Source organism: Phytoactinopolyspora limicola, from assembly GCF_011320225.1.
Taxonomy (GTDB): domain Bacteria; phylum Actinomycetota; class Actinomycetes; order Jiangellales; family Jiangellaceae; genus Phytoactinopolyspora; species Phytoactinopolyspora limicola.
The window spans coordinates 1,041,924-1,099,594 of record NZ_JAAOEN010000001.1 but is presented as its reverse complement, the minus strand read 5'-3'; the positions used below and the strand labels follow the sequence as shown (position 1 = coordinate 1,099,594).

The window sequence follows — 57,671 nt, the reverse complement described above, 5'->3', positions numbered from 1 at the left end:
GCTTCCGCGTACCTACCCCTACGCGTCTCCCGCGATCACCGCGCTGTTCTCCGGCCTCCTCACCAAGATCGGCATCTACGGACTGTTCCGCGTCTTCTCCGTCTACTTCGAGGGGGCCAGCCAGGTCCAGGGCATCATCCTCGCGATCACCGTCACCACCATGGTCGTCGGCGTATTCGGTGCCCTCGGCGAGAACAACATGCGGGCCATTCTCGCCTTCCACATGGTCAGCCAGGTGGGCTACATCGCCCTCGGGCTCGGCTTCTTCGGTGTCGCCGGCATGGCCGCCGCCATCTTTTACCTGCTTCACCACACCGTCGTCAAAGCCAGCTTGTTCCTCTCCGCTGGCGCGATCGAAACGCAATACGGCACCGACCGGCTCGCCCCGTTGGGCGGCATGGCCCGGCGCGAGCCGATTCTCGCCGTCTCGTTCTTCATCGCTGCGTTGTCGCTGGCCGGTATACCGCCGTTCTCCGGGTTCATCGCCAAGTTCACCCTCATCCGGGCCGCGATGGACGAGGGTGAATATCTCGCCGGTGGCATTGCGGCCGCGGTCAGCATCTTCACCCTGCTATCGATGCTCAAGATCTGGAACGCGGTGTTCTGGGGTGCACCATCCGAGGTAGCCGACCAGCCGGGCCGAGCCACCACCGTGATGGTCGATACCGATGTCCGAATCCGGCGCGCCCTCATCATCCCTGGTGCGCTGCTCGCCCTGGTCACCATCTCACTCGGCCTGGGAGCAGAGGTGTTACTGCCACTGGCACAAACCGCGGCGGAAGGTCTGGTCGACACCTCCGCCTACGTCCAGGCGGTGTTGGGCCGATGACTCGACTCGTCATTCGGATCGGCCAGGAGGTGGCCCGGCTGGGCCGGCTGGTGATCTTCTTCGGTGGCTACTTCGCTTACGCCCTCGTCGTCGCCAGTCTGTGGGTGGCCTGGGACGTACTCACCCCCAAGCAGCGGCTGAAGGCGGGCATCGTCGCATTGCCGATCCGTAGCCGCACGCCCAAGGAGATCACGATGATCGCCAACCTGATCTCCCTCACCCCAGGAACCCTGACGGTCACCATCAACACCGAGCCGAACGTCCTCTACGTCCATGGCATGTACGCCGAGAACGCCGCCGACTTCCGCAAGGAGCTAGAGACCTTCGAGCGGCAGATGCTGTGGGCCCTTCGGATCCACGACCGCCCCGCGTTGACGGAGGGCACATCATGACCATCGTCGACGTCGGATTGATCATCATGGCAGCAGCGTTCCTGCCCGCCATCTGGCGGATGGTCGTCGGACCGACCGACGCCGACCGCGCCACCGCGGCCGACTTCACGTTCTTCCTGTTCGTGGCGGTTGCCGCGCTGCTCGGAGTGCGGCTGGAAACCAGGATGTTCTTCGACGTCGTCCTCGTGGCTACCCTGGTCGGCTTCCTCGGCACCGTGGTGCTGGCCCGCCTGGTGGATCGGAGAGATCGATGAACGCCTTAGACGTGGCCGCAGCCGTCTGCATCGGCGCCGGCATCTTCTTCATCGCCGTCGCCGCCTTGGGGTTGATCCGCCTCCCAGACGTCTACTCCAGACTCAGCGCGGTGACCAAGGCCGCCACCCTCGGCGTCGTCTTGATCCTGGCCGGGGCATTCTTCAGCAAACCATCCTGGCCCAGCCTCATCGTCCTCGGCCTAGCCGGAGCGCTACAGTTCGTCACCGCGCCCGTCGGTGGATTCGCCCTCGGACGCTCGGCGTTCCGCTCGGGCAGCCCGCTCGCGGCGGCTACCAAATACGACGAACTCAGCGACGCGTCCCGCGAAGCCGACGAGCGCGCCGGCTGAAGCGCTCCGTCGTGGCCGACCTCAGCCCGGCCACGACGCGGGCGCGAGGTGGTCGACTCGGGTGTCAGCGGAACCGCCGCAGCCACTCCGCTAGGGCGTCGCCCACGATGTCGGGTGCCTCTTCGTGCGGGAAATGCCCGACACCTTCCAGCCGCAGCCACTCGTACTGGCCATCCACCAACGCCCGTGACGCCGCGGCCACCGGCGCCGAGATGTTGCGGTCGACCGCACCATGGATCTGTAGGACCGGCATGTCGATAGGACGCTCCAGCCGTTTCGCCAGCCGCCGCCCGTTGGCCCGGGGCAACGAGCGCACCGCCCACCGCATGTACTCCAGGGCGCAATGTGGAGCCGGCCAGATCCGCATAGCCGCTCGGTATCGCTGGCTCGCCTCATCGTCCGGGAACCCGCTCCCCGGCGCGGCCCATCGTCGCAACAACCGCTCGACCAGGGCTCCGTCGGAAGCGGTCAGCCTGCGTTCCGGCACCATCGGGGTTTGAGCGCCCAACAGGAAACCGGTCCGCGCCAGGCCACCTTGCATCAGGTGCCGGCGCAACACCAACGGATGCGGCATAGACAACGCCGCCACACCCCGGACATGCGCAGGACGCAACGCCGCCGCCGTCCAGGCACCGTACGCACCCCAGTTGTGCCCGACCAGCACAGCCTGCCGCTCACCAATGGACTGGATCACCCCGGCGATGTCCGCTGCAAACGTCACCGGGTCGTAGCCGCGCGGCGGCTTGTCGCTGCCGCCGTATCCCCGCAGGTCCATAGCGACGACCCGCCAACCCTCCGCGGCCAACCGCGGTAGCTGATGCCGCCATGCCCACCAGAACTCCGGGAAACCGTGCAACAACAACACCAGCGGCCCGGAGCCCAGTTCGGCGACATGGAACTGGGCGCCGTTGGCCGCAACCTGCCGATGGCTCCACGGACCCGGCACTTTCACGTCGTTGTGGAGCAGTTGGACGAAGCTCACGATGAACCGGACCGCAGGGCGTCGACGGCGTGCCGGGCGGCCTCCTGGGCCCGCGTCGGACCCTCCACCGCGCCGAACCGGTTCTTGGCTCCGAGCACCAGGGCCGCGGCCAGCAGCAACTGAGCGCCCGCCACGATGAGGAACGACCACCCTAGGCCGAGCCCCAGCGCGTGCACCCCGTATGCGAGCGCGATGGACAACATGACCAGAGCCAATAGGCCGAGCAGGGCGGCGACCACGATGAGTGCGCCACCCAGGCCGGCAGCCTTTGCACTGGCCTTCACTTCCGCTTTGGCGAGTTCGATCTCGTCGTGGACCAGGCCGGACACGTCCTCCTTGATCTCCGCGATCAGCCGGCCGGTCGACACATCGGCGTCGGCCGCGGACCTCGTGGTCATCACATTTCTCCCGTCACAGCTGGCTGGCGTGGACGCTGACATCCCACATGAGCCGACTCTAGAACACCTTGCGCCTGGCCGGACACGACGTACGGAGAATGTCCGGTTGGGCGCGCCGCGCCCAGGCGCACCCGCGCTAACGCAGGAAGGGAGCCACGTGCTCCCACAGGGGGTCGTACGCCATCGCCATCGACACCTTCCCGCGGCTCCACTTGTCAAGAACCGGGCGGGCCAGCTCCGGGTCGCGTTCCAGCCCGTCAAGGTAGAAGTGCGCGACCACCTGGCCACCGCCGGTCACGTGTCCGACATGCAACGCGTGCGGCCCCTCACCACCCAAGGCCTCGATGACGTGCCCTTCCAGTTCCTCGATCTCCTGGGAGATCGAGGGGTCGAGGGGCATGCCGTTGGCACCGGCCTCATACGTCAGAACAACCGCCAGATGGGTGTCGACGAGTGGGTGGGTGTATCGGTTGGCCGAGCGGCGCACGATCACGAACACGGGGCCCTTGGCGGTCTGTCCTTTCATGGCCGCCCACTCGCCCCCGTCGCCCGTCTCGCCAGCGTTGGCCACAGCACCGGCCGGCTCGCCGGCCAGCTGTGCCACCACGTGTTCCAGCGACGTCAGAGCTATGGCGTCGATCGGAGCGTCGACCGACACGTTGACGGCGCCGAGCCACCGCTCCACCGCCGCCTCACCCAGCGCGACGTCAAGGCCATGGAACGCCACCCGCAACCGGTGATCCTGATCCACCAAGGTGAACAGCGGGTGGTGCACGATCACGTCTACTCGTCGCGCGGTGGTGTCGACACGCGCACCAACAACCATCTCGCGCAACGCGAACTCGTACCCGTCGACGTCGAGCACTGCCGTCTCCAGGGCCGCCGGATCACGCCGGCGGGTGGACAAGAACTCGACCTCGGGGTCATCCGGCGCCGACAACCGCCAACGCTCAGTGGTCGACCGCAGTTCGTCGTGTCCGCCGGTGGTGACCACCAGTCCGAACCGCTTCTGCTCGCTGCCCGTGATATCCCAGGTGAGCCGCTCATCTATAGCCATGACCCAGGGCTGCACCAGCCGCAGGACATCTTCGGTGCGGCCGCCGTCCAACGCGGCGACCACCTCATCGCGGTGTTCGGCCCACCACGACCAGAACTCTGCGATGGCTGGGCGCGGGTCCACCGCACGCTTCATCCTCCGTCGAAAAAGGCCCATGATCCCAGCTTCTCACGCTCACGGAGACCGATGACCGTGCAGGGCACTGTCGAGGGTCATGTGCACCTGATATCGATCGGCGCGATACCACGACGTGACGTGCTCCAACGGCCGGCCGGAGGCGTACGACGTCTTCCGGAACACCAACAGCGGAGCAGCCGGCGGTACCCGCAACAGCCGTGACCGCAGCGGATCGGCGCCCTCGGCCCACACGCTCTGAGCCGCCGAGTCCAGCACCCGCCCATAGTCATGCGCCAAGATCGAATACACCGAGCTGGTGAGATCGCGCTCCAGCAGGCCCGGCAACGGCGACGCCGGTAACCACGACACCTCGTGTGCCATCGGTGCACCGTCCGCCGACCGCAGCCGTTCGATCCGGAACGCACGATCGGTGACGTCCAGCCCCAACGCCGCACGAGCCGGCGGCGGGGCGACGGTCTCGTCCGCCCCGAGAACCACGGTTGACGGCTTGTGCCCACGCCGACGCATGTCCTCCGTGAACGACGCCAGATGCATCTGCGACTCGACCTTCGGGGCGGCGACGAAGGTCCCCTTGCCACGGACCCGGTACAGCCGGCCCTCGGACACCAACCGGCCCACCGCCTCACGTACCGTGGCGCGGCTCACCGTGAAACGCTCGACCAGTTCACGTTCGGACGGAATGGGAGCGTCCGGTACCAGCTCACCCTCGATCATCGCGAGAAGGATCTCCCGCAGCTGACGATGCTTGGGCACTGGCCCGTCGACGACGTTCACTGAGGACAGAGTAGTTCACGTGGCGTTCACTGGGGACCACACGAAGATCCGGAAAGTAACTGATGTCAAGATGTGACCGGCTGAACGACCGTCCCGCCGCTCCGAGGAGAACACCGTGACCGAAACGACCATGGCTCGCGAGATCGCCGAGCAGCCGGCGGCGCTCGCCCGTACGCTGGAGTCGTTGCGCCCGCAGCGCCCGACGCTGAAGCAGTTGGCCGCCGATCGTCGCGTCGTACTCTTCGTCGCCCGTGGATCGTCGGACAACGCCGCCATCTACGGCCGTTACCTCCTCGAGGTTCACGCCGGTCGGGCCAGCGGCCTAGCAGCCCCCAGCGTCGCCACCCACTATCATGCCGACCTCGACCTCTCCGAAGCCCTAGTCGTCTCCGTCTCGCAGTCCGGCGAAACCGAGGAGATCGTCGAGACCCAGGCATGGGCCGCCGCGCGCGGCGCCCGGACGGTGGCGGTCACCAACGACGGCACCAGCTCGCTGGCCGGTGCCGCCGACGTCGCACTCGTCACCCAGGCCGGCGCCGAAAAGGCGGTCCCGGCCACCAAGTCGTACACCGCACAGCTGGCCGCCATGGCGGTGTTGGCGGGCGCGTTAGCGTCCCGACCGGACGCCCTCGACGCCGATCTCGACCGCGTGCCCGCCGAGGCCGAGCGGCTGATCTCCGCCCGAGCCGGCGTCGACGAGGCCGCCGAGCGCCTGGCGTCGACCGCCGAAGCACTCGTCAGCGGCCGTGGCATCGCCTTCGGCACCGCCCTGGAGGCGGCGTTGAAGCTGGAGGAGACCTGCCTGCGTCCGGTCCGTGGGCTTTCCTACGCCGATCTCAGACACGGCCCGATCGCCGTCGTCGACGCCGACCACGTCGCCCTCCTGGTATCCGCTGCCGACGGCCCGATGGTCGGCGGCATGACCGAGCTCGCCCACGATCTACGCCGGCGCGGCGCCGCGGCCACGGTCGGCATCGGCGGCGACACCTCCTTCGCCGGCGCGGTGGACGTGGCTGTGCCCGGGCCGTCGCTGCCGGAGTTGGTGGCACCGTTGGCGCTCATCGTCCCGGCGCAGCTGATCGTCGAGAGCCTTGCTCGGCGGCTGGGGCTGAATCCCGACGCTCCGCGTGGCCTGTCCAAGGTCACCCAGACCGACCCCGCCACCCCCTGATGTGCACCTGATCTTCGAAATGTCACCTGATCCACCCCGTAGGCGCGATCAGATGACGACCGCCCCGCAACGACGCCCATCAACCCCACCGTGCTGCATCTGATCGCGTCTCGGCATGTGAACGGAGATCGATCAGATGCACTCGGCGACACCACGTGGCGGTTAGCGCATCTGATCCACTGGTGTTTACCTTCGCGCGTCGACACTGTCACGGCACATGGACGCGGTTTCCGTTTGCCCATACACCGGCTTCCGGTGTACAGGCGCGGCAGATGCGCTTCAGGCATGGCACGCCAGCGCCCCACTGGCGGGCCCGATATGCCTAGTTTGTGGAGGTGTGCAAGCGTGTTCTGGCGTGGCCACCGCAAAATAGGGCAGCGCTCTTGCCCGCCAAGGCGCGCAGCCCTTGACCACGGTCGGATGCCCGAACGCACCGTCGCGCGCCCGTTTGTGCATCCGGTCTTGTCGCCGCAGCATGCGGATGCCAGGTGATCAGATGCACAACTCGACGACGAGAACCGGATTATGCATCTGATCGTTTAACGTCCACGAGGTGAGACGTGATCAGATGCAGTGCGGTGGAGTTGGTGGGCGTCGTTGCGGGGCGGTCGTCATCTGATCGCTTCAACGGAGTGGATCAGGTGACATTTCGAAGATCAGGTGCACATCAGGGGGTGGCGTGCTGACGGATCCACGCATGCATGGCGATCGCCGCAGCTGCGCCGGCGTTGATCGACCGGGTCGAACCGAACTGCGCGATGGACAGGCACACGTCGACGTGTTCCCGCGCCGCGTCGGACAGACCGGGCCCTTCCTGTCCGAACAGCAGTACGCAGGCACGCGGCAGATCGAAGGTCTCTAGCGGCACCGCTCCCGGCAGATTGTCCACGCCGATCACCGGAAGCTCCCGCTGCCGTGCCCATTCCGCCATTGCCGCGAGGTCCACGTGGTGCCGGACGTGTTGGTAGCGGTCAGTGACCATAGCGCCTCGCCGGTTCCACCGTCGACGTCCAACGATGTGCACCTCAGCGGCCAGGAACGCGTTCGCGGTACGAACCACCGAGCCGATGTTGAAGTCGTGCTGCCAGTTCTCGATGGCGATGTGGAACGAGTGCCGACGGCGATCGAGATCTTCGACGATCGCCTCGCGGCTCCAGTACCGGTACCGATCAACCACGTTGCGCCGGTCACCATGCGCGAGGAGTTCCGGGTCGTAACGGGGGTCCTCGGGCCATGGGCCTTCCCACGGACCCACCCCCGTCGCCAGTTCGTCTCTCGTTGGCTCTTCCTGCACGCTCACAGCAAGCAGACTAGGGCCTGTCTGACGGATCTTGCGGATGCGGGCGGTGTCCCGTCGTCGTCCGGCAAGGCGGAGGAGGAGGTCGATGTGGGGTTCATCGAGCGACGACGAGAACGTAGCCGGTCGGCGTCTGGACACCGCCATCTCATGCGACGCCCAGTGCCGCCCGGACCTGGTGCAGGGCCTCATCCGGGCTGGGTAGCCGCCCGGAGCTGACCACCTGGCCGTCCACGATGACCGCGGCGTATCCGGGGCCACGAAGGGCCGCCCGAACAGCGGCCGGCCAGCGCGCGCCGCGGCGTCGTGCACCACGGATCAACGCCGGCAACAGGTAGAGGTGGTTGCGCGGGTCGACGACCTCAACCGTGACGTCCGCGGGCAGGCTAGCCCGTAACCCACGGTAGACCCGAGCGAATTGCGCCCAGCCGGTCCGCTCGATGTTCCGGGTACCGCCCCGAACCGGATGGTGCTGCGGATCAACACACAGGCCCTTCGCTGATCCCCCGGAACAGCAGCCAGCGCCCACACCGTCGGACACGTCCCACGGCCGGATCAACAGCACTCGATGGCGAGTGTCCACAGTTGGTTCAGCTGGGGTGGCCGTGGTCATGGCCGAGTGTCATCTCCGTCCGTTCCTGAGTCGTGCTGCTCGGACACCGCACCGTGAATGGTTCCGTCGACGTTGAGTGCCCGGCGCTCAGCCACCGTGCGCCGCAACGCGATCGCCGCTTCGACGATCAGCCAGAGGGCAAGCACCAGGATGACCAGGTCGAGTGGGACCAGCACCCACCGTTCGTCCACGTCCCAGAATTCACCAAGCTGGATGAACAGCGCCCAGGTGGTCATGACCAGCAGGAACACCATGGGAATGAGGATGACGATCGGGTTGCGCATCCGCTTGGTGACCCAGACCGCGATGACGGCCAGCGCAAGCCCGGCGGTGAGCTGGTTGGTGGTGCCGAACAGCCGCCACAACGTGCCGAACGCGAAGCCGCGATCGTCGTCACCGGGCATGAGGGCCAGGGCCAGCGGCAAGGCGATAGCGGCCAACCCGGCCACGGTGAGGCTGCGAGCCATCCAGTGCCAGCGCAGAATGGTAGCGATCTCCTGAACCACGTAACGCTGGAGCCGGACGCCAGTATCCATGGTGGTGGCCGCGAACGAGACAACCACCACGGCGGCGAACACCGCGGCCAATCCGAGTTCGACGCCGAGGTTGCTGGCGAACTGCGCGATCCCGTCGACGAAGTTGCCGACCGCACCGCCGGACGCTGTGTCGAAGTCGGGGTACCGCTCGTCCCAGTCCAGTCTGGTGGCCGCGACGCCGGCGGCGACCGCGAGCACGGATGCGAGCGCCAGGCTCCCTTCGCCCAGGGCTCCCATGTAGCCCACGTGCCGGGCGTCGGTCTCCTTGTCGAGCTGTTTCGACGTCGTACCGGACGACACGAGCGAATGGAATCCAGAAATGGCCCCGCAGGCGATGGTGATGAACAGGAACGGGAAGATGCTGGGTGAGCCGTCTGGGACGTCGTTGACGGCCGGAGCGACGATGGTCTCCCAGCCCACCAGGACGCCGGCGAACGTCACCCCGAGCGCGATGAACAACTGATGCGAGTTGATGTAGTCGCGTGGTTGCAGCAGTAACCAGACCGGCAACCGCGACGCGATGAACGTGTAGATGAACATGATGATGACCCACACGTTCTGCGGTTCCATACCCAGCCAGTCGGCGAACCCGCCGATCTCGATCGGGTTGTGGTGACCCACCCAGATCAAGAAGTACAAGGCGATGACGCCGACGATCGAGGGCACCAGGGCGGGGGTACGGGTGCGGTAGATGTACTGGCCGATGGCGATGGCCAGCGGGATCTCGACGAAGATCGGGATCACCGCGCCGGGGTAGCTCACGAACAGCCGCGCGATCACGACCGCGAAGACCGCGTTCACGAGCGTGAGCAGGAAGAAGATGATGCAGAGGAAGAGCACTCGGGAGCGCGCGCTGATGACCTCGGCGGTGAGGGTGCCGATGTTCTTCGCCTTGTGCCGCACCGAGACGACCAGGGCGCCGAAGTCGTGTACGCCGGCGGCGAAGATGGTGCCGATCACGATCCAGAGCAGTGCCGGCAGCCATCCCCAGAACACGGCGATCGCGGGGCCGACGATGGGTGCCGCACCAGCGATGGAGGTGAAGTGGTGCCCGAATAGGACGTGTTTGTTGGTCGGTACGTAGTCGACGCCGTCGGCGAACTCGTGGGCCGGGGTGACGAACGCCGGATCCAGCGCGTAGACCTTGGTGGCGAGGTATCTGGAGTAGTAGATGAAACCAAGGGCGAAGAGGGCAAGAACGCTGACCGCAACAACGAAGGCTGGCATGTGGCCTCCCGAGACGTTCGGCCGGCCTCCCCCATGACCGTTCATCACAGGACGTGTGTGTGCGCAGCATGACGCAGCCCAACACACCACGTCAACCGCTTTCCCGACGGAATCTGCCATTCCACCGGCTGCCGACGTGACTGTGGGTCGTATCCGGACCCGCCGGCGCACCGCCCTATGCTGGGCTGGTGTCACCCATCCACGCTGGTGGGTTGGCCCGCCGTCGGCGTCTTCCCTAAGTGGGTGATCGGCTCTGAGCCTCGACACCGAACTCGACCGGGTGGTCCGGTCGGCGACGGTCGCCGAACTGTGTTGGATCGACGCCGGCCAACGCCCCGACGCGGTGCCCGTCACTCCGCTGCTGACGCGCGGCCGGCCGGTGGTGGCGATGCCCTACTCTCAGCTGGACCTGGCCCGAGCGGTCGCCGCGGCACCACAGGTCGCGCTCGTCGTCTCGGATCCGCGGATGACCGGTCCACATTGGCACCCACTTGTCGTGACGGCTCGACCGCGGCTCGACGAGGATCGCGACGGCGCGTTCTTCGTCGAACACCTCGTGTCGCAGGAGCTGAAGAAATACCCTCCGGCGCGGTCGCTCATCGACTCGCCGATGCTCCGTCGCGAGCATTGGTGGTACGTCCCCCGGCTGTTGATCACCCTCGAGCCGCAGACCGTGTCGCCCCTGCCACAGCGCCGTGACCCGACCGACCTCGTGCTGGCCGTCGTGTCCGGCGCGGGTCTCGTCGTCGACGCCGTGCGGGCCCAACCGCGCTGGCCAGCCATCGTCGGCGACGAGGTCACGGTAACGAGCCTGTCCGGCGCTGCCCTGCCCCATGGTGCGGCGACCTTGCTCGGTCATGACTTCTCGGTCCCGGACCTGGAGCGGTGGTCGTCATGGGTGACGCGCGGCGCGCTGGCCGACGGCACTCTACGAGTCGATGAGCACCCGGCCCGCCGCGGCCTGGAGCCGACACTCACGCTGTGGCAGCGGTTCCGGCGTCAGCGCCGGCTCGAGCATGCCTGCCGCCGTGCCCTGCGCCGATGAAGACCTGCCCGCATCCCCGGATGGCGGAAACGATGAGCCGAGCGCTGGTCAGAGGCCGAGGTCGGCCAGGCCGAAAGCGGCCCGATACTCCAGCCCGGCCGCCTCCACGCGTTCGCGGGCGCCGGTGTCCCGGTCCACGATGACCGCCACCGCGGCCACCTCGGCGCCCGCGGCCCGAATAGCGTCCACCGCGGTCAGCACACTGCCACCAGTGGTGGAGGTGTCCTCGACCGCGAGCACGCGGCGGCCCGCAATGTCGGGGCCCTCGACCTGCCGGCGCAGACCGTGCTGTTTCTCCCCCTTACGCACCACGAACGCGTCCAGTGACCGGCCTCGGCGGTGGGCGGCGTGCAGCATCGCCGTCGCGACTGGGTCCGCGCCCATGGTGAGCCCGCCCACGGCCGTGATGTCGAGGTCGGCGACGACGTCGAGCATCACGTCTCCGACCAGGGGCGACGCCACGCCATCGAGGGTGACGCGCCGCATGTCGACGTAGTACTCGGCCTCCTGTCCGGACGAGAGGACGACCCGGCCGTGCACGACGGCCTTGTTGGTGATGTGCTGTAGCAGTAAGTCCCGTGTCTCCACGGTTCCCGAGCGTACGGCAAGGTGATGGTGTGCATCCCGGCGCGTTGGTACTGGTCACTGGTCCGACCGATCCCACCGACTGGTGGGCCGGCGCCGCGACCGAGCTGAGCGAGGCAGGGCTACCCGTTCACACCCCGCGGGATCACAGCCGCGCTCCGCTGTTCGGAGTGTCGTGGATCGCTTCGGTAGCGCAGCAATTGAACACCTCTGAGCTCGACGGACCGCTGGTCATCGCCGGTCATGGGACGGCCGGCCCGTTACTACCAGCACTGGCCCGGGCTCAGCGGGCGGGCGGCCGGCAGGTGGCGGGGTACGTCTTCGTCGACGCCACGCTGCCGCGGCCAGGTACCGCCAGCCACCTGGAGCTGCTGCGGGCCGCGGCTCCACACGCGGCGGACGAGGCACATGAGCGGCTGCACGATGGTGAACGGATCTGGCCGGTCCCGGCCGAACCACCAGGCACCCGGCCGCGAGATCACCAGTTCTGGACCGAGACCTTGCCACCGGCCATCGACTGGCCGGATGCACCGTGTACGTACGTCAGCACGGGCCACCCAGCGCCGGGCTGTGGCGACATCACCTTCTGGGCCCGTTCTGCCCGAGCTCGCGGTTGGCCCGTGGTGGACGACGCGGACATCCCCGCCGCGGTGCATCGGGCGCTGCGGCATCTACCTGCCTGAGCTCACTCGCCAACCGGTTCCGCGTCCCGCGGCTCCGGAGCACATCCTGGACGATGGTCACCGTCGGCGTTGGTCCGGGTGTCTGCGGCCGGCGGCACCAACCAACCGCCGTGGCAGCCTAGGTAGCGCCGCCGCCATCACCTTGTACAGCGCGCCCGGCACCGAGACGGTCTTGCCTCGCTGGAGATCCCGCAGGGCCGCCTGGACCAGCGGGTCCGCGTCGAGCCACAGCCACGACGGCAACCCTGTCATGGTCATCTCCGCGCGGTCATGGAACTCCGTCCGGGTGAATCCTGGTGCCAGCGCCATGGCACGCACGCCGGTGCCCGCCAGTTGTCGGGCGAGGCCTTCGGTGAACGCTGTGACCCAGGCCTTCGCGGCGCTATACGTTCCCCGTGGCACCCATGCGGCCACGGAGCTGACGTTGACGACGGCACCGTGGCCGCGCTCCACCATGGGTGGGATGGCCGCGTGGGTGAGCCGCAGGACGGCCCGGACGAGGACATCGAGCATCTGTTCTTCGTCGGCGATGTCGTTGGCGAGAAATGGCCGGCGCAGCGCGAACCCGGCGTTGTTGACTAGGAGGTCGACGGGGCGGTCCGGGTCTTGGAGCCGGGCTTCGACGTGGGTGGTCCGTGCCGCGAGGTCGGCGGGCAGGACGTCGGCGACGATGCCGTGGGCGGAGCGCAGCTCGGCTGCCACGGATTGGAGCCGGGCCTCGTCGCGCGCTACCAAGATCAGATCGAATCCTCGGGCCGCCAGGGCGCGGGCGAAAGCGAGGCCGATACCCGCGGTAGGGCCGGTGACGAGTGCGGTAGGCATGATGCGCCCAGTGTGCCACCCGTGTTCCCCCGGGGTGCCGTTTCCCTCAGGCAACCCATCGAACGTGTGCACGACAGGGTGACGCAGGGCCTGTTCAGACGCCTAACAGTGGTTCGCCATGGCGGCGCGGCGAGGCGGTGGCGGCTTGGCCCTGCAGGGCGCGGCCCGGAGCACCGTAAACTGGTTCATGACAGTGCCGGGCGTCATCCTCGCGCATGACACCACCCGGCTTTACACTGGCAGCCGATGTCATCGACGAGTCACGACGGGGGTCACGTGCCCGGCAGCGACAGAAGGGACGCGGAGGCCAAGCTGCGCCAAGCACTGGCCGCCGTAGCCCCGGGTACCGAACTGCGCGAAGGGCTCGAGCGGATCTTGCGGGGCCGCACGGGCGCGTTGGTCGTGCTCGGCTACGACAAAACCATCGAATCCATCTGCAGTGGCGGCTTCGTTCTCGACGTCGAGTTCAACGCCACCGGCCTGCGCGAACTCGCGAAGATGGACGGCGCCATCGTCGTCGATCGGGACTGTACCAAGATCGTTCGAGCGGCGGCGCAGCTGGTCCCCGATCCCTCTATTCCCACCACCGAGTCCGGCACCCGGCACCGTACCGCCGAGCGGGTCGCCAAACAGACCGGCTTCCCGGTCATCTCGGTGAGTCAATCGATGCGGATCGTCGCCATCTACGTCGACAGCATCCGCCATGTGCTGGAGGACGCGGGGCAGATCCTGTCGCGCGCCAATCAGGCCCTGGCCACTCTGGAGCGTTACAAACTCCGCCTCGACGAGGTCTCAGGGACGTTGTCGGCGCTGGAGATCGAGGACCTGGTGACGGTCCGCGACATCGTCACGGTGGCGCAGAGGTTGGAAATGGTGCGCCGCATCTCCATCGAGATCGACGGCTACGTCGTCGAGCTCGGCACCGACGGCCGGCTGCTCAGTCTGCAACTCGACGAACTCGTCGCCGGGGTCGATGTCGACCGCGAACTCATCGTGCGGGACTACCTACCGACGGCGGCCGGCCGGAAGAAGAACGGCGTCTCCAACGCGATTACCAGGCTCAGCGCCCTGTCGGCCACTGAGCTGCTCGATCTCGGATCGGTGGCAGGTGCTCTCGGGTTCACCGGTGGCGATCAACTCGATGCGGCCGTGAGCCCGCGCGGATACCGGCTGCTGGCTCGGGTGCCGCGGTTGCCCACACCGGTCATCGAACGCCTCGTCGACCATTTCGGTGGTCTGCAGAAGCTGCTGGCGGCCAGTGTCGACGACCTCCAGGCGGTGGACGGCGTAGGCGAGAACCGCGCCCGCAACGTGCGGGAAGGTCTGTCCCGGCTGGCTGAGTCCAGCATCCTCGAACGCTACGTCTAACCCCACCTATCCCCGGTGATCGTTGCCGGGGACACGCCATGACGGGGTGGTGGTACCAGCTGTGCCACACCCGACGAACAAAGAGGACCCGTGGGTTGACACCGTTGCGGTATCAACCCACGGGTCCTCGAACCGGCGCCCGGAGCATGAAACTCCGCAGCACCCCCGTCGACTCGGAGGCGAGAAACGGACCGGCGGCGAATCGCCGAGCCGTTTGGGGAGACCCCTCCGTGCCGCGGGCGCCCCCGTGAACCGTTCCTGGGCCAGCTCTTGCGAACCGAACTCGGAACGATCGCGCCCTGCCTGCTGGGTTTACCTCACATGCAGCTCTGGAAGGTCGTCGCCATCGGCATACAGACCGCCAGCGGGAACCTCGACACTCACCTCGGGGAAGCTCAGCAGACCGATCTCGGCGGTGCCGAGGTCGACCTCCCCGACCAACGGTGCCGGGACAGAAACGTCGACCCGCACCGCCAGCCCGCCACCGGAAGCCGCGGCGAAGGTGCCATCTTCGGCCAGCACGGTGTCATCGGTGCGGTAGTCAGCGAAGTTGACGTTGACGCTCACGCCGGGCAGCACCTCGAAGGTCTGGTCGAAGCCGGGCTCGATCGCGATGCCCTGCTCCTCGTCCCCGACCCACAACTCGAGAGCCGGCAGCTCGTAGTCGAACGACGCGCCGCCCGGCTCGCCGGTGACCTCCAGCCGTCCCCACGCGTTGGGTGTCTCAGTGTCGGACGCCGCCGCGAACCCGATGGTGACGCCGCCATTCGCGGCTCCACCGGCCAGGTTGAGGTCGGCGAAGCGGCCGCTTACCTCGACGTAGGCCCCCTGACTGCCGTCCGCCTTGCCGAACACCCCGGTTTCCTGCAGCAACTGGCCGTCACCGGTGCTGATCAAAGGCCCCGACGCCACCGGAAGCTCGACCGGCACCATGCTGGCGAACATTCCGTCCAGCAGGCCAAGATCACCGAAGTCGACCAGGTCCAGCTGCCCCACTCCGGAGTAGAGCGACGTCAGCACACCACCAGGCTGGCCGTGCCCGAGGACGTCGTCGTTCCAGTTGGCCTTCGCCTCACCGGAGATGGCGCGGAGATTGCCGGCTAGCGGAATCCGGAGGTCGTGGATGCCGTAGGTGTTAGGTTCGGCCTCCTCGGGCAGCGCGACCTGCTTGACGGCATAGAGATCGAGCGGGAGGTCGACACCGAGAAGGTCGGCACCCACGAGGCTACCGAACGAACGGGAGTAGACGTCATCGGCCTCGCCGGCGAGGCCGGCGGAGTCGACATCGTTCCGCACCACACCGACGGTGAGATCACCTTTGACGTCAGGGATAGCACCAACCAGCGGTACCCCACCGGCGAAGTCGAGCCGGACAGAGCCGTAGTAACCATCGGTGGTGATCTTGAACTCACCGGGGTGGTCGGGCTCGGCGGCGTGCGCCGGCAGACCGAAGGCACCCACCGTCAGCGCCACTGCGGTTCCGCATGCGGCGACGACGAGAGCCCGACGGGCCGGACGTACACCACGGGAGAACTCACTCATTGAACATGGCCCCTTAAGGACGTATACGACGCTCGGCGGCACTGCTCGATTGAAACAACGCCGAGCTACCACCAATTGCATTTCGAGCAGGCACTGACTGGACGTTATCCACGGATTAATAGTCGTGTCAACAAACGACACATGACACACCCCTCCACATTTGCCCCCACCCGAACTCGCCCTCAGGAAGACACCCGAGCACCCATCGGCCAAACGCATGATACGAGAATCGCAGCTGATCACGATGGCATCACTCAGGTTCAGCCAACCACGGAAGATACCCGGCACACCTGACCATTTACCCCACAGTCCAGATGTCCTGATTTATGGTACATAAAGCTACTAACGACGCTGGCCCGCCTCACATTCAGCGTCGTCCCATAGAAATTCATGGGCGAGGTCGCGGAGAAATTACCGAGATTTACTGCATACTTGACATTGGCTAATTCACGTGTGAACCATGACCCTCGGGTGCCGTACCTGGCGCCCAAGAGTGCCAAGCTACCCCTCGCAGAACAAGGAGACACTGTGCTCACGAAGACTCTCCGCGGTGCCCTGGTCGCCGGCATCGCCATCGCGGCCACGTTTGGCTTCGCCGGTGCAGCGGCCGCGACGCCGGACGCAGCTCCGGTGGAGGCGCCCGCGGTCGCCGACGCAACTCCGGAGATGGCGGACCTCGACGGACTGCTCGACCTTCCGGACCTGAACATCGGCAACGACCTCTGTCTGCTGCCGTGGTTCTGGCCGGGTCCGTTCAACGTGCTGACCGAGGGCCAGACCGGCTACTACTCGGCGTGCAACGGCGCCAGCACCGTTTCCGGTGACGGCATCAACATTCTCAACAACCTGTGCGTCGCCCCATGGCTGTGGCAGGGTCCGTTGAACCTGCTGACCAGCGGCCAGGACGCACACTACGAGGCGTGCAACAGCACGGAGACCATCGACGTCTTCTCCAACGCCCTCATGCAGTACATGACCATCCAGTACATGATCGACTCCGAGATGCTCGACGAGAGCGCCTTCGAGCCGTTCCTCACCGGCGAGGCCACCTCCCATGAGGTCATTCTGGACGAGAGTGTGCTCAGCGGGTTCGGCAACGAGGTGACCACCAGCCTGGAGCTGGAGGGTCAGGATGGCATCCTGAACAACGCCTGTGTGCTGCCGTGGCTGTGGCAGGGCCCGCTCAACTTCCTCACGGAGGGCCAGACCGCCTTCTACGAGGCCTGCAACAGCTGATTCGATAGTGCCGTCCGGACGGTGCCGACGAGGCACCACGACCGGATGACGGTCAACGCCAACGAACCGGCCTTCTACCCGCCTGGACGCGGGTGGAAGGCCGGTTCGTCGTTCGACTCGGCTATGTCGCGCACGGGGACTAGCCTCGCGCACGGGGACTAGCCTCGTGCGCGGAAACTAGTCTCGTGCGCGGAAACTAGTCTCGTGCGCCGGATCAGCCCGCGACGGCGACGTGGAACGGCATACCTTCGACGTCGAAGCTCCGCACCACCGAACCGGCGTCGAGATCGACCTCGTGCACCTGACCAGCCCCCGGGTCACTCACATAGACCAATGCGTCAGGCCCTACGGCGAGCTGCGGCGTCGGGTCGGTCCAGGTGGCGTCGGCGGAGTACTCCGCAACGACGCCGTCGATCGAGGTGGCCGAACCGGCTTCTAGGTCCACCACGTGTAACGAACCGTCGGCGGACACACCCAACAGGCTTCCGTCGCCGTGTGCGGTGACGGCGAATGTGCTGAAGGACGCGGGCAGTTCCAGCGGAGTGACGGTGTGTTCCTCGGGCTCGATCACGAGCATGGTGTCTTCGTCGTAATTGCCGACGAGGACCTCCAGGCCGGCCGCGCCGCGCAGAGTGCCGCTTCGGCCGTCACCATCGGGGTAGTCCAGCTTGTGGCCGTCGAAGTGGTCGCCATGTTCCTCCAGGACGAGGATGCCATCGGCGCAGGCGAATGCCACCGTGTGCCCGGCCGATGCCTCACCATGTAGTTCGGGGCACTCGGGGAAGCCGGACTCCACCACCTCACCTTCGGCGTCACGGACCACCACCTCAGGTGGAAGTGTGCTCTGGTCTGGTTCGGTGTCACCGTACTCGGAGACGATCGCGCTACCCTCGTCCCACGGTACGGCGACCCCATGATGCGGGGCGTCGGCGTCGAGCAGTTCACCCTCGGCACGTTGGGCGAGATCGGCCGCGGTGAGCATCCGGTATTGGCCGTCGCCATCGAAGAAGATAGCGGTGTAATCGTCATGGGCGACGACGTGCGCCGGGCTGTCACCCTCGTGTAAGGCCAGGGACGCGGGTGGGGCCACGTAGTAGTGGGAGTGATCCCCGTGATCGACTGTCCACACCCCGGAGTCGATGACCTGTACGGCGTCGCGGTCATACATCACGGCGAAGCCGTACCGTCCGTCGTCACTCGTCGCCAGCATGGTGGGGGCGTCCTGCGGCGCCGGGATCTCGATAGTGTCGAGGACCTCTCCGGTGTCGGTGTCGAGAACGGTCACCTGCCCGGCCTCGCCGTCGGCGACGAGGAGTCGGTACGCCGCGGCGTTCACCTCGACGGCCCCCAGGCCGCCGGCGTCGTCGTGGTCATCGTCGTGATCGTGGTCGTCGTGGTCATCGTCATCGTCGTGGTCGTGATCGTCCTCACCGGCCGCGGGCGCCGCGTCGTCAGGCACGACGTCGGCCGCATCGCCGTCGTCACCACCACAAGCGGCAACGAGCAACACGATGCCCAGCAGCGCCGGAGCAGTTCCTCGCAGTCTCATGGACACTCTTCTTTCCGTTCGAGGTCGTGACCGTCGTGTCACGGATTGGTTTGCCATGAAACCATAAATGATAATGATTCCTAGAAGCAATCTGGGATTGGTGCTACGAAAGTGTGCTTCAGCTATACAACTGGTCTAGGTTCCCTTGGTATCGTCAATCGGTGCCTGTCGAGCTGATCCCGCTGCCGCTGTCCGTCTCCGAACGTCAGGGCTCGTTTCTCCTGGGGCCCACCACCGTCATCGTCGCCACGGGCCCAGCCCTGGCCTCGGCGTGGCTGCTGCACGATGTGTTGCACACCGCCACCGGCCACGCCATGCCGGTGGTGCCCGACGCCGCCGGCGCACCGGCCATCACCGTGCTCGTCGACGGTGAGACGACAGACGCCTTCCCCTCCACCGCCGCCGAGCGATACCACCTGGCCATCAACGAAGACCACGTCACGATCCACGCCGCCCAGCCCGCGGGCGCCACCCGCGCCGTGCAGACCGTTCGTCAACTCCTTCCGGCTGACGCATTACGCGCGGCGCCGGTCCTCACCGAACCGGTCACCTTGCCTTGCCTGACAATCGACGACGAGCCCCGGTTCGCCTGGCGTGGACTGATGCTGGACGTCGCCCGTCACTTCCAGCCCAAAGAGTTCCTGCTCCGGCTGATCGACCTCGCAGCGCTGCACCGGCTCAACGTGCTCCATCTACACCTCACCGACGACCAAGGCTGGCGGCTCGAGGTGCCAAGCTGGCCCAAGCTGACCCAGATCGGCGCATGGCGGTCGGAGACCGTCCTCGGTCACGCCCGCGACCAGCTGGGTTTCGACGGCACCCCACACGGCGGCTACTACACCATCGCTGACCTCAAAGAGGTGGTCGCTTACGCCCGGGCTCGACACATCACCGTGGTCCCTGAGGTCGACCTCCCCGGCCATGTGCGCTCGGCCCTGGCCGCCTACCCCGAGTTGGGCAACACCGGCACCACCCAACCCGTCGCCACCACATTCGGCGTCTTCGAGCAGATCCTGGCGCCCACCGACGAAGCCCTACGGTTCGCCCGGGACGTCTTCGACGTCGTGGTCGACATCTTCGACTCCCCGTTCATCCACATCGGCGGCGACGAATGCCCCCGCACCGAGTGGCAGCAGAGCGCCGCCGCCCGAGCCCGGGCCGACGAACTCGGCCTGCCGGGGGTCGAGTTCCTTCAGTCCTGGTTCACCGCCCAGTTCGCCCAGCACCTACGCCAGCATGGTCGGCGCGTGATCGGCTGGGACGAGATCTTGGATGGTGGTGCGCCGGATGACGCCGTCATCAGCGTGTGGCGCGAATTCGGCATCGCCGCGAAGGCGCTCGCTGCCGGACACGACGTCATCGTCGCCCCACAAGAGGCTGTCTACCTCGACTTCTACGCGTCGCCAGGACCCGCGGAGCCGCTCCACATCCACGGAAACCTGCCGCTGGAGACCATCGCTGAATTCGACCCCGTCCCCGCCTCGCCGGACGACCGTACCGACGGTGCCGGCCACCGCGCTCCCGGCGCCGTCCTGGGTGTCCAGGCACAGCTGTGGACCGAGTACCTGCCGACCCCACGCGAGGTCGAGTACGCCGCGTTCCCACGGTTGGCCGCCGTCGCCGAGATGGCCTGGGCCAGCATGGACAACCGTCGAGCCCAGCCGGTCACCGAACGGCTCACCACCCATCTAACCCGGCTCGACGCGCTGGGGGTCAACTACCGGCCGCCGGCCGGACCGCACCCGTGGCAGAGCGGCGGGACCGGTGCCCGCGCCCGCTTCGATCACCGTTGATCGTCGACGGCGGCGGCGTACAACTCCCGCCGTGACACACCCAGCTCGCGGGCTACCTCCGCGACGGCATCCCGGCGGCTCGATCCTGCCGCTACCCGCTCTCGGACGAGTTCGAGCCCGCGCTCCAGCCCGCCGCCGTCATCCGACGGCGCGGGTGCACCACCCACCACGATCGTGATCTCGCCGAGGGGCCCCTCCTGCTCCGCCCAGCCGGCCAGTTCCCCCAGACCACCGCGGCGAACCTGCTCGTGGACCTTGGTGAGCTCGCGACACACCGCGGCCGGGCGATCCACGCCGAACGCGGCCGCCATGGCGTCGAGTGTGCCGGCCAGCCGGTGCCGCGACTCGAAGAACACCATGGTCCGTCGCTCGGCGGACAACTCGGCCAGCCACCTGGCCCGCTCCCCGGCTCGCCGTGGGGGAAAGCCGTCGAACGTGAACCGCGCCACCGGCAGCCCGCTGACGGCCAGCGCGGTCACGACCGCGGACGGTCCGGGCACCGACGTCACCAAGACACCGGACCGCACCGCCGCCTCGACCAACCGGTAGCCGGGGTCGGACACCGCCGGCATACCAGCGTCGGTGACGAGCACCACCGTGGCCCCGGTACGCAGCAGCGACACCAGCTCATCGGTGCGGGCTGCTTCGTTCGCCTCGAAGTAGGACACCACCCGTGCCGGCAGCGTGACGCCGAGCGACGTGGCCAGTCGGCGTAGCCGCCGCGTGTCTTCGGCGGCGACCACGTCGGCGGCCACGAGCTCCCGCGCCAGCCGGGGCGAGGCGTCGTCGACCTGGCCGATGGGTGTGGCCGCAAGGACCAGACGGCCTGCTCCCGGCGTGGTCTCATCGTCTGGCATCACGTCTCCATGGTCACACCACCGCCCGCTAGCGACGCCGGTAGGCCCCAACCCCGGCGCAACCAGGGGTCGCGCTGACGCACCAACCGGCGCCGCATTCCACCCACCTCGCAACCACCTCTGAGAGGCGTGGTCTCTTAGGATGACCCGGTGACCCCGACCACCGTCGAGTCGCCTGGTGCGGCAGCAGCGGGCCAACCCGCGTCGCCGGGTGGATCGGCGGCAGCCTGGTTCACCCGCCATCACCGGCTCCTCGGCTGGGTCGGCCCACTGCTGGTTGGCGCCCTCGCCGCTGTGCTCCGATTGGTCGAACTGGGCCGGCCGGCGCGCATCATGTTCGACGAGACGTACTACGCCAAGGATGCCCTCGCCCAGCTGCTCTTCGGCTACGCCCGGACATTCGCCGAAGACGCCGACGAGTTGATCATGAGTGGAGAGGTCGACCCACTCGACCCGGAGTCGGGTCTGTTCGAGGACACGGCGTCGTTCGTGGTACATCCACCCGCCGGCAAGTTCTTCATCGGCCTGGGCATCCATGCCCTGGGGATGGAGCCCACCGGGTGGCGGCTGGCCTCCGCCCTGGCCGGTGTGATCACGGTGATTCTCGTCGCCCGGGCCGGCAGCCGGTTGTTCCGTTCGACCTTGCTCGGCTGCGCGGCCGGGTTGTTCGTCGCCGTCGACGGGTTGTCGATCGCGACGAGCCGGACCGCCTTGCTCGACGGCATCCTCGCCATGTTCGTGGTGGCCGCGTTCGCCTGCCTACTCGTCGACCGAGATCACAGCCGTACGGCGTTGGCGACGTGGGCCCGGACCAGGACCTACGCCGGGCACCCACTCGGAGACGGGCCGCTGCTGGGGTGGCGGCCTTGGCGGCTGGCCGCCGGCGTCATGCTGGGCCTGGCCTGTGCCACGAAGTGGAGCGGTATCTACGTAGTGGCGGTATTCGGCCTGATGACCGTGCTCTGGGGCATCAGCGCGCGACGCGCCGTCGGCATCACCAGCCCAAGCCTGAACTCGCTTCTACGCGACGGACCAGTGGCTTTCGTGACGATCGTGGGATCAGCCGTGGTCACCTACGTCGTGTCCTGGTGGGGCTGGATCACCTCCAGCAATGCCTGGGCGCGAGACTGGGCGGCCACCCGGCCCGCCGACGGCCTAGCCGGGCTCCTCCCGGACTGGGTACGCAGCCTGTGGCACTATCACGATCGCATCTGGAACTTTCACACCACTCTCACGAACGAGCACACCTACGAGTCGAGCGCCTGGACCTGGCTGTACCTCGGCCGGCCGGTGTTGTTCGAGTACCAGAGCCTGGACCGGGACGAGCAGGGCTGCGCCGCCGACGGTTGCAGCCAGACGGTTCTCGCCCTGGGCAACCCCGCGTTGTGGTGGGGTGGCTGTCTCGCTCTCGTCGTTTGCCTGGCGTACTGGTTGCTGCGCCGCGACTGGCGGGCCGGTGCGATTCTGGCCGGCATGGTGGCCACCTGGGCCCCGTGGCTGCTCTACCCGGAGCGGACGACGTTCTCCTTCTACGCGGCGGTGATGGCACCCTTCATCGCCCTGGCCGTGGCCTACGCCCTGGGGCGGCTGATCGGAACACCCGACGCCCCGGTCGGGCGGCGCGCCGCCGGTATCGCTGTCGCCGGCATGTACGTGGTGGTGCTCGTCGTTCTGGCGGCCCGCTTCTATCCGATCTATGTAGGTGAGGTCATCCCGTATGACCAGTGGCGCAACCTCATGTGGTTCGACAGCTGGATCTGACCTGCCACCGGTGCTGGGTTCCCGTCACACTACTTCGACGATCCCTTCGACCAGCAGCGCGACCCCGAACAGGGCGAACAGCGTCGCGGCACCGTAGCGGACCACCCGCTCGGGCAGCCGCTGCCCAAGGATCCGGCCGACGACGATCGCCAGCATGTCGGCCGCGACCATCCCGATGGTGGAACCGATCCACACACCTACCCAGTCATACTGGGTGGCCAGGGTGACCGTGGCCAGCATCGTCTTGTCGCCTAGCTCGGCGAGGAAGAACGCGGCGCCGACGGCGATCACGGCGGAACCGGTGGCCCGTCGGGCCTTCTGCTGCTCGTCCTCCGTCAAGGAGTCACCACGCAGCGTCCACGCGGCGAAGCCGAAGAAGGCCACCGCCGCCACTATGTTGATCCAGCCCGTCGGCAACGCCTCACCGAGTCCGGCGCCGATACCAACAGAAGCCAGGTGGACGACGGTGGTCGCGGCGGTGATGCCCACCACGACCTGCCACACCTTGTACCGGGTGGCGAAGGTCATCGCCATCAGCTGCGACTTGTCACCCAGCTCGGCGACGAAGATCACGCCGAAGCTGACGAGGAACGCCGCCCATGTCTCGGCCATCGTCGAACAGATCCCTTCGATCCAGACCGGACCGAAGTATTGGGGACCTCGACCCGGCATATGCCTGTGGTCGAAGGTCTCGCCCGCCTCACTCGAGGCCGTGCGGCCGGACGCCCGTGGAGGCACCAGTATGTCGACCGCGACGTTGGGGGCTACTCCCCTTCGCAGTGCTCGATCTTACCCCGCGGCGCTGGGCCACACCCGCCGAAGTGGGCAGCCTCACACCCGTTCAGCAGCGCAACCCCGCGCCGCGGGGGGATGTCGTTTCAGTCAGTACGTGCCCATGCCCGGCCCAGCCGCACCCGGGCACCGGTCTGCAGGAGCGACCCGGAATAGAGACGGCTGGCCATCATGATGCTGGCGGCCACCGCCACGATCAAGATGACCAAGGTCACCACAGGCTCCCATCCTTGCGCATCACCGGAGAACAGCCGGGCCGGCATCGCCAACGGCGCCGAGAACGGCACGTACGACAGGACGGTCATCACCAGATCGTTGTCCCGGAAGAAGATCACTCCGAAGTACGGGATCATGATCAGCGTCGACACCAGCGACGTGCTGGAGCCGAGGTCTTCCTGCCGGCTCACCATCGAGCCGGCTACCGCCCACATGCAGGCCAGCAAGACGAAACCGAGAGCGAAGAACGGCACGAACCAGCCGAGCGGGCCAGCGATCGTGCTCAGCAGGTCGTCGTGTCCGCCGAGCCGCAGAGCCACCGGCGTCGCCAATGCGATCACGGTGATCTGGCCGAAGGCCAGCACCGAATGACCAGCGATCTTTCCGGTGAGTAGTGCCCGCACCGGGACGGTCGCCACCAAGATCTCGATGATCCGAGTCTGTTTCTCGGTCACCACACTCTGCGCGATGGCCATCCCGAAGATGAAGGACGCCATGAAGAAGACCAGCGCGAAGAGGAAGACGACCAGGAATTGGAGCCCGTCGCTCACCTCCGACGGGTTCAGCAGATCCACCGGTGGCGACACACTCAGCGCGGCCACGATGTCATCTGGTGAACTCTGCTCGGCGACGATCCGTAACCCCAGTGGTGAGGAACCCTCCGGGTCTGGGACGATGGCGGCGTCGACGTCTCCCGCCTGCACCAACACTTCCGCGCTAGCCCGATCGGGCACGGGCTGGGTATCGAGTTCCGCGGCCTCGGCGACCCGCGCGGCATCGCTGCCGACGGTGGCCACCGATGGTTCGCCCCCACCGAAGAGACCGGGGACGATCGACAGAACGAAGATGCCGACCACGATGACCCCGAAGTTGATCCAGAATCCCTTGGATGCGGTCTGGGTACGGATTTCCCGCTCCGCGATCAACCGGGTGGATGCCAAGAACGACGTTCCGCCGGTCCGCGCTGTGTCCGCACTCATCACACGACCTCCCGGAAGATCTCGGCCAGCGACGGTGTCACCGGGCCGAAGCTATGCACCGAACCGCGCCGCAGAGCGGCATCCAGCACAACCTGATCGCGCGCATCCTGCGTCGATTCCACCCGACCGGCAAGCTCCGGCGCCGGCGCGATCCCATCCGCGACCTCGAACACCGCACGCGGTCCGTCGAGCTCGACGATCTGTACCCCCGGCACGTCCCTGATCCAGCCGGCGTCGTCCCCGACGACCATCTGAAACCGGCGGGAGCCGAACTTATCGCGTAGCTCCTCTCGGCCACCGCTGGCCGCGATGGCACCGCCGGCGATGATCACCAGATCGTCACAGAGCCGTTCGACCAGGTCCAGTTGGTGGCTGGAGAACAGGACCGGCACACCGCGGGCGGCGCGTTCGCGCAGCACCCCGAGCACGGTCTCCACGGCGATCGGGTCGAGACCGGAGAACGGTTCGTCGAGAATCAGCAACTCGGGATCGTGCACGAGCGCCGCCGCGATCTGGGCACGCTGCTGGTTGCCCAGGGAAAGTTCTTCGATGGGGTCGCCGGCCCGCGACTCGAGGTTCAGCTGCTCCAGCAGGTCCCTGGTGTTGTGCTGGGCAGTGGCGCGATCGAGCCCGTGCAGCCGGCCGAGGTAGGTGATCTGGTCGGCCACCCGCATCTTCGGGTAGAGGCCACGCTCCTCCGGCATATATCCGAACCGTTGCCGCACCCCCTGGGTCACGGGGGCGCCATTCCAGGTGACCGTTCCGCCGTGCGGCGCGAGCACCCCCAGGATGATGCGCATCGTCGTCGTCTTCCCCGAGCCGTTGGCACCAACGAAACCCGTCATCCGTCCCGGCTCGACGGCAAACGACACATCGTCGAGCGCACGGAGCTCACCAAAACTCCGGCTCACCGACCTGATCTGCAACAACGTGGCCCTCCACATCTCGACGGCATGCGACACGCACCGCGGCCGCGCAGCCCACAGTAGGTGGCCGCGGCGGGATGCGGCGTCCGGCGCGAGTGCCATCGAGGGTCCTCCGCACGGAGGACCCCGGGGCTTCCCGGTCAGGTCTCCGAGCCGTCCCGGCTGGGCCCGTTAGGGGCGACGACGCCGTTCTCGTAGGCGTAGATCACCGCCTGGGTTCGGTCCCGCAGGCCGAGCTTCATCAGCACTCGGGATACGTGAGTCTTCACCGTCGTCTCACCGAGGTAGAGTTCGCCGGCGATCTCGGCATTCGTCGCGCCGCGGGCTAGCAACACCAACACCTCGAATTCCCGATCGGTCAGCTCAGGTGGACGACGCGGCTGCACCGCCGGCCCAGGGGTGCTGAACCTAGCGATCACCCGCCGCGTCACCTCCGGGGATAACAAGGCGTCTCCACGAGCGGCGATGCGGACGGCTTCGACGAGGTCGTCGGCGGAGGCGTTCTTGAGCAGGAATCCACTCGCTCCGGCCTGCAACGCCTCGAAGAGATAATCTTCGCGGTCGAACGTCGTGAGGATGACGACGCGGACCTCTGACGTCGGGGAGGAAGGGCCGAGAATCCGGCGGGTGGCCTCCAGCCCGTCGACGCCGGGCATCTGCACATCCATCAAGACAACATCCGGCTCCAGACGCTGAGCCTGCTGGACGGCTTCGTCGCCATCACGCGCCTCACCCACCACTTCGACGCCGGGTTCAACACCCAGGATGGCTCGGAACCCGGTACGCACCAGATCGTGGTCGTCGGCCAGGAGGACCCGGATCGGCGCGTCCTCCGATGCTGTCGGCGGGCCGCTCATGGCGCTCTCGTTCCAGGTGTGCTCCCGGCCCCGGCGCCGGCCCCGGCGTCGGCGGTGCGACCGTCGGCTGGCGGAAGCGGGAACCTCGCGCGGACGACGAAACCACCTGCCGGGCGGGGCCCGACCTCCAGCTCACCGGAGTGCACCGCTACCCGCTCACGCATCCCGACCAGCCCAAGACCGCCGGTGCGTGGCCCGGATCGACTCGGTACGCCGCCTCGGCCGTCGTCGATCACTTCAATCTCCAGCCACCGCTCGAGGTAACGAACCCGGACGTCGACATGGTTGGCCCTGGCGTGTTTGACGACGTTGGTCAGCGCCTCCTGCACCACCCGGTAGGCCGACAATGCGACGGTTCCCGGCACCTCACGCGGTGCGCCATAGACCGCATGCTCAACACTCAGGCCCGCGCCCCGGGTCGTCTCCTCGACCAGCTGGGGAACTTGTTCCACGCCCGGGGACGACACGTGTGCGCCGACCGGACCAGTGGCCTGGCCATCGATGTCGTCGGGGTCGGCGCGTAACACGCCGAGCAGGCCGCGCAGCTCGGAGACGGCCCCGCGGGCGGTGGACTCGATGACCTCCAGGGCTTGGCTGGCGAGTGTGTAGTCGGTGCTGAGCACCCTTCGGGCCGCCGTAGCTTGCACCCCCATCACCGACACATGATGGGCGACGACGTCATGCAGGTCGCGGGCGATGCGTATCCGCTCGGAGACAACAGCCTGCCGGGCATTCTCCGCCTGCGAACGACGCAGCTGTTCGCTCTGGACTTCGAGCTCGTGCCGGCGCCGGACCGACACCCACACGACGTTGCCGAAGAAGTAGGGAGCCAGGAAGAAGAGGAGGTTGAACCCGACGCTATAGAGGGCCGCCGCAACCACCGGATCCAGCGGCCCAGCGGCGCGGTCGAACGCGGACGAGTCTTCGTGAATGGCATCCACGATCGAATACCCGAGCCAGGCGAACATGGCGACGATGACCACGATCCGCGTCCACCGAGCCCGGATCCGCTCCCGGCCCCAGGCCCCTACCGTGTAGATGGCGATGAACAGGGCGATCGAAGGGAACAGATTGTCCCCGATCTGCCGCATCTGACCAGCAAGGAACACGGCGGCGACGAGGAACAGGACCACCTCGGGGTATCGCCGCCGCACGGCCAGCGGTGCAGTGATCGCCAGCGCCCACACGACCTGTTCGGTCAAACCGGGGGCGGAGCCGAAGATGAACGCACCCATGCTGTTGATGAGCACCACTGAGATGATCGCGCCGACGGCGAGTCCCGCCGCCAGGCCAAGGTCGTTGAGTTGTTGCCGCCGGCTCGGTAGGGGACGAGACCACAGCTCCCAGCTGGGTATTGCCGCGACGCCCCCGTGCGCCGAGCCGGTGTCATGCCCGCCCTGCCAGTCCGACCGTGGTCGGTGGACGTGGGCCGGCGAATCCGCCACGCTCATGACTGTCAAGGTAATGCACACCAGGCACATGTGTAGAAAAACGCGGGGTATCCGACATACCCGCGGCGGGCCTCCACGGCAGGCTGTCCCGCCGTCGCTCCCCCGGTGATCGAACCCCACATCCGGTCGTCATAGCGACACGAAGGCGGCAACGATCACCGGGGAGGTGGTGGCTCACACCAGTCACAGGGCGTTGAGGTGCCGGTGCCCATTCTGCGACGTGCTGAGCAGACTGCTGCGTAGCGCGCGCAGCTCACCCTCCAACGACTCCAGCGCCCGCACCATCGACGCCGGCTCATTCGGCTGATCAGGAACCCGCGGCGGGCCGGGAACCCGCGGCGGGCCGGGCTTCCGCGGCGGGCCGGGCTTCCGCGGCGGGGCGGCCCGCGCAATGTCACCGTCAGCCAGCCGAATCAGCCGCGAACGCTGATCGCGGACGGCGCGGTCTCGCTGGGCCAAGATTTGGTTGGCCGTCAGCACCTCGCGGGGTAGTGCTGTTTGAGTGGCTTGGCTGCGCAACGCCAGGCCGAGGACGTGGCATAGCTGGCGCGTCGAGCTCATCTCGATACGTTCACGACTCAGCGATCGGTGCCGTTGTGGATCTTCGGCATCGTCGAGATTGAGGCTTGGCTGGTACGTGCGGACCGTGGCTTTACGCACCGCATGGCCGGGGCCGACCATCTCGTTGAACGCCTTTTCGATGTCACCGCCGACCATAAACGCGGTGCCAAGTCCGACGACCTCCCACATGACCTCGCGGGCCCACTGCTCGAACTCGGTCTGGCCACGCCGGTCCTGGCTGAACACGTAGACCGGTCCGCGCCGGGTGTCGTCGGCCAGGTAGTCCATGAGATCTGGCAGGTGACTCGTCGCGATCCACTGTGGTTCGCCCGTCACTGGTGTGTTCCCGTCGAAACACACCAACTCGTCGATGAGTGCCCGCAAGAACGACGGGACCGCCATGAATCGCGGCGACCCCGTGGGATCCAGGGCGCTGTCGCTTGGTAGTTCGATCTCCGTCCATACCCAGCCCGGACGGTCTTCGTACTCGACCGCGGTGATCGTGGATCGATACATCTCGTGTGCGCCTTGCGCGAACGGGTGGTGCCGACGCCACCGGTACATCACAGCATCGCCTTCTCGTTCCAGCGACACCGTGATGATGTCGTTCTCGCCCAGTAGATGTCGCCCGGCGACGTCGGCGGCGATGTCGATGTCTTTGTATTCGCACCACCGACGCATCTGGGTCATGACGGCGTCGATCAGCGACTGCCCGGCCTCAACACTTAGGAACGATCGGTATCCGACAGCCATGACGCGCCCCCTCGACGAGGTTTCATCACCCAACATGTAAGTTTCATATTACGGCCCTATGGGAGACAGTCAACCCCTCGAAGCATCGGCCTTGCGGCGCGAAGATCACGCCACGAAGGCCGTCACGGCAAGCTTCCTGATGGCCACCCCCAAACCAGCCGGAAGGGGGTAGGTTGCCAGCATGGATGCCGTCGCATTGGTCGTGTCAGTCATCGCCCTCGTCGTCGCGCTGATCGCGTGGCGCCAGTCGGGCCGCAGCAGACGGCACCCACCAGCGGACCATCCTCAGGGCACTCACCCGGCTGACGACGACGCCCAGGCGACGCCGAGCGCCTCCACTGGCGCGCCGGCCCACCCGCCATCCACCGGCGCTCAACCCGCCCCTCCATCCGGCCAGGCCAGACCGGGCACACCACCGGCCGAACGTTCCGGACAGGCGTCCACCACCAAGCCTGGCCACCCAGATGCCGAGGCGGCTCGCGGCGAACGTGTCACGTTCCATCTGGAGCAGCGAGGAGGTACCACCTACCGGCTACACAACCGGGGTACCGGGACGGCCTACGCGGTCAAGCTCAAGGCGCACCGGCTGGGCAAGAACGCCTCTTACGACGAGTTTCCGGCCGGCCACGCCGAGGAGCATGAGCTCCACCCCACCGACGACCCGGAGAAGAACATCATCGAGGTCGTCTGGCATGCCCGGCCGGACCGTTCCGACCTCGAGCATCACAAGCTCTTGCGGGTCACCTGACCCGCTGTACCGAAGCGTCAGCTCGCCCGCTCGAACGTTACGACGGGGATCACCCGGTCGGTCTTCGTCTCGTAGTCCTTAAAACCCGGCATCAACTCGGCCTGCGCGTCGAACAGCCGCCGACGCTCATCCGGTTCGGCCACACTGGCCTTGGCCTGGAAGGTTTCGGTGCCGACCTCGAGTGTCACGAGGGGGTTGGCCACCAGGTTGAAGTACCAGCTCGGGTGCGAGTCCGCACCCCCATTGGAGGCAATGATGACCAGTCGATCGCCGTCCTGGGTGTAGACCAGCGGTGAGGTCCGAGCCTGCCCGGACTTAGCCCCCGTGGTGGTCAGCAGCAGCATCGGAGCACCCTCGAAGTCTCCGCCCACCTTGCCGCCGTTGGCCCGGAACTCTTCGATGATCCGGTCGTTGAAGCTCAACATCTCGCGCGACTCCATCCGTGTTCGTTGATTGCGTTTCATTGCCCCAACTCCAGCCGGAACGATCTCATTCCCCATAAACGGAGGATCTACCGCTTATGCCCAGAGCCGCACCACCCCGGCGCCACCAAACCACCCGGATGCCACGGGCCTCCTGGTGCTAGTCAGCGGCCTCCGGAATACGTGGCTCGACCGGGGTGGAGACGATAAACGAGCTGGTGGTCTGGCCATACAGGAGGAACTCGTCGAGCACGGCCTCCAAAGCCTGAATCGCGGGGACGTGGATCTTGAGCAAGAAGCAGTCGTCCCCACTGACCCGATGACACTCACTGACCTCGGGCCGGCGACGGGCCAGCTCGGCGATGGTCGCGAGCTGCCCAGGACCTGGACGGACCCGCACCCACGCCGCTACCGGCAAACCCAGAGCCGCGGGGTCGACGTCCAGCCGATAGCCACGGATCACGCCGGTCTCCTCCAGCCGGGCAACCCGCTCCCGCACCGCCGGCGCCGACATCCCGACCCGGCGGGCCAGCTCGGACATACTCAGCCGCGGGTCGCCGGCCAACTCGTCGAGCACCCGCCGATTGGCGGCGTCGAGTAGGTCCTTTCCATTCTGAAGGCCAACAGGCGGTCTAGGCGTTCGCGGCGAAGGCATATCTCACTCTACTCCGATGAACGCCCATGGACTTACCTCTCCTCGCCTTCAATGATGAGATGTGGCCAAACTCCGCTCCGGGGCGACCCCCGGCGAACCCACTCGTCGGCCCCTGACCCATCGTGTACCTCCCCACGCGTACTTCGTCGTCAGCGCCGTATTCCACTACCTCGGACCGGCGTTCGCCGTGCTCCTCTTCGTCCGCGTCGATGTCATCGGGGTCGCCTGGCTCCGGATCACCGCCGCGGCATTGATCTTCGCCGCATGGCGGCGGCCCTGGCGGCTGTGGTCCGGCCTCAGTCCACGGGTCCGATCGCTGCTGATCGGTTGGGGCGTGGTGCTGGCCGTCATGAACAGTTGCTTCTACCTCGCACTCGACCGCCTACCACTGGGCACCGTCGCCGCCATCGAGTTCCTGCCGGTGATCGCGCTAGCCGCCGTCGCCGCCCGGACCCCACGCAACCTCGCCGCCCTGGTGGCCGCCGTGGCCGGAGTGTATCTGCTGACCGACGTCCGATTGGTCGGCGAACCGGTGGGCATCGCCTTCGCCTTCGCCAACGCCGTACTGTTCGCGCTCTACATCGTCCTCGCCCACCGTATCGCCCGCGAGCCGTCCATCACCGGGATCGACGGGCTGGCCGTCGCCATGATCGTCGCGGCGGTCGTCGCCGCACCGGTCGGAGTACCCAGCGCGGCACCAGCGTTCACCGACCTCATCGCGGTGGCCGCCGGGGTAGGGGTCGGTGTCTCCTCCTCAGTGATCCCCTACGTATGCGACCAGCTCGCCATGGCCCGGCTGCCCCGGGCGACCTACGCGCTGCTGGTCTCCATCCTGCCCGCCACCGCGACCGTCATCGGGATCGTCGTCCTCTCCCAGATCCCGTCGAGCATCGAGGTGTTCGCGGTGGGGCTCGTGATCGCCGGAGTGGCGATCCACAACCAACCCGCCACAGGTTAGGCGACCGCCGCCAGTCCGACGAAGGTCAGCCGCGCGCGGACGCCGACTCGGTGGCGACGTCGTCCGCAGGTGTATCCTCCTGGCCGCCCAGTGCCGGTCCGACGCCGGTTCCGGATAGGGTCCGGTGTCGCCGGTAACGACGGGCCAAGGCACCATGCCGCGGAGCGAACACCCACGCCGCCAGGAACACCGCCGTCAAGACCAGCACGATGGTGCCGCCTACCGGCAGGTCGTAGCTCCACGACAGGTACAGCCCGACGATCGCCGATACCCCACCCAGGACGGGCGACAGCAGCATCATCACCCCCAGCCGGTCGGTGAGCAGCCGTGCCGTCGCGGCCGGTGTCAGCAGCAGCGCCAGGACGAGAATGTTGCCGATAGTCTGCACGGCGATCACGATCGCGACCGTGACCATGACATAGAGGACGACGTCCAGCCCGAACACGCGTAGCCCCATCGCCCGCGCCATCTCCCGGTCCAGGCTGACCGCCACGAACTCCTTGTGTAACAAGAACACGACGCCTAAGACGCCCACCCCGGTCAACCCGGCCAGGTAGAGATCCTCGTCGGGGACACCGGTGAGGGAGCCGAACAGGAACTGCTGCAACGACCCCGCGTAGCCGGGCGCCTGGGAGATGACCACGATTCCGATCGCGAAGGCCGCCACGTGCAGCACGCCGATGATCGAGTCCTCTTTGATCCGGCGGTTCTGCGCGAAGACCACCATCAGCAGGGCGGTGACCACCCCTGCCACCACTCCACCGAGCACCAGGCTGCCCTGCAGGACGAACGCCACCGCCAGCCCAGGGAACACCGCATGTGCGACGGCATGCCCGATGAACGCCATCCCGCGCAACACCACGTAACAGCCGACGACGCCACACACGACGCTGGACATCACCGCGATCAGCAACGCCTTGGGTAGAAAAGCCAGGTCCGGGTTGAACAGGTCGGTGATGAACTCCGGGATCGACACGTCAGGCCGCCTTCAGCGTCGTGAGCATCTTCAGTAGTGGGCTGTGTTCGCTCACGCCGAAGGTGCGCATCCACACGTCACGGTCGCGTAGCTCGGCCGGCGCCGCATCCGCGACGATCGTTGCGTTGAGCAAGGCGATCCGAGTACACGATTCGAGGGCGAGCAGGATGTCATGAGTGGTCATCAACAGGGCGGTACCCTCCCGCGATAGCTGCACGAAGAGGTCGTTGAGCAGCTCCTGCGTGGGCATGTCGAGGCCGGTGAACGGCTCGTCCAGCAACAGGATGGCCGGCTGGACGGCCAGGGCCCGCGCCACCAGCACACGTTGTCGTTGCCCTCCGGACAGCTCACCCACCGGTCGGGTGCGGAGATCGCCGATCCGGACCCGGTCCAGCGCCTCGCCGACGGCGCGCCAGTCGGACACCCCCGGCCGACGGAGCAGGCCGATCCGACCGGCCCGGCCGCTCAGCACGGCATCCTCCACCGAGATCGGGAAGTCCCATGCGAACTCGTGCCGTTGCGGCACGTAGCCGACCCGCGAACGCCCCGGCCGGGCGGGGCGGCCGTCGACCAGCACCCGGCCGGTCCGAGACCGGATCAGCGCCAGCACCGACCGAAGCAGCGTGGTCTTGCCGGCGCCGTTCGGACCGATCAACCCAACGAACTCCCCGACGTCCACGGCGAGATCCACGTCCCGCAACACGGGCCGACCGCCGAGATCGACCCCCAAGCCGTCCACCCGCAGCACACTCACGGTGTGCTCCAGGTACCACCGCCGGTGCGCTCGGAACCTACGGCTGGCCCCGCGGCCGCCCGTGCCTTCACCCGCCGACCCCGGACCACCACCACGACGGCGGCAGCCACCAACACCGCAGCGGCGGCCCCCGCGATCAGCAGGCCGGTGGCGACGCCGGGCCCGTCATCCGACTCCTCAGCCGCGGTACCGTCCGGATCCGCACCATTAGCCGGCTCGTCGGCGTCGCCTTCGGGCAGGTCGGCTGGGATGTGCTCGGCGTCCAAAGCGTCGGCGGTGCTGGTAGCGGTACCGACGGCGAACCGCAGCACCTCGACCCGCGACTCCCTGCCGCCCGTGACGAGGTCCGCGGTGACCTCCATCTCCACCAGATAGATCCCCGGTTCGGAGAACACCCAGTTGGCGTGGGTATGTGTGTTGACCTCGACCCAAATGTCCTGTGGATACTCTTCCCGGCTGTCCCACAGCGGATCCGGGTCGCCAAGATCGCCGCTTTGGAGAAACACCACCATCTCGCCGGGCCCGGATACTCCGCGCAGCCGCAACGTGGCGCCGCGATCGATGGTCTCCATGACGGTGGGGTCCTGGGTGTTCCAGCCCAGCCAGACCACACCCGGCTGTTGCGCCTGCGGCACGACGTGGACCTCGGCCCCAGGCGGCGCGGGCAGGAACGAGTACGTGTCGTTGTCCGGCACCGCCAGCAACGCGGCGTCGGTGACGTGGAATACCGTTTGATCCATCACCCGCCACACCGGCGGCTCCACGGTGTCGTCATGCACCAGGAAGATCCACTCGTCGTCGACGTACCGTGGCCCCATGTCGACGTGCCCGTCGTCGAGCACCGCGGGTTCGGTGGCGACCTCCTGGTCGCGGTCGATCTCCTGCTCGAGGTTCGGATCCTCCGCGGCCCATCCCGGGATGGCACACAGCAGGACGGCCGTGGCCGCCACGATCACCACCTGCCACGCGCGCCGGTGCGATCCGGCGCGGCCGCCGGGGCCTACCGGTGTGTCGGCAGCCGCCGCGCGGGTTTGAATCAGTCGGTCGATCATCGGTCTCTCTCCGGATTGTCGGACAGGCATCGGTACAGGGATTCGGCGTTGAACCGCATCATGTCGACGTACGTGGTGACCTCGCCGTCGAACGCGTCCCCGTATATGGGGCAGACCGCCACCCCCTCCGCCGCGGCCACTTCGGTGAGCGTCGAGGCCCGCGCCGCCAGGTTCGGCTCCAGAAAGACGGCTGGTATCGCCAGGTTGCGGATGGTCTCGGCCAGTCGGCGACGGTCGGCGAGGCTGGGCTCGGTGGCCGGGTTGGGTGTGACGACCCCGGAGATCTGCATACCGTACGCGGCGCCGAGATAACCGAAGGCGTCGTGAGTGGTGACGAGGTGCCGGCGCGACTCCGGAATGCGGTGGATGGTCTCGCGGACGTCGTCGTCCAACCGCTCCAACTCCTCGATGTACACCCGGGCGTTGTCTCGGTAATCACGTGCACCCTCGGGGTCGACACCGATCAGGGTGTCGCGGATCAGCTGCACGTAGGAGATGGTGTTGCGGACGTTCTGCCACAGATGCGGATCGATCTCGCCGTGCACGTGCCGGCCGAGCACAGCCTGCGGCAGCTGGAAGATCTGATCCCGGGCGCGGCCGAGGAACCGGTACTCAGGATCTGCTGGGACCTGATGGAGGGCCCGGTTCGGTACCTCGATCACCGTGGTGGCGGCGTCGTAGACCTCTTGGTTCACGTCGCCACCGCCATCCGGGTCGGCGAACAGATACAACTCACCCGTGTCGAGGTCGACCGTGACGTCGGCGTGCCCCGAGTTCAGCACCGCGGCGTCGGACATCCCCGGCGCCGACCGTGGGTCCACCCCGACGGCGAAGGTGAACGTCTGCTCGTCGAATGACACCGGCCGGCTCTCCGGGGTCACCGCCAGGCTGGCCCGCATGGTCAGCCGATAGATCCCTGGTTCGGTGAATGCCCAGCTCATGTGGGTGTGTGCATCGGGAGGGAGGACCGCGGTATCGTCCCGGTAACCGGTGGATGCGTCGAACCCATCGGTGGAATCGACGTAGAAGGTCGGGTTGCCGAACGCCTCCGTCAGGTAGGTGACTAGATCGCCGGGTCCGTCGAGTGCGGTGGCGCTGAGGTAGACCTCGGAGGCTCGGGTGGCGCCGTATTGCTCCCCGGTGCCACGAACCCGCATACCGAGCCAGATGGTATCGAGGGAGATGTTCTCCACCAGCGGGATCACCTCAGCGGCGTACTTAACCGCCCCTTCGGCCAGCGACACGTTGGGCACCCCTGTACGGAGGTTCGCATCCAGCGCCCGGATGATGCTCTGCTCCTCCAGGAGCATGTAGTTGCTGAACGCTACGTCGGCGTAGACGACGTCGCGGATGTCGCGCAGGCTCGGCTCGTACGTGTGGGGGTCGGCGCCGTCCGGTACCAGGGTGTTGACGTTCACCCGGTCACCACCGACGTTCGCGGCGAGGTCGGCCAGAATACCCGTGGTGGTGATCACCTGGACGCGGTCGTCGTGGGTGCTCAGCGCGTCGGCCCCGCACCCGGCGACGAGTCCGGCGGCCAGCGCACCGGCGACGACACCCGTCACCATCCGCCACACGGTCGAGTTCGACGCCGGCGCCCTCGTCACGTTCCTCCTTCACTGGATGTTTCGGACAATCGATGTGGCCGTATCCCGTGGGGCCCTTCCGACGGTGGCCTGACCCCACGGGACGCGCCGGTGATCATGCGGTCAGCGATACTCCTCGCCGGCGGTAGGCGAACAGCGCAGCCGCGCCTCCAGCCAGCAACAACCCGCCAGCGACGACCAGGCCAGACGTTCCACCCGCACCGGTGTTGGCCAGCACGCAGTTCACACCGGATGCCGCGGACGATGGCCGGGCCGTAGCCCCCGGTGGCGCAGGACTGGCGCTGGAGGTGGGGTTCGCGGTCGGACTCGCGGTCGGACTCGCGGTGGGCGTTGGGTTCGCGGCCAGGTTGGCCGCCGGCATCGCCGGCTGATGCAGCGCCGGGACGGCCGCCCTCGCCGTCCGGCCACCCGGCGCTACGGCATCCGCACCGCCGGCGTCGTTGGCGGTCGACGCGTTGGCCCCGGTCAACTCGCCGACGACGAACGAATACCGCACCGGTCCGGACGAAACAGTCTGGCCACCGGCGAGTGTCCCGCTCACCTCGAAGGTCACCGTGTAACTACCCTCAACCGAGAACGCCCAGTTGGCGTGGACGTGCTGCCCGACCCCCTGGCGACGTGGCGCCAGCGAATCCTCCGAGCTGAAGATCCGGGCGACGTCTCCGAACCCGACCGTCTGGAAGACCTCCAGCGTTCCCGGACCATCAACATCGAGCATCCGGATGTCCACGGTGTCACCCTGGAACTCGCCGCGGCTCAACTCCTCCGTCGACCATCCGGCCCAGACGATCTCCGGGTCCTGGGTTTCCGGAATCAGCCAGATGGGATCACCGGCGGCGCCGAGGAAAGTGTAGGCGTCGCCAGCCGGCACAGTGCTCTCGGCTTCCGGCTTCACCTGGGTCAACACATCGGCCGGCGCATAGAAGGTGTGGTCCGCCGCCGAGCCCACCTTCGCCCGCAGCGATACGTCCGTACCCGACAGGCGGGGTGAGATCAGATCGACGTGTTCGTTGGTCAGCACCACCTGGTCGCCGCTGGGCGCGTCGTTGCCGCCGTTCTCGCCGTTGTCACCGGTCTCATCACCGGACTCACCTCCGGCGTCGGTCCCGTCGTCGGAACCCGCGTCGCCCGTGCCGTTCGACGGACCGGTGGGCGCCGGATTGCTGGCCGACCGCGATCCCGCGGGGACGGTTCCGGGCGGGCAGACACCCGTCGTCGGTTTCGTGGTCGGCTTGGGGCCAGTTCCGGCGCCGCCGCCCGTGTCGTTACCGGAGGCATCACCGGCGTCGGTGCCGTCGTCGTTCCCGGCCTGGTCACCGCCGGCATCGGTGCCGTCGTCGGAGCCGTCAGCACCACCGGCCTGATCTCCAGACTGGTCGCCACCGACGTCGGTGCCGTCATCGTGACCGTCCTCGGCTGCGCCGCCTTCGTCGCCGCCACCTTCGGCCCCGCCCTCGTCCGCGCCGTTCTCATCGCCGGGGTCATCGGGATCACATTCGACGTCGCCGACGACGAACGCATACTCGACCGGACCGGTGGTCAGCTCGCCGCCATCCTCCAATGTGCCGGCGACCTCGAACGTCATGGTGTACGCGCCGAGTGCGGTGAACGCCCAGTGAGCGTGCACATGCCGGCCGACGGCCTGGTGCACCGGTTCAAGGGTGTCGGTGGTGCTGAAGATACGCGTCGGCCCGCCACCAAGCCCGCTGCTCTGGAAGACCTCAACCTCACCTGGGCCCTCGACGTCGTGCATGATCATTCGCACTGCGTCGTCGACGAACGTGCCGGCCGGCAGCTCCTCGGTGGACCAGCCGGCCCATACGACGTCGGGGTCCTGCGTCTGCGGGATGACCCACAGCGGGTCACCCTCCTCGCCGAGGAAGGCGTACCCATCGCCGCCGGGTACCGAGGTGGCCGCCTCCGGGTCTTTCACCTGCACCAGCAGGTCGGCCGGGTCATAGAAGGTGTAGCTCGCCGCCGAACCAACCTTCGCCCGCATCGCCAGCTCGCCATCGTCCAGGACGGGGGCAAGGAGGTCGACGTGCTCGTTGGTCAGTACCGTCCGTGGGTCTTCACACTCGCCCGGGTCCTCGTTACCCGGGTCCTCGTTACCCGGATCCTCGTTACCCGGATCCTCGTTACCCGGATCCTCGTCGCCGGGTTCCCCATCGTGGTCGTCGATCACGATGGTCACCGGCTCCGACCGCGCCACGACCTCGTGCCCGTGCCCGGACAACTCGACGTAGTACTGTGCGCCATCGAGCTCGGCGGCGGCTTCGGTCACGAACACGGCTCCGCCACCCACCTCGACGAAGTCGTCATCGTCGGCCAGCCGGCCGAACCAGTGGTAGTGGTCCAGCTCCGTCGGAGGATTCTGGACAGCGGTCAGCTCGATGCGGTCCCCGGAGTGGTAATGGTGAGCCAGTCCGTCGATCGTGAGAGTGGTCTCGATCGGCTCCGTCTCGTCCTCCACCACAAGTACGTGTGGTTCGGAGGTGGAACCGGCGTAGAACTGGGGTTCCTGCGGGACATATGTCGCCGTGAGTTCGTACTCGCCGAGTTCACCGAACGACGTCGTCAACTGGGCCGCACCCTCGACCAGAGCCGCCCAGCCCAGCGGCTGACCACCGGCGAGGAACTCGACATAACCACCGGGGGAGGGTGGCGCGTCAACGCCGGTGTCGGTGCCGACCGTGGCGTGCAGCGTCACGTCCTCGCCGGGCTCCGCGATGGACGGGGCGTCGATCTGGGTGGCCGACGCAGCCAGGGCCGGCAGTTCACCGGATGTGCCGCCCACCACCCAGGTGAAGTCGACCGGGTCGGACTCTAGACGCTGACCACCAACGGACGCAGCGGCGCCGAACGTCAGCGTGTAGACACCGGGCTCGGTGAACGCCCAGTTCGCGTGCACATGTGCGTTGACGGACTGAGACAGCGTCTTGTAGTTCTCGTCCGAGCTGAAGATACGCCGGATCTCGCTGAAGCCCACCATCTGCCAGACTTCGACATCCCCCGGCCCTTGGACGTCGAGCAGAGTGATGTCGACCGAGTTGCCATCAAGCGCCCCGGCCGCGATGTTCTCCGTGCTCCAACCTGCCCAGAGCACGTCGTGGTTCTGTACCTGCGGCACGATCCAGGCGCTATCAGCCCCGATGAACTCAACGAACTGGTCCGGTAAGCCGGTCATATAGCTGAGGTCGGACAGCTGATAGATCAGCTCGTCCACCTCGACGAACTCGACCGGTGGACTGATCTTGGAGTTGATGGTCAGCTGCGCGCCGTCGACGCCGACATTGATCGCGTCGACATGTTCGTTGGTCAGCAGGCGGCGCTCGGACACCTCCGGTGGTGGTGCGGCGCTACCGGCACTGGCATGATCACTGACCAGCGCTGATCCGGCCGCAAGCGCGGGAGTGAGCACGAGCGCGGCCGCGAGGGCCACCGCACCCGTGACGCCCAACACCGATCGGGTGGTATGGCGGTACATCAGCCTCAAGGCTCCTTACACAACTGGACATGACCATGCCCGGGCAGCACCCGTCGTTGGAGTCGAGAGTGGGATCAGGACATACCGACTATAAAGAATGATTCTCACTATGACTACCGTGAGCCCCCTCACATCCGGCCGAACGTATGCGTGTATATCTGGGCCGGCCACCCCGACACAGCAGGTCAACTGTCACGTTGGCCAGGATTCAGGCACCGCCACCGAACCCGGTGATCATCGCCGGACTTGCGCCCCACCCCAGTCGTCAGAGTGCGTCGAACGGCAAGCGAAGAAGTCCCGCGGGACCCTACGTTCGGCATGCGACTGGCCCGACACATAGTTGTGCCGCACCGGATGCCATACAGGCACCCGGTGCGGCATGACGAGCGTTGACGGCAGGGCGCTGGACTCAAGCCAGGCCCAGCCAGGTCAGCTGGACCCTTCTTCCTCCTGCACCGGCGCCTTGCCTTTGACCGCACCTTCAGCGGCGGCCGCCTCGGCCTTCGCGTCTCGCACTGCCGCTTCGGCCAGTCTTGCCACCTCGTCGGCCGCGGTGGCTGGATCCAGGGAGAGGGTGTCAGCTTCGGCGAGTTCGGGGGTGCCGGCGCGTTCACCTTCCGGTCCAGCCGCACCACTGTCGCTGCCGGCCGCCCCTTTTGGCGCCCCCATCCGGGAGTAGTCGCCGAAGGCCTCCGTCACCGTCCGCACCGCCTGAGTGAGCTCACCCGGAATCACCCAGAAGGTGTTGTTCTCACCGTCAGCCAGATGGGGCAGCGTCTCAAGGTACTTGTACGCCAAGACCTTGGGATCCGCGTTGTTGCGATGCACTGCCTGGAACACCCGCTCAACCGCCTTGGCCTCACCGTCCGAGCGGAGGATGGCAGCCTGCTGGTCACCCTTGGCCTCAAGGATCTTCTGCTGCTGAGTACCTTCAGCGGTGAGGATCTTGGCCTGCCGCTCACCTTCGGCGTGGAGAATCGCGGCCCGCTTGTCGCGCTCGGCCCGCATCTGCTTCTCCATGGCCTCCTTGATGGAGCCGGGAGGATCGATGGCCTTGATTTCTACTCGATTAACCCGGATGCCCCATTTACCGGTGGCATCGTCAAGCACGTTGCGCAGCTGCGCGTTGATCTCTTCACGCGACGTCAACGTGCGCTCGAGATCCATGCTGCCGATGACGTTACGCAGCGTGGTGATGGTGAGCTGATCGATGGCCTGCAGATAGTCGGCCACCTCGTAGGCCGCGGCCCGTGGATCGGTGATCTGGTAGTAGAGCACGGTGTCGATGTTCACGACGAGGTTGTCCTCGGTGATCACCGGCTGCGGCCGAGACGAGAACACCTGCTCGCGGATATCGAGACGGGTGTTGATGCGGTCGGCCAACGGGATGATGAAGTTCAGGCCTGGTTGCAGCGTGGTGCGGAATCGGCCGAACCGCTCAACGTTGTAACGACGCGCCTGTGGAACTACTCGAACGGTTGACATCACGAGAAACACCATCACGACAGCCGCGATGATAATTGGCACCAAAGGTTCCATATGCTTCCGCCTTACGGGTCAGCGGTCGGTGTTCACGGTAGAAGCTCCCGAGGATAGACGATGGCCGTCGCCCCTTCGATCTCCATGACGTCGACGAGTGCGCCGACCGGAATCGACTGACTCTCGTCGAGGGCGCGGGCCGACCATTGCTCCCCCGACAGCTTGATGAGCCCACCCAGGGCCGTGACTTCCTCGACGACCACCGCACGCTGTCCGATGAGTGCGTCGCTTCCATCACGCACAACCGGGGGTTGCTTCATGTGCCGGTGTGCGATGGGCCGCACGACCAACACTCCAACGGCCGAGGCCGCCGCAAAAGACAGGACCTGAAGCAGGAACGGCGCACCGATGCCCGCCACCACGGCGGCCACCACAGCCGCGGCCGCGAGTAACCCGAATGCCAGCGTCAGGGTGAAGAACTCCGCAACTCCTAGGGCTGCGGCAAGTACCAACCACGCTATCCACGGCATCGGATCGGCCTCCCGTCCGGCGGATCGGGGCACGGCTCGCATGAGCTTCTGCCCTGACTCCCAACCTACCTCGTCAGAGCACGATTCGACACGTACGAGACGGGCTGGCGGCCGACGAACCGCAAGCCCAATCCACGAGCCCGCACTTCAAACTACCGCCGGATCAATGAGCCGAGCATCAGCGCCCCGATCCGGCGACCTAGGGCCAACGGTGATCTAGGGGAAACGCCGGGCGCCGGTTCCATCCCGGCCCAGAATGTCGCCAGGGTTGGAGTACGGGCAGGACGTCAACGACAGACACCCGCAGCCGATGCAGTTGGAGAACCGGTCGCGTAGGGCAGTAAGTTCCTCGATCCGCTGAGACAGGTCGTCGCGCCACTGGCGAGCGATCCGGGCCCAGTCACGTTTTGTCGCCAAGCCAGCATCCGGGAGCTCGTCGAGGGCCTCCTTGATCTTCTCGAGGGACACCCCGAGCCGCTGTGCCGTACGGATGAAGGCGATGATGCGCAACGTGTCTCGACGATATTCGCGCCGGTTTCCGCTGGTCCGACGGCTACGGATGAGCCCGATGCTCTCGTAGTAGTGCAGCGTCGAGACCGCCACTCCGGCCCGCTCCGCGACCTGACCGGGCTTGAGCCAGGTGACGCTGGGGTCAAGCTGGGGCACACGTCCTCCTGTTCGCCGCCATATTTCGCCGCCATATCCTGGGGAAAGCCCAGTTGACATCAAGTTCACTTGATGAAGTGGACTCTACGTCACGAGCACTCCGATACCGAGGAGAAGATCCGTGACGACGATCACCGTGTGGGCCGACATCAGGTGTCCGTGGTGCTGGATGGGGCATCGCCAGCTATCTTCGGCGCTGGAACGTCTAGCGCAATCCGGCGCACCAACCGTGCATGTTGATCATCGAAGCTTCCTCTTGGAGCCATCCGGGCCTGAGACGTCCCGGCTGACCGTGCGGGAGATGGCGTTGGGACCGTGGGGCATGGATGAGGGCGAGTGGAACGGCCGCCGCGACCGGATCGAGTCGGCCGGGCGCGCCATCGGTCTGGATATCCACATCGACACCGCCCGGGCCATCGACTCTCGCCCCGCCCACCGGTTGATCAAATTGGCCGTCAGCAGTGGCATCCCGGCCCAGCTAGCCTGGGATGTGGTGTACGAGGCGCACCTGAGCCACAACGTCGACCTGGAGGATCGGACCGTGCTGGCGGAGGTAGGCGCGCGGCTCGGCTTGACGTCGACGGCCGTACGAGTGTTCTTCGCCACCACTGAACGGCACGACGAGGTCATGGCGGATCATCGTGCCGGGGTGGAGCAGGGCGTCCGGGCCGTCCCGACCGTCGTAGCGGGCGGCCGGGCATTGAGCGGAACCCATGACGCCGAGCAACTGAGCACGTTCATTTCCCGTTCGCTGCACGCGCAGCGTAGTGACCGGCCCAGCATGACAACCGGACCAGCATGACGACCTTAGGCCCAGCCCAGAACCGGGCGCTTGTGACCAGGGGCGAGTCCGGTCAGAGCGAGTCCGGTCAGAGCGAGTCCGGTCAGAGCGACCCCGGCCGTGCGCCCGTTGTGACATAGCCCGGAACGCAGGCTGCCGGGGCCGTTCCTGGACCGTCAGCGGGCGGCGACGGTCCCGGGCAGACCCCGGCAAGTGGTTGCGCTCTGGAGCCAACCAAGCCTGGCTCGACATGGCAAGGCCTAGCGGTCAGCTTTTGAGGATTTCTTGAGATTGCGACATCGTGCGCTGCGCACTCAAGCGGCGTCGAGCTGATCATCTGACGGCGGCTCCACTCGTGTCTGCGCCACGTCGTAGCGGACCGGTCGAGCCCTCTGAAGCTCCTCGTAGAGCCACCGGACAAGCCCCGACGTCGACCTCGGCCGGCTGAATGACGGGCAGCCGTCGGGGTTGATGAAGGTGATCTGGTTTGGGCCGCGGATGAGGATGGTCCAGCCGCCTTCGTGGACGGCGGTGTGGTGTTTGCGGCATAGCGAGATGAGGTTGGCCAGGTTGGTGGTGCCGCCGTGGGCCCAGTGGTGGATGTGGTGGGCATCGGTCCACTCGAACGGGCGGTCGCAGCCGGGGAACCGGCAGCCGCCGTCGCGTAGGCGCAGCGCTTTGCGTTGGGCCGCGGTGGCGGTGCGCTGGGTCCGTCCGACATCGAGGGGGTGGGAGTCCGGGCCGACGATGATCCGGGTGATCGTCGCATCACAGGCCAGCCGGCGCGCGGTGTCCCCGCGCAGGATGGACCCGTCGGGTAGTTCCCCGAACCCGCCGGTGTCGGCCTGCAACGAGTCCAGCCCGACGGTGACGATCACCTGGGTGGGCTCGCCAGCCCGGGCGGGCAGAGTGCCGGATGTTAGGTGTCGCCGGCACAGCTCGACCAGGGCGTCGGCGCGGCGTTGCGCCGGGCTGCGTTCATCGTCGGCGCCGCTGGGTTTCGCGAGCGCATCGAGGGCCGCGGTGACGATGCCGGCGGACTCGTCACCCCCGGGGAGGACCCCGTCGATCGCGACCGCCCCGTCGAAGGTGGCCGAGATCTGCAGCCAGCGGCCCTGATCCCGGCGTTCGGCCCGGCGTACCGCGTTCGTGTTGTCCACCGCCGCCCCGAGGCCCCGCAGCGCCGCGCGCAGCCGGGTGGGGTCATCGCCGCGGTCGGCCTCGACCAGCGCGTCCTGACACCCGGCGATCACGTCCACCCCCAGCAGCGTGGCCGCATCAGCGATCGCCACCGCGTGCGGCAGCCGGATCTCACCGGCCAGCAACGCCGCCTCGATCACTGGCAAATCCACCAGACGTTTGGCGACCTTCAACACCCGGCTGGTCTCGCCCGGCGCGACATGCAACTCGTGCCGGACCCACCCCCGGGTGGACAACACCGACCGCGTCTGGGCCAGCCCGCGCTGATCGAACTCCCGCAACCGGGTCAGATACGCCGCCTCGGCCACATCGGCCAACCGCCGCAACACCACCAGCTCATCCACGACCGCGTCACTGGACACCTCAGTGACCGGCGCTACCGCGAACTCCTTCACCGCAGCGACCATCTCCACCAACGTGTCCGCAACCATGAAACAAACGCTAACCGCCACTACCGACAGAGTCCGGCGTCAAAGACAGGTCATCGCCGCCAATCGATGGGCAGCGCGGCTTTGGGCAGAACCGATAGTAACCTTTAAACTTGTTATATACGGTTACTCGACATGGCACGATTTGCCTATCGAAGGGAGTCCAGAATGAAACACGCAGCCAAAACGAGGCATCTCTACCGCGACCTGGACGAGGCAAAACTGCACTACCGCGAGGCGGGGGTGCCGTCATCAACCGCGGTCCTTCTCCTCCACGGCTTCCCCAGCTCGTCGTACTCGTTCCGCGATGTACTCCCCACGCTGGGTGAGCACGTGTACGCGATCGCACCGGACATCCCCGGTTTCGGGTTCTCGGATGCACCCCCGCTCGACCAGTTCGACTACACCTTCGAGCACCTGTCTCACGTGATCGAGGCATTCGTCGATGACCTAGGGGTGGAGCGCTACGTGCTCTACGTGACCGACTTCGGGACACCCGTCGGATACTTCATGGCGATGCGCCACCCGGAACGGGTGCTCGGCCTAGTCGTGCAGAACGGCAACACACACGAGGCGGGGCTGAACGACGCCTGGGACGCACCCCGCCGATTCTGGGCAGACCCCACCGAGCAGAACAAGGCGGCGCTGCCGGAGTGGTTGAACTTCTCCGGAACTCGCGATCAGTACCTCAGTGGACTACGAAAAGAGTTGCAGGTTCTGCACCCACAAGAGTCGTGGCATCTCGACTGGGAACGGCTCCGTCGCCCCGGCAACATCGACATCCAGTTCCAGCTCTTCTACGACTACCGGAACCACGTCGCACGTTTCCCGGACATCGCGGCCTACCACCAGGCGCACCAGCCCCCGTGCCTCGTGCTCTGGGGCCGCCACGACACGTTTTACGACATCGCCGAGGTGATGGCCTACCACCAGGTCATGACCTCCCTCGAGGCTCACATCTACGACGCCGGGCACTTCCTCCTCGAGACCCACGCCCCCGACGTCGCAGCAGTACTCGTCGCCTTCGTCGGTGACGTACTCGACCATGTGGAGGTTCACTCATGAGCACGGCAGGACTCACGATCCGGCCGCTGACGCCGGACACCTGGAACGACTTCGAGGCCGTCATGGGCACCAACGGCGGAGCCCGCGGCTGCTGGTGTATGCACTGGCGCCTGAGCATGCAGGAGTGGATGGCCGGCAAAGGCAACGGCAACAAGGCCGCGATGCGGAGACTCGCCGCCGGCACGACACCACCGGGGGTCGTGGCATACGTCCATGACGAACCAATCGCCTGGTGCGGGTTCGGCGAGCGCTCCGACTTCCCGCGGATGCAACGCTCCGCACTGCTGAAACCGGTCGACGACGAACCCGTGATCTCCTTGACGTGTCTGTTCGTCAAGAAAGGTCATCGCGGAACGGGCCGGTGTTCGGACCTGATCGCCGCGGTGTGCAGCCACCTCGCCGAAACCGCCGAGGTACGGACGGTCGAGGCGTATCCGGTGGAACCGGAGACGGGCCGCACGGCCGGCGCCGACACCGCGATGACCGGTATCGCCAGCGCGTTCCGGGCCGCCGGCTTCACAGAGGTCGCGCGTCCTCGGAGCGACCGCCCGGTGATGCGATACTCCCTGCGATGAGCACTACTACCACCTGGAGCGACGACCACTTCATCGCCGGTGACGTGGCGCTCGATTTCGCCAACACCGTCTACCGTCGTACACCAGAGATCGGCGCTGACCTGATCGACAGCGTCGATGCGCTCATCGCCTGGCTGCACTATGCCGAACTGCTACCGACACTCGGCGACACACGAGACTACGTCGATGATCCCCCGGCCGCCCTGCGCGAGGCACACGACATACGCGGGCTCTTCTGGGTGATCTTCGAGGCGCAGGCCGTCGGCCGCGAACTTCCCGCCGACGCTCTCGCCGGCCTCTTCGATGTGGCGCGGCTTGGCATTAGCAACGACGTCACCATCGGCCCAGACGGCTCCGTGACGCCTCGCACCACGCGAGGTGCGCTCACGGTCGTCGCGCTGCATGGGGTGAGAGCCGCGCTGAACCCGTGGTCTCCTCCGGTGCGTACCTGCGATCGATGCGGCTGGTTCTTCATCGATACCTCACGCGGCCGGCGTCGGCGCTGGTGCAGCATGAAGACCTGCGGGAACCAGGCTAAAGCAGCACGCTACCGCTCCTCCCGCCCTTGATCGGCGGCCCGCTCCACTGGTATCGACGAGCACGCACGCTGTATCGACGGGCACTCCTCAGAGGTCCCGAATCATGTCGATGGTCGCCGCCTCGTCGGGATCGAACTGTTCCTGCTCGATGAAGGCAGTAACACACTCGACGGCAACGTCCGGCGCCAGCCGCTTGAGGCTCAACGCCACGACATTGGCGTCGTTCCAGAGCCGTGCCCCTCTCGCCGTCCGGGCATCGGCAACGGTCGCCGCCCGGATTCCGCGCACCTTGTTGGCCGAGATGGCAGTGCCGGTGCCGGTCCAGCACATGAGAACGCCGAGATCGGAGCCACCGGTGGCCACCGATTCCGCCACCGCACGAGACATGGTCGGCCAGGAGTCGGCATCAGCCACCGCAACGAGATCATGGTGGCTCTCGATGTACGACCGCACAGCAGAGACACTCTCGTTCTCGTCGTCCGAGGCGAAGGCGATCCGCACGTCATCGACCCCTTTCATGGATAGCGGCGAGCGGGTACGGGCACCCGCAACCCCACTCGCCGACACTACTCTCACCAGTGATCAGGGAGGCGGGTGGAATGCCGCACGACCGGCCGGCCCGCCACCACCACAGCTCTGCGTCGGGCCGCGCGGCCGGGTCATTTGGGCCATGAGCCACGCTCACGCAGGGTCGCAACACCGTCGCCGTCGAGTTCGTCGCAGTACTCGGTGCGGCCCGTCATCGCCATGATGAGCGCCACGGTGGCACCGGAGACGACAGGCCCAAGACCGGCGTCGAACGGGCCGTCGGTCGCGGCCATGCGCAGACCCTTGACCCGCCCTTTGGCCAGCACCACCAGATCGGTGCCGTGGTAATACTCGGCCACCCGGGTCAGAGTCTCTATCGGGTAATGCCGGCCGATACCCAGGGGCCGGCGGATGTCCTCTCCGTGCACGATTACTTCTCCCAGCATCGCCACAACCGGCAACGGCGGCTTGGTGGTACTCGCGATGGCACGGCGGAACCGGTCGAGGGTCTCGGTCGACGTGGCTCCCATCTGCTCCGCCAACCGCATCGCAACGTTTCGGTCGAAGTCGAACCGGCACCGGATCACCCCGGCCATCCATCGCAAGGAGTTCAGACGCGCAGCCGCGGTGAGATGGGCGAGGACCTCCCGCACGCTCAGTCCCGTGCACAGCGACGGCGTCGACCATCGCTCCGTCGATAGGTCCGCCAGGTCTGCCGCCAACGCGGCCCGTTCGGCGTGGACCAGCGCCCAGACATCTGCTGCCCGCCGGCGGCCCCCTCTGAGTTCTCGAAGGTGCATCGGATTCCATCCTCTCTGTTGGCACTTTCTGCGAACGCTGCCCAAGAGGCCGCGCAGAATGGGAGTCGCCGGTTTCGCGGGCCCCATTCCGCGCGGCCTCTAATGACTGGACGTTCGCGGCCGAATGAAATCGTCGCTTCGCAGGAAGCGGGGCCACGCCGCCGACAGCGGATCCGCTGACGGCGGATATGGCGGCCACCGGTTGGCCCGAGAACGCAGAGTGGAGGAATGACCGACGCTCCGAAGACTCCGCACTTCAACGAACGAGCCAGGCGCGAGCTCTACGAGCAACGTGTCCTCGTGCTCGACGGCGTGCTCGACGATGACAACGGCACGTTGTTGACTACCCAGCTCATCACGCTGGCTAGCGAGAACTCGTCAGCCGACATCGCGCTGTGGATCCATTCTCCCGGCGGATCGGTCCCATCGATGTTGGCGGTCCGCGACGTCATCCGGCTCATCCCCTGCGACGTGTCCACACTCGCGCTTGGTATCGCGTGCAGCGCGGGCCAATTCCTGCTCTCGGCGGGAACCCCGGGGAAGCGTCGTGCCTTGCCCCATGCCCGGGTGCTGATGCACCAAGGGTCTGCGGGTATCGCGGGCACCGCGGTCGACATCGAGTTGCAGGCCAACGACCTCCGGCACACCCGCGACACAGTGCTAGGCCTGATAGCGGCCGACACCGGGCAGCCCATCGAGCGGGTATTCGAGGACTCTCTACACGACCGCTGGTATACCGCACACGACGCACTCGAGTACGGCTTCATCGACGAGGTAGTACACACCTTCGATGACATAGCGCCGACGAATCGGCGTCAGTTCGGACTCGGCATCTCCGCCGAAGGAGCCACTCGATGAGTACCTACACGATTCCGAACATCATCGCGCAGCACCCCCGCGGCGAGCGAATCATGGACGTCTACTCCCACCTGCTCACCGAACGGATCATCTACCTCGGTACAGCCGTCGACGCCGGTGTAGCCAACGCCCTCGTCGCTCAGATGCTCCACCTGGAGGCGGACAACCCCGACCGGGACATCCAGCTCTACGTCAACTGCGAGGGCGGCGACCCGAGCGCGATGCTCGCGGTGTACGACACCATGCGATACATCCGGCCACAGGTGGCGACCATCTGTGTGGGGCAGGCCGTTGCCGTCGGCGCCGTTCTCCTGGCCGCGGGTGCGCCCGGCAAACGTGCCGCGCTTCGGCATGCCCGCGTCGTGCTCCACCAGCCAGCGGCGCAAGGCCGCGGCGCGATCCCAGACCTCATCCTGCAAGCGGACGAGGTGGTCCGCGTCCGCTCGGATATCGAACACATTTTGTCCCGGCACAGCGGGCAGAGCACGGCGACGCTTCGGGCGGACACCGATCACGATCGGGTGTTCACCGCCGCGGCAGCCAAGGAGTATGGGCTCATCGACCAGGTGATCGAGGAACGACCACTAGTGGGCGGCTGACCAGCCAGCGTCGCTGAAGGCTATGCGGCCAGCGCGTAGGCCGTCCGGCAGACCGGCGCCGACGGGCGGGCCGCAGCCTGAACCGGGCGTAAGTCTTCAGCGATGGCAGAGGTCAGATCGACGAGGGTCAGGTCGAGTGCACCCGCCACCGCAGCGATCATCTCACTGGAAGGTTCCTTGATGCCGCGTTCCATCTCCGACAAGTACTGAGGGGAGACACCCGCGCGGTCGGCCGTCTCGACCAGCGTCTCGCCGCGTTCGTGGCGTAGCCGGCGCAGGCAATGGCCGAGCGCCTGCCGCCACAACGGCTCGCGGTCAGGTCTGCCGCGCGGAGGTGTTGCGGGCGACGTGTTCGGCTTCTCAGCCACGGATGGCGGCAATGGAACCAACTCAGGCATATCTCATGGTAGGTCGGGCCGCGCACGTGGTCCGGCCCGTTCTGCCCTCGGCAGAACGGCGCTGCTCGGAGAATAGGCCTGACGATGGTCGGCCACCACCGCTGAGGGGACACTCGGCACGGGGGCGACTTCTGCTTCTTTTGGCGGTTTCCCACGAAAATCGTGCCATGGTGCGTCGCACGCCCCACGAGCACCTTACCCGCTGGTAGGGGGCATGCTGGACTGGACTAGGACACGGCGCTAACGTGCCGTGTCGGTGCGTCGTCAACCTGTGAGGCTCTTTTCGTGTTCAGTCGTGTCGCGATCGTCAACCGGGGAGAGGCCGCGATGCGGCTCATCCACGCCGTCGGTGAACTCAATGCGGAGGGCGGGTCACGGATCGAGACCGTGGCCCTCTATACCGACGCCGACGCTACGGCGACGTTCGTGCGGGAGGCGGATCTCGCCTACCATTTGGGCCCCGCGGCCGCGCGGCCCTACCTCGACCTCGCCGTATTAGAGCGCGCGTTGGTCGAGACCCGCGCCGACGCCGCGTGGGTGGGCTGGGGATTCGTCGCCGAAGATCCGGCGTTCGCCGAGCTGTGCCAGAAACTGGGCGTGACGTTCATCGGACCGGACCCCGACGCCATGCGCAAGCTGGGCGACAAGATCGGCGCGAAGTTGCTCGCCGAGGAGGTCGGTGTCCCGGTCGCGCCGTGGAGCCGCGGTCCGGTGGAGGACCTCGACGCTGCGCTGAGTGCCGCCGAACGGATCGGCTACCCCTTGATGCTCAAAGCCACCGCTGGAGGCGGTGGCCGCGGCATCCGGGTCGTCACCGGCCCGGACGAACTCACCGACGCATACGAGCGCACCAGTCTGGAGGCCGAGCGCGCCTTCGGGAGCGGCGTGGTGTTCCTGGAACGCCTCGTGACCGGCGCCCGGCACGTCGAGGTCCAGGTGATCGCCGACGGCCAGGGCACCGCCTGGGCTCTGGGTGTCCGTGACTGCTCGGTGCAGCGTCGCAATCAGAAGATCATCGAAGAGTCGGCGTCGCCCGTCCTCAGTTCGGAGCAGGCGGATGAGCTGAAGACGGCCGCTGAGCGGCTGGCGCTGGCCGTCGGCTATCGCGGAGCCGGGACGGTCGAATTCCTCTACCACCCGAAAGACCAACTCTTCGCGTTCCTCGAGGTGAACACCCGGCTTCAGGTCGAACACCCCATCACCGAGGCCACCACCAGCATGGACCTGGTAAAAGCCCAGCTGCACGTCGCCGGCGGCGGAACGCTCACCGGCGCCCAGCCGACGGAACTCGGGCACGCGGTCGAAGCGCGGCTCAACGCCGAGGATCCGGACCGCGACTTCGCGCCTGCTCCGGGCCGGATCGCGTTGCTCGACTTCCCCGCGGGGCCAGGCATCCGGGTCGATACCGGAGTCAGCGAGGGTGACGAAATCCCCGCCGACTTCGACTCGATGATCGCCAAGATCATCGCGTACGGACGTACCCGGGCCGAGGCACTGTCCCGGCTGCGCCGGGCGATGCGAGAGACGACCGTCGTCATCGAAGGCGGCACCACGAACAAGAGCTTCGTCCTCGATCTGCTCGACGAGCCGGAAGTGATCGACGGGAGCGCCGACACCGGTTGGATCGACCGCGCCCGGGCGGAGGGCCGGCTGGTGTCTCAGCAGCATTCGGGGGTTGCCCTAGCTGCCGCGGCCATCGAGGCGTACCAGGATGAGAAGCAGGTCGAGTTGCAACGGCTCCTGGCCACGGCACATGGCGGGCGCCCGCAGGTACAGCACGAAAGCGGCCGGCCGATCGACCTCAAACTACGGGGCGCCACCTATCGGCTGACCGTGGCAGAGATCGGCCCTAGTCGTTACCGAGTCGGATTCGTCGGTGGTGCCGGCGTCCGTTCCATCGACGCGACGCTGGAACGGTTCAGCGAGTACACCGGCCAGCTGCACGTCAACGGGCACCGGTTCCGGCTCGTCACCGGCACCCACGGACCGTTCCACCTCGTCGAGGTCGACGGCGTCACCCACCGGATCAGCCGGGACGAGGGTGGCGTCGTGCGCTCACCGGTACCCGCGCTGGTCGTCGCTACCCCGGTGGCGCCCGGGGCCGAGATCGAAGCCGGCGCGCCGATACTGGTGCTGGAGAGCATGAAGATGGAAACGGTGCTGCGGGCACCGTTTCACGGCGTGGTACGCGAATGCCCAGTCTCGGTCGGCAGCCAGGTCGGAACCGGCACGCCGTTACTCCGGCTGGAACCGCTGGCCGACACCGACGCCGGCGAAACACCTGGTACCGCCGCCGTGGACCTGGACCTCCCGACCGAGCCGAACGGGCTCTCCGCCGAACACCGCGCCCAACGAGCGCTCGCAGATCTGCGCAGCATGGTGCTTGGCTTCGACATCGATCCACACGACGACGGCCAGACCCTCGAGGGTTATCTGGCCGCCCGGGCCGAACTCAAGCATCGGCCACTACCGGCCGAGGTCGATCTGCTGGAGGTCTTCGCCGACCTGTCCGAGCTCAGCCGGAACAAGCCGGAGGGCGAGGAGACGAAGGCCGAGACACGGGTCCGCAGCCCTCGTGAACACTTCCACACGTATCTGCAGAGCCTCGACGCCGACCGGGCCGGGTTGTCCGACACCTTCCAAGGACGCCTTACCCGGGTTCTGGGCCATTACGGGGTCGACGGCCTCGACCGCACACCTGCCTTGGAAGAGGCGGTGTTCCGGATCTTCCTCGCTCAGCAACGCGCCGGCGCTGACGCTGTGGTCATCACCGCCCTGCTGCAGCAGTGGCTCACCGAGGCACCCCCGGACGGCGAGATGCAACAGACCGTCGGACAGACGCTGGAACGTCTGGTGGTCGCCACCCAGCTACGTTTCCCGGTGATCGGCGATCTCGCCCGCATCCTGGTGTTCCGCTGGTTCGCCCAGCCGCTGCTCCGCCGGACCCGCGCGGAGGTCTACACGGGGGTCCGCCGCCATCTGAGTTACCTCGACCGGCATCCTGATGCCCCCGACCGCGGCCAGCGGATCGCCGACATGGTGGCCAGCCCGGAGCCGCTGGTCCGGCTGCTCGGCCAGCGGATCGGGCGCCCCGACGCGGACGTCGGTCCGCTGCTCGAGGTCATGAGCCGCCGGTACTACCGCGAACACGGCCTGTCCCGCGTGCGCTGCGAGCCGATCAATGGACGACCGTTCGTCACCGCGAGCTACGAGCTCGATGATCAACCGCGGCGGCTGCTCGCCACGGTGGCCGACGGCACCGAACTGGGCGCCGCCCTGATGACGGTGGCCAACGCCGCGTCGGCCGAGCCCGATTCGGCCGTTCTTGTCGCCGACCTCTACCTGACCTGGGCCGGTCAACCCACCGACGCCGACGTCATGGCGGCGGAGCTGCACCAGGCGCTGTCCGCCGCTTCTCTGCCCGCGAGCGTACGCCGGGTGACCGTGACGGTGGCTGGAAGTAGTGGCGCTGTGCTGCACCATCACTTCACGTTCCGGCTGTCGGCAGCGGAGCCCCCCAGTGAAGATCGCCTGATCCGCGGTCTGCACCCGATGATCGGGCAACGGCTGCAACTGCACCGACTACGGCACTTCGACCTGACCCGGTTGCCGTCCGCTGATGAAGACGTCTATCTGTTGCGGTGTGTAGCGCCGACGAACCCGGCTGACGAACGCCTCGTCGCGATGGCACAGGTGCGCGATCTAACTCCGTTGCGCGATACCGAAGGCAACATCCACGCGTTGCCGGCGGTGGAAGGTGCGCTCGACGCTTGTCTCGACGCGATCCGCAAGGTTCAGTCTCAACGTCCCGCCAACAAACGGCTGGACACCAACCGGATCTTCCTCTACGTATGGCCGCCGAGTGATCTCTTGCCCGATGACCTCCGCGCCATCGCCGAACGTGTCGTCCCCACCACGGCCGGGGCCGGCCTGGAGGAGGTGGTCTTCCTCGGCCGCCAGCGCGACCCGTCCACCGGCCGGCTGCACCCCATCGCGGTCCGGATCTCCTACGACGTGGGGGCGGGTGTCCGGCTGGATGTCACCGAGCCACCGTCCGAACCGATCCAACCACTCGACGACTACGGCCAGAAGGTACTGCGGGCGCGGCGCCGCGGCACGGTCTACCCGTACGAGCTGACCGACATGATCGCGGGACCGGGCGGGTCGTTCACCGAACACGATCTCGACGACGCCGGCGCGCTGGTCCCCGTCGACCGGCCCAAGGGCCTTAACAAGGCGGGGATCGTCGCGGGCGTCGCAACCACACCAACCGACCGGTATCCCGAGGGGATGACCCGGGTGGTGCTGCTCGGCGACCCGACGAAGGCGCTGGGTGCGTTGTCCGAGCCGGAGTGCGCCCGAGTCGTCGCGGCACTCGATCTCGCCGAGCGGCTGCGGGTGCCGGTGGAGTGGTATGCGCTGTCAGCAGGGGCTCGTATCGCCATGGACTCCGGCACCGAGAACATGGACTGGATCGCGGCAGCACTGCGGCGCATCGTCCATTTCACCCAGGCCGGCGGCGAGATCAACATCATCGTCGCCGGTATCAACGTCGGCGCGCAGCCGTATTGGAACGCCGAAGCCACGATGCTCATGCACACCAAGGGCATCCTGGTGATGACCCCGGACTCGGCGATGGTGCTGACGGGCAAACAGTCGCTGGACTTCTCCGGCGGGGTGTCCGCCGAGGACAACTTCGGCATCGGCGGCTACGACCGAGTGATGGGCCCCAACGGGCAGGCACAGTACTGGGCGCCGGATCTCCGCGCAGCACACGGCGTGCTGCTGGCGCACTACGACCACAGCTACGTCGTGCCTGGTGAGGCGGGCCCACGCCGGACCACCACGATTGATCCGATAGACCGGGATGTCTCGGACTACCCGCACCCGGCGGCTGGTAGCGACTTCACCACGGTGGGCCAGATCTTCTCTCCGGAATCCAACCCGGACCGGAAGAAGCCTTTCGACATCCGTACCGTGATGCGGGCGCTGGCGGACCAGGATCATCCGGTGGTGGAGCGGTGGGCCGGTATGGCCGATGCCGAAACCGCCGTCGTGCAGGACGCACATCTCGGTGGACGGCCGGTGTGTCTACTCGGCATCGAGTCGCAGTCGGTGCCCAGGCACGGTTTCCCGCCCACCGATGGCCCGGATGCGTACACCGCCGGGACGTTGTTCCCGCGGTCGTCGAAGAAGGCCGCCCGGGCGATCAACGCGGCGAGTGGGAACCGGCCGCTGGTGGTGCTGGCCAACCTCTCGGGGTTCGACGGCTCACCGGAGTCGATGCGCAAGCTGCAACTGGAGTACGGCGCCGAGATCGGCCGGGCCATCGTCAACTTCCGCGGCCCCATCGTGTTCTGCGTGATCTCGCGATACCACGGCGGCGCGTTCGTGGTGTTCTCCAAGGCGCTCAACCCGAACATGACCGTCTTGGCGGTCGAGGGATCGTACGCGTCGGTGCTGGGCGGTGCTCCCGCTGCGGCCGTGGTGTTCGCTGCCGAGGTGAACGCGCGGACCGCACGCGACCCGCGCGTCGTCGAGCTGGAAGACCGGATCGCCGAGTCCGATGGTTCCGCACGTGCCGCCCTCGTCACCGAACTGGCGGAGACCCGGGCGTCGGTGCGCGCGGAGAAGCTGGGTGAGGTGGCCACCGAGTTCGACGGTGTGCACTCCATCCAACGGGCTCAGCAGGTGGGGTCGGTCGACGCGATCATCCCACCAACTGAACTGCGCCCGCGGATCATCGCGGCCGTGGAGCGCGGCCTCTCCCGGTCCTCAGGGCGATAATGCATCTCCAATGCAGATGGGACATGCATGACCAAGCGTTGTCGCCTGAGCTATCCGCCGTGCGCCCCACAGCGGTCACGATCGACCGGACGTGGCGACACACGGCACGATGGACGTCAAGAACTCGCCTAGCCGGCCGGCCGCGCTCTGACCGGCATCGATGACCTCTTGATGGTCGAGAGCGCCTGTCCCCATGCCGGCAGCGGCATTAGTGACCAGCGAGATCCCCACCACACTCATGCCAGCCGCCCGAGCGGCAATGGCCTCCAGCGCGGTTGACATCCCCACCAGATCTGCACCCATCCGGCGCAGCATGGTGATCTCGGCCGGGGTCTCGTAGTGCGGCCCCGGCAACTGTGCGTACACGCCCTCCGGTACACCACCCAGCTCGTTGCGGCACAGCTCACGAAGCTCCGCCGAATAGAGATCGGTCAGATCGACGAAGTCCGCGCCGACCAGTGGCGAGGTCCCTGTCAGATTGATGTGGTCACGAATCAGGACAGGGGTCCCAGGGGGCCAGTCCGGGTTGAGGCTGCCACATCCGTTGGTCAACACGATCGCGCGGCAGCCCGCGGCCGCAGCTACTCGGACGCTATGCACAACCGCCCCGACGCCGTGGTTCTCATAGAGGTGGGTGCGGCCGAGGAAGGCCAGGACATCGGTGTCCCCGAAGCTGATCGAGCGAATCCGGCCCGCATGCCCTGCTACGGCGGGCGCGACGAACCCCGGCAGTTCGGTAGGCCGGAACTCACAACGCATGTGGCCAAGCGCCTCGGCCGCACGGGACCAGCCCGATCCCATCACGATGGCGACGTCGTGCGCGGCGACTCCACTGTCGTTGCCAATCATGCTCGCGGCGTCTCGGGCCATCCGATCGGTCATTGTCATACGGCTCCATCCTGGGGGTGCTTCTGGGCGGACGGCAGCTCGCTGGCCGCCCGCCGTTTCAGCAAACGAACGAGAAAGAAGATGTTGACGACCACC

Annotated in this window: 54 protein-coding genes (2 of these 54 cut by a window edge); 20 read left to right on the top strand and 34 right to left on the bottom strand. The window is 67.0% G+C overall.

Translation table 11 applies throughout. The features are described from left to right. The 4 genes in view from G8760_RS05380 to mnhG are tightly spaced (each overlapping or abutting the next) and all read left to right on the top strand, a layout consistent with a single transcriptional unit that may run on beyond the window. On the top strand, positions 1-829 hold the 3' portion of the coding sequence (locus G8760_RS05380) for a monovalent cation/H+ antiporter subunit D family protein (protein WP_207782037.1). The gene continues 668 nt to the left of window position 1, outside the view; only the last 829 of its 1,497 coding nucleotides appear in the window; its start codon lies beyond the left edge, outside the window; its stop codon occupies positions 827-829. Continuing rightward, the gene (locus G8760_RS05375; protein WP_166347565.1) at positions 826-1,221 is read left to right on the top strand and encodes a Na+/H+ antiporter subunit E; all 396 of its coding nucleotides are present in this window, start codon (positions 826-828) and stop codon (positions 1,219-1,221) included. Before G8760_RS05380 ends, G8760_RS05375 begins: the two co-directional genes overlap by 4 nt. Continuing rightward, entirely contained in the window at positions 1,218-1,475 is a 258-nt protein-coding gene (locus tag G8760_RS05370) for an MrpF/PhaF family protein (RefSeq protein WP_166347562.1), read from the top strand. Before G8760_RS05375 ends, G8760_RS05370 begins: the two co-directional genes overlap by 4 nt. Further along, entirely contained in the window at positions 1,472-1,825 is a 354-nt protein-coding gene (mnhG, locus tag G8760_RS05365; protein ID WP_166347559.1) for a monovalent cation/H(+) antiporter subunit G, read from the top strand. The genes G8760_RS05370 and mnhG overlap by 4 nt, the downstream gene beginning before the upstream one ends. Positions 1,826-1,889: 64 nt before the next feature. Here mnhG and G8760_RS05360 read toward each other — a convergent pair whose 3' ends face one another. The 4 genes from G8760_RS05360 to G8760_RS05345 all read right to left on the bottom strand — a co-directional run bounded on the left by G8760_RS05360 (position 1,890) and on the right by G8760_RS05345 (position 5,174). Continuing rightward, a complete protein-coding gene (locus G8760_RS05360) occupies positions 1,890-2,807 on the bottom strand; it encodes an alpha/beta fold hydrolase (protein WP_166347556.1) in 918 nt (305 codons plus the stop codon). Next, positions 2,804-3,205: a phage holin family protein gene (locus G8760_RS05355; protein ID WP_166347553.1), complete on the bottom strand. Its 402-nt coding sequence runs from the start codon at positions 3,203-3,205 to the stop codon at positions 2,804-2,806. The genes G8760_RS05360 and G8760_RS05355 overlap by 4 nt, the downstream gene beginning before the upstream one ends. Positions 3,206-3,341: 136 nt before the next feature. Further along, positions 3,342-4,385 (bottom strand): hypothetical protein, encoded by a 1,044-nt coding sequence (locus G8760_RS05350; RefSeq protein ID WP_166347550.1) that lies wholly within the window; start codon positions 4,383-4,385, stop codon positions 3,342-3,344. A gap of 51 nt (positions 4,386-4,436) precedes the next feature. Then, positions 4,437-5,174: a GntR family transcriptional regulator gene (locus G8760_RS05345; protein ID WP_246222440.1), complete on the bottom strand. Its 738-nt coding sequence runs from the start codon at positions 5,172-5,174 to the stop codon at positions 4,437-4,439. 130 nt (positions 5,175-5,304) lie between these two features. Here G8760_RS05345 and G8760_RS05340 point away from each other — a divergent pair, with 130 nt between their 5' ends. After that, the gene (locus G8760_RS05340; protein WP_166348178.1) at positions 5,305-6,345 is read left to right on the top strand and encodes an SIS domain-containing protein; all 1,041 of its coding nucleotides are present in this window, start codon (positions 5,305-5,307) and stop codon (positions 6,343-6,345) included. 667 nt (positions 6,346-7,012) lie between these two features. Here G8760_RS05340 and G8760_RS05335 read toward each other — a convergent pair. The 3 genes from G8760_RS05335 to G8760_RS05325 form a co-directional block, all read right to left on the bottom strand. Beyond that, on the bottom strand, positions 7,013-7,645 hold the full coding sequence (locus G8760_RS05335) for a TrmH family RNA methyltransferase (RefSeq protein WP_246222439.1): 633 nt from the start codon (positions 7,643-7,645) through the stop codon (positions 7,013-7,015). A 145-nt stretch (positions 7,646-7,790) separates the two neighbouring features. Beyond that, positions 7,791-8,255: a thioredoxin family protein gene (locus tag G8760_RS05330; protein WP_166347547.1), complete on the bottom strand. Its 465-nt coding sequence runs from the start codon at positions 8,253-8,255 to the stop codon at positions 7,791-7,793. Then, positions 8,252-10,018: a carbon starvation CstA family protein gene (locus tag G8760_RS05325; protein WP_166347544.1), complete on the bottom strand. Its 1,767-nt coding sequence runs from the start codon at positions 10,016-10,018 to the stop codon at positions 8,252-8,254. Before G8760_RS05325 ends, G8760_RS05330 begins: the two co-directional genes overlap by 4 nt. 280 nt (positions 10,019-10,298) lie before the next feature. Here G8760_RS05325 and G8760_RS05320 point away from each other — a divergent pair, with 280 nt between their 5' ends. Beyond that, a complete protein-coding gene (locus G8760_RS05320) occupies positions 10,299-11,063 on the top strand; it encodes a hypothetical protein (RefSeq protein WP_207782034.1) in 765 nt (254 codons plus the stop codon). Positions 11,064-11,111: 48 nt separating this feature from the next. Here the strand turns inward: G8760_RS05320 and pyrE are convergent, their stop codons facing one another. Beyond that, positions 11,112-11,651, bottom strand: coding sequence for an orotate phosphoribosyltransferase (gene pyrE / locus G8760_RS05315; protein WP_166347541.1), 540 nt, complete (start codon positions 11,649-11,651; stop codon positions 11,112-11,114). A 29-nt stretch (positions 11,652-11,680) separates the two neighbouring features. Here pyrE and G8760_RS05310 point away from each other — a divergent pair, with 29 nt between their 5' ends. Further along, the gene (locus G8760_RS05310) at positions 11,681-12,331 is read left to right on the top strand and encodes a hypothetical protein (protein WP_166347538.1); all 651 of its coding nucleotides are present in this window, start codon (positions 11,681-11,683) and stop codon (positions 12,329-12,331) included. Positions 12,332-12,388: 57 nt separating this feature from the next. Here the strand turns inward: G8760_RS05310 and G8760_RS05305 are convergent, their stop codons facing one another. Beyond that, positions 12,389-13,153: an SDR family NAD(P)-dependent oxidoreductase gene (locus tag G8760_RS05305; protein WP_166347535.1), complete on the bottom strand. Its 765-nt coding sequence runs from the start codon at positions 13,151-13,153 to the stop codon at positions 12,389-12,391. 246 nt (positions 13,154-13,399) lie between these two features. Here G8760_RS05305 and disA point away from each other — a divergent pair, with 246 nt between their 5' ends. Next, on the top strand, positions 13,400-14,521 hold the full coding sequence (disA, locus tag G8760_RS05300; protein WP_166347532.1) for a DNA integrity scanning diadenylate cyclase DisA: 1,122 nt from the start codon (positions 13,400-13,402) through the stop codon (positions 14,519-14,521). A 312-nt stretch (positions 14,522-14,833) separates the two neighbouring features. Here disA and G8760_RS05295 read toward each other — a convergent pair whose 3' ends face one another. Beyond that, positions 14,834-16,063, bottom strand: a complete 1,230-nt coding sequence (locus G8760_RS05295) for a hypothetical protein (RefSeq protein ID WP_166347529.1) — start codon at positions 16,061-16,063, stop codon at positions 14,834-14,836. Positions 16,064-16,591: 528 nt separating this feature from the next. Between G8760_RS05295 and G8760_RS05290 the strand changes: the two genes are divergently transcribed. Then, positions 16,592-17,299 (top strand): hypothetical protein, encoded by a 708-nt coding sequence (locus G8760_RS05290; protein ID WP_166347526.1) that lies wholly within the window; start codon positions 16,592-16,594, stop codon positions 17,297-17,299. A 214-nt stretch (positions 17,300-17,513) separates the two neighbouring features. Here the strand turns inward: G8760_RS05290 and G8760_RS05285 are convergent, their stop codons facing one another. After that, the gene (locus G8760_RS05285) at positions 17,514-18,848 is read right to left on the bottom strand and encodes a beta-propeller fold lactonase family protein (protein ID WP_166347523.1); all 1,335 of its coding nucleotides are present in this window, start codon (positions 18,846-18,848) and stop codon (positions 17,514-17,516) included. A 161-nt stretch (positions 18,849-19,009) separates the two neighbouring features. Between G8760_RS05285 and G8760_RS05280 the strand changes: the two genes are divergently transcribed. Continuing rightward, positions 19,010-20,641, top strand: a complete 1,632-nt coding sequence (locus G8760_RS05280) for a beta-N-acetylhexosaminidase (RefSeq protein ID WP_166347520.1) — start codon at positions 19,010-19,012, stop codon at positions 20,639-20,641. Here the strand turns inward: G8760_RS05280 and rsmI are convergent. Continuing rightward, a complete protein-coding gene (rsmI, locus tag G8760_RS05275) occupies positions 20,632-21,498 on the bottom strand; it encodes a 16S rRNA (cytidine(1402)-2'-O)-methyltransferase (RefSeq protein ID WP_166347517.1) in 867 nt (288 codons plus the stop codon). The genes G8760_RS05280 and rsmI overlap by 10 nt on opposite strands. A gap of 150 nt (positions 21,499-21,648) precedes the next feature. Here rsmI and G8760_RS05270 point away from each other — a divergent pair, with 150 nt between their 5' ends. Then, positions 21,649-23,259 (top strand): dolichyl-phosphate-mannose--protein mannosyltransferase, encoded by a 1,611-nt coding sequence (locus G8760_RS05270; protein WP_166347514.1) that lies wholly within the window; start codon positions 21,649-21,651, stop codon positions 23,257-23,259. A 24-nt stretch (positions 23,260-23,283) separates the two neighbouring features. Here G8760_RS05270 and G8760_RS05265 read toward each other — a convergent pair whose 3' ends face one another. From G8760_RS05265 to G8760_RS05240, 6 genes are all read right to left on the bottom strand, one after another. Beyond that, positions 23,284-23,871 carry a TMEM165/GDT1 family protein gene (locus tag G8760_RS05265; RefSeq protein WP_166347510.1) on the bottom strand — a complete coding sequence of 196 codons (588 nt, stop codon included), beginning with the start codon at positions 23,869-23,871 and terminating at the stop codon, positions 23,284-23,286. A 266-nt stretch (positions 23,872-24,137) separates the two neighbouring features. Next, a complete protein-coding gene (locus G8760_RS05260) occupies positions 24,138-25,247 on the bottom strand; it encodes an ABC transporter permease (protein ID WP_166347507.1) in 1,110 nt (369 codons plus the stop codon). After that, complete coding sequence (locus G8760_RS05255) at positions 25,247-26,176, bottom strand: ATP-binding cassette domain-containing protein (protein WP_166348169.1); 930 nt, start codon at positions 26,174-26,176, stop codon at positions 25,247-25,249. Before G8760_RS05255 ends, G8760_RS05260 begins: the two co-directional genes overlap by 1 nt. Positions 26,177-26,313: 137 nt before the next feature. Next, positions 26,314-27,030, bottom strand: coding sequence for a response regulator (locus G8760_RS05250; protein WP_166347504.1), 717 nt, complete (start codon positions 27,028-27,030; stop codon positions 26,314-26,316). After that, positions 27,027-28,481 carry a sensor histidine kinase gene (locus G8760_RS05245; protein WP_166347501.1) on the bottom strand — a complete coding sequence of 485 codons (1,455 nt, stop codon included), beginning with the start codon at positions 28,479-28,481 and terminating at the stop codon, positions 27,027-27,029. Before G8760_RS05245 ends, G8760_RS05250 begins: the two co-directional genes overlap by 4 nt. Before the next feature lie 183 nt (positions 28,482-28,664). Next, positions 28,665-29,795 (bottom strand): hypothetical protein, encoded by a 1,131-nt coding sequence (locus G8760_RS05240; protein WP_166347498.1) that lies wholly within the window; start codon positions 29,793-29,795, stop codon positions 28,665-28,667. A 181-nt stretch (positions 29,796-29,976) separates the two neighbouring features. Between G8760_RS05240 and G8760_RS05235 the strand changes: the two genes are divergently transcribed. Next, positions 29,977-30,543: a P-loop NTPase family protein gene (locus tag G8760_RS05235; protein WP_166347495.1), complete on the top strand. Its 567-nt coding sequence runs from the start codon at positions 29,977-29,979 to the stop codon at positions 30,541-30,543. Between the two features lie 17 nt (positions 30,544-30,560). Here G8760_RS05235 and G8760_RS05230 read toward each other — a convergent pair whose 3' ends face one another. Both G8760_RS05230 and G8760_RS05225 read right to left on the bottom strand, forming a co-directional pair. After that, entirely contained in the window at positions 30,561-30,983 is a 423-nt protein-coding gene (locus G8760_RS05230) for a nitroreductase family deazaflavin-dependent oxidoreductase (RefSeq protein ID WP_166347493.1), read from the bottom strand. 142 nt (positions 30,984-31,125) lie between these two features. Further along, entirely contained in the window at positions 31,126-31,620 is a 495-nt protein-coding gene (locus tag G8760_RS05225) for an Lrp/AsnC family transcriptional regulator (protein WP_166347491.1), read from the bottom strand. Positions 31,621-31,681: 61 nt separating this feature from the next. Here G8760_RS05225 and G8760_RS05220 point away from each other — a divergent pair, with 61 nt between their 5' ends. Then, a complete protein-coding gene (locus G8760_RS05220) occupies positions 31,682-32,578 on the top strand; it encodes an EamA family transporter (protein WP_207782031.1) in 897 nt (298 codons plus the stop codon). 25 nt (positions 32,579-32,603) lie between these two features. Here G8760_RS05220 and G8760_RS05215 read toward each other — a convergent pair whose 3' ends face one another. The 8 genes from G8760_RS05215 to soxR all read right to left on the bottom strand — a co-directional run bounded on the left by G8760_RS05215 (position 32,604) and on the right by soxR (position 43,129). Beyond that, a complete protein-coding gene (locus tag G8760_RS05215; protein ID WP_166347489.1) occupies positions 32,604-33,554 on the bottom strand; it encodes an anchored repeat-type ABC transporter permease subunit in 951 nt (316 codons plus the stop codon). 1 nt (position 33,555) lies between these two features. Next, positions 33,556-34,308, bottom strand: a complete 753-nt coding sequence (locus tag G8760_RS05210) for an anchored repeat-type ABC transporter ATP-binding subunit (protein WP_166347486.1) — start codon at positions 34,306-34,308, stop codon at positions 33,556-33,558. After that, entirely contained in the window at positions 34,305-35,360 is a 1,056-nt protein-coding gene (locus tag G8760_RS05205) for a choice-of-anchor M domain-containing protein (RefSeq protein ID WP_166347484.1), read from the bottom strand. Before G8760_RS05205 ends, G8760_RS05210 begins: the two co-directional genes overlap by 4 nt. After that, the gene (locus G8760_RS05200; RefSeq protein WP_166348162.1) at positions 35,357-36,928 is read right to left on the bottom strand and encodes an anchored repeat ABC transporter, substrate-binding protein; all 1,572 of its coding nucleotides are present in this window, start codon (positions 36,926-36,928) and stop codon (positions 35,357-35,359) included. Before G8760_RS05200 ends, G8760_RS05205 begins: the two co-directional genes overlap by 4 nt. 133 nt (positions 36,929-37,061) lie before the next feature. Further along, the gene (locus G8760_RS05195; protein ID WP_166347481.1) at positions 37,062-40,454 is read right to left on the bottom strand and encodes a TIGR03773 family transporter-associated surface protein; all 3,393 of its coding nucleotides are present in this window, start codon (positions 40,452-40,454) and stop codon (positions 37,062-37,064) included. 429 nt (positions 40,455-40,883) lie between these two features. After that, positions 40,884-41,993 carry an SPFH domain-containing protein gene (locus G8760_RS05190; RefSeq protein ID WP_166347476.1) on the bottom strand — a complete coding sequence of 370 codons (1,110 nt, stop codon included), beginning with the start codon at positions 41,991-41,993 and terminating at the stop codon, positions 40,884-40,886. A 32-nt stretch (positions 41,994-42,025) separates the two neighbouring features. Then, entirely contained in the window at positions 42,026-42,463 is a 438-nt protein-coding gene (locus tag G8760_RS05185) for an NfeD family protein (RefSeq protein WP_166347473.1), read from the bottom strand. Between the two features lie 216 nt (positions 42,464-42,679). Then, positions 42,680-43,129 (bottom strand): redox-sensitive transcriptional activator SoxR, encoded by a 450-nt coding sequence (gene soxR, locus G8760_RS05180; protein ID WP_166347470.1) that lies wholly within the window; start codon positions 43,127-43,129, stop codon positions 42,680-42,682. A 121-nt stretch (positions 43,130-43,250) separates the two neighbouring features. On the opposite strand from soxR, the gene G8760_RS05175 reads away from it, so the two are divergent. Further along, a complete protein-coding gene (locus G8760_RS05175; protein ID WP_166347468.1) occupies positions 43,251-43,931 on the top strand; it encodes a DsbA family oxidoreductase in 681 nt (226 codons plus the stop codon). A 293-nt stretch (positions 43,932-44,224) separates the two neighbouring features. Here G8760_RS05175 and G8760_RS05170 read toward each other — a convergent pair whose 3' ends face one another. Continuing rightward, positions 44,225-45,541, bottom strand: coding sequence for an HNH endonuclease signature motif containing protein (locus G8760_RS05170; RefSeq protein ID WP_166347466.1), 1,317 nt, complete (start codon positions 45,539-45,541; stop codon positions 44,225-44,227). Positions 45,542-45,706: 165 nt separating this feature from the next. On the opposite strand from G8760_RS05170, the gene G8760_RS05165 reads away from it, so the two are divergent. The 3 genes from G8760_RS05165 to G8760_RS05155 are packed head-to-tail and all read left to right on the top strand — an operon-like array spanning position 45,707 to position 47,747. Beyond that, positions 45,707-46,603: an alpha/beta fold hydrolase gene (locus tag G8760_RS05165; protein ID WP_166347464.1), complete on the top strand. Its 897-nt coding sequence runs from the start codon at positions 45,707-45,709 to the stop codon at positions 46,601-46,603. After that, positions 46,600-47,178 carry a GNAT family N-acetyltransferase gene (locus tag G8760_RS05160; RefSeq protein WP_166347462.1) on the top strand — a complete coding sequence of 193 codons (579 nt, stop codon included), beginning with the start codon at positions 46,600-46,602 and terminating at the stop codon, positions 47,176-47,178. Before G8760_RS05165 ends, G8760_RS05160 begins: the two co-directional genes overlap by 4 nt. Then, positions 47,175-47,747, top strand: coding sequence for a CGNR zinc finger domain-containing protein (locus G8760_RS05155; protein ID WP_166347460.1), 573 nt, complete (start codon positions 47,175-47,177; stop codon positions 47,745-47,747). The genes G8760_RS05160 and G8760_RS05155 overlap by 4 nt, the downstream gene beginning before the upstream one ends. A 57-nt stretch (positions 47,748-47,804) precedes the next feature. Here the strand turns inward: G8760_RS05155 and G8760_RS05150 are convergent, their stop codons facing one another. Together G8760_RS05150 and G8760_RS05145 are read right to left on the bottom strand one after the other, a co-directional pair. Then, positions 47,805-48,236, bottom strand: a complete 432-nt coding sequence (locus G8760_RS05150) for an RpiB/LacA/LacB family sugar-phosphate isomerase (protein ID WP_166347457.1) — start codon at positions 48,234-48,236, stop codon at positions 47,805-47,807. Positions 48,237-48,376: 140 nt separating this feature from the next. Further along, a complete protein-coding gene (locus G8760_RS05145; protein WP_166347455.1) occupies positions 48,377-49,045 on the bottom strand; it encodes a maleylpyruvate isomerase family mycothiol-dependent enzyme in 669 nt (222 codons plus the stop codon). Positions 49,046-49,273: 228 nt separating this feature from the next. Between G8760_RS05145 and G8760_RS05140 the strand changes: the two genes are divergently transcribed. Both G8760_RS05140 and G8760_RS05135 read left to right on the top strand, forming a co-directional pair. Beyond that, a complete protein-coding gene (locus G8760_RS05140; RefSeq protein WP_166347453.1) occupies positions 49,274-49,903 on the top strand; it encodes a ClpP family protease in 630 nt (209 codons plus the stop codon). Then, a complete protein-coding gene (locus G8760_RS05135) occupies positions 49,900-50,502 on the top strand; it encodes a ClpP family protease (protein WP_166347451.1) in 603 nt (200 codons plus the stop codon). Before G8760_RS05140 ends, G8760_RS05135 begins: the two co-directional genes overlap by 4 nt. A gap of 20 nt (positions 50,503-50,522) precedes the next feature. Here the strand turns inward: G8760_RS05135 and G8760_RS05130 are convergent, their stop codons facing one another. Then, positions 50,523-50,900: a helix-turn-helix domain-containing protein gene (locus G8760_RS05130; RefSeq protein ID WP_166347449.1), complete on the bottom strand. Its 378-nt coding sequence runs from the start codon at positions 50,898-50,900 to the stop codon at positions 50,523-50,525. Between the two features lie 327 nt (positions 50,901-51,227). Between G8760_RS05130 and G8760_RS05125 the strand changes: the two genes are divergently transcribed. Next, a complete protein-coding gene (locus G8760_RS05125) occupies positions 51,228-56,687 on the top strand; it encodes an ATP-binding protein (protein ID WP_425502275.1) in 5,460 nt (1,819 codons plus the stop codon). Between the two features lie 75 nt (positions 56,688-56,762). Here G8760_RS05125 and G8760_RS05120 read toward each other — a convergent pair whose 3' ends face one another. Next, positions 56,763-57,575, bottom strand: coding sequence for a purine-nucleoside phosphorylase (locus tag G8760_RS05120; protein WP_207782028.1), 813 nt, complete (start codon positions 57,573-57,575; stop codon positions 56,763-56,765). Then, positions 57,572-57,671: the 3' end of a hypothetical protein gene (locus G8760_RS05115; RefSeq protein WP_166347445.1), read on the bottom strand. It continues 167 nt past the right edge of the window; the window shows 100 of its 267 coding nt (coding positions 168-267); its start codon lies beyond the right edge, outside the window; it ends in the stop codon at positions 57,572-57,574. The genes G8760_RS05120 and G8760_RS05115 overlap by 4 nt, the downstream gene beginning before the upstream one ends.

Coding starts and splice junctions, on each gene's coding strand:
- G8760_RS05375 (WP_166347565.1), top strand. CDS start 826: ATGACTCGACTCGTCATTCGGATCGGCCAGGAGGTGGCCCGGCTGGGC.
- G8760_RS05370 (WP_166347562.1), top strand. CDS start 1,218: ATGACCATCGTCGACGTCGGATTGATCATCATGGCAGCAGCGTTCCTG.
- mnhG (WP_166347559.1), top strand. CDS start 1,472: ATGAACGCCTTAGACGTGGCCGCAGCCGTCTGCATCGGCGCCGGCATC.
- G8760_RS05355 (WP_166347553.1), bottom strand. CDS start 3,205: ATGACCACGAGGTCCGCGGCCGACGCCGATGTGTCGACCGGCCGGCTG.
- G8760_RS05340 (WP_166348178.1), top strand. CDS start 5,305: ATGGCTCGCGAGATCGCCGAGCAGCCGGCGGCGCTCGCCCGTACGCTG.
- G8760_RS05330 (WP_166347547.1), bottom strand. CDS start 8,255: ATGACCACGGCCACCCCAGCTGAACCAACTGTGGACACTCGCCATCGA.
- G8760_RS05325 (WP_166347544.1), bottom strand. CDS start 10,018: ATGCCAGCCTTCGTTGTTGCGGTCAGCGTTCTTGCCCTCTTCGCCCTT.
- G8760_RS05305 (WP_166347535.1), bottom strand. CDS start 13,153: ATGCCTACCGCACTCGTCACCGGCCCTACCGCGGGTATCGGCCTCGCT.
- disA (WP_166347532.1), top strand. CDS start 13,400: ATGTCATCGACGAGTCACGACGGGGGTCACGTGCCCGGCAGCGACAGA.
- G8760_RS05295 (WP_166347529.1), bottom strand. CDS start 16,063: ATGAGTGAGTTCTCCCGTGGTGTACGTCCGGCCCGTCGGGCTCTCGTC.
- G8760_RS05285 (WP_166347523.1), bottom strand. CDS start 18,848: ATGAGACTGCGAGGAACTGCTCCGGCGCTGCTGGGCATCGTGTTGCTC.
- rsmI (WP_166347517.1), bottom strand. CDS start 21,498: ATGCCAGACGATGAGACCACGCCGGGAGCAGGCCGTCTGGTCCTTGCG.
- G8760_RS05265 (WP_166347510.1), bottom strand. CDS start 23,871: ATGGCCGAGACATGGGCGGCGTTCCTCGTCAGCTTCGGCGTGATCTTC.
- G8760_RS05260 (WP_166347507.1), bottom strand. CDS start 25,247: ATGAGTGCGGACACAGCGCGGACCGGCGGAACGTCGTTCTTGGCATCC.
- G8760_RS05250 (WP_166347504.1), bottom strand. CDS start 27,030: ATGAGCGGCCCGCCGACAGCATCGGAGGACGCGCCGATCCGGGTCCTC.
- G8760_RS05245 (WP_166347501.1), bottom strand. CDS start 28,481: ATGAGCGTGGCGGATTCGCCGGCCCACGTCCACCGACCACGGTCGGAC.
- G8760_RS05240 (WP_166347498.1), bottom strand. CDS start 29,795: ATGGCTGTCGGATACCGATCGTTCCTAAGTGTTGAGGCCGGGCAGTCG.
- G8760_RS05235 (WP_166347495.1), top strand. CDS start 29,977: ATGGATGCCGTCGCATTGGTCGTGTCAGTCATCGCCCTCGTCGTCGCG.
- G8760_RS05230 (WP_166347493.1), bottom strand. CDS start 30,983: ATGGAGTCGCGCGAGATGTTGAGCTTCAACGACCGGATCATCGAAGAG.
- G8760_RS05225 (WP_166347491.1), bottom strand. CDS start 31,620: ATGCCTTCGCCGCGAACGCCTAGACCGCCTGTTGGCCTTCAGAATGGA.
- G8760_RS05205 (WP_166347484.1), bottom strand. CDS start 35,360: ATGATCGACCGACTGATTCAAACCCGCGCGGCGGCTGCCGACACACCG.
- G8760_RS05200 (WP_166348162.1), bottom strand. CDS start 36,928: ATGGTGACGGGTGTCGTCGCCGGTGCGCTGGCCGCCGGACTCGTCGCC.
- G8760_RS05195 (WP_166347481.1), bottom strand. CDS start 40,454: ATGTACCGCCATACCACCCGATCGGTGTTGGGCGTCACGGGTGCGGTG.
- G8760_RS05190 (WP_166347476.1), bottom strand. CDS start 41,993: ATGGAACCTTTGGTGCCAATTATCATCGCGGCTGTCGTGATGGTGTTT.
- G8760_RS05185 (WP_166347473.1), bottom strand. CDS start 42,463: ATGCCGTGGATAGCGTGGTTGGTACTTGCCGCAGCCCTAGGAGTTGCG.
- G8760_RS05170 (WP_166347466.1), bottom strand. CDS start 45,541: ATGGTTGCGGACACGTTGGTGGAGATGGTCGCTGCGGTGAAGGAGTTC.
- G8760_RS05165 (WP_166347464.1), top strand. CDS start 45,707: ATGAAACACGCAGCCAAAACGAGGCATCTCTACCGCGACCTGGACGAG.
- G8760_RS05160 (WP_166347462.1), top strand. CDS start 46,600: ATGAGCACGGCAGGACTCACGATCCGGCCGCTGACGCCGGACACCTGG.
- G8760_RS05155 (WP_166347460.1), top strand. CDS start 47,175: ATGAGCACTACTACCACCTGGAGCGACGACCACTTCATCGCCGGTGAC.
- G8760_RS05150 (WP_166347457.1), bottom strand. CDS start 48,236: ATGAAAGGGGTCGATGACGTGCGGATCGCCTTCGCCTCGGACGACGAG.
- G8760_RS05145 (WP_166347455.1), bottom strand. CDS start 49,045: ATGCACCTTCGAGAACTCAGAGGGGGCCGCCGGCGGGCAGCAGATGTC.
- G8760_RS05140 (WP_166347453.1), top strand. CDS start 49,274: ATGACCGACGCTCCGAAGACTCCGCACTTCAACGAACGAGCCAGGCGC.
- G8760_RS05135 (WP_166347451.1), top strand. CDS start 49,900: ATGAGTACCTACACGATTCCGAACATCATCGCGCAGCACCCCCGCGGC.
- G8760_RS05130 (WP_166347449.1), bottom strand. CDS start 50,900: ATGCCTGAGTTGGTTCCATTGCCGCCATCCGTGGCTGAGAAGCCGAAC.
- G8760_RS05125 (WP_425502275.1), top strand. CDS start 51,228: ATGCGGCTCATCCACGCCGTCGGTGAACTCAATGCGGAGGGCGGGTCA.
- G8760_RS05120 (WP_207782028.1), bottom strand. CDS start 57,575: ATGACAATGACCGATCGGATGGCCCGAGACGCCGCGAGCATGATTGGC.